This window comes from Acinetobacter sp. RF15B (assembly GCF_007558235.1).
Classification (GTDB): domain Bacteria; phylum Pseudomonadota; class Gammaproteobacteria; order Pseudomonadales; family Moraxellaceae; genus Acinetobacter; species Acinetobacter lwoffii_C.
Genome location: NZ_VLSR01000021.1, coordinates 1 through 46,305 on the forward strand (window position 1 = coordinate 1; position 46,305 = coordinate 46,305).

Annotated in this window: 44 protein-coding genes, 1 rRNA gene and 2 pseudogenes; 29 read left to right on the forward strand and 18 right to left on the reverse strand. The window is 44.6% G+C overall.

The window, feature by feature from the left end; all coding sequences use genetic code 11:
- Positions 1–271 (reverse strand): annotated as a pseudogene (locus tag E2K74_RS12385) (Fe/S-dependent 2-methylisocitrate dehydratase AcnD); the annotation flags it as partial.
- 1,032 nt (positions 272–1,303) lie between these two features.
- Between E2K74_RS12385 and E2K74_RS12390 the strand changes: the two are divergent.
- Together E2K74_RS12390 and E2K74_RS12395 are read left to right on the forward strand one after the other, a co-directional pair.
- Positions 1,304–2,029 (forward strand): YgfZ/GcvT domain-containing protein, encoded by a 726-nt coding sequence (locus tag E2K74_RS12390; protein ID WP_151207950.1) that lies wholly within the window; start codon positions 1,304–1,306, stop codon positions 2,027–2,029.
- Between the two features lie 316 nt (positions 2,030–2,345).
- A complete protein-coding gene (locus tag E2K74_RS12395; protein WP_151207952.1) occupies positions 2,346–3,146 on the forward strand; it encodes a tetratricopeptide repeat protein in 801 nt (266 codons plus the stop codon).
- A 75-nt stretch (positions 3,147–3,221) separates the two neighbouring features.
- Here E2K74_RS12395 and E2K74_RS12400 read toward each other — a convergent pair whose 3' ends face one another.
- A complete protein-coding gene (locus E2K74_RS12400; RefSeq protein ID WP_151204522.1) occupies positions 3,222–4,148 on the reverse strand; it encodes an AEC family transporter in 927 nt (308 codons plus the stop codon).
- 59 nt (positions 4,149–4,207) lie between these two features.
- Positions 4,208–5,317, reverse strand: coding sequence for an NADH:flavin oxidoreductase/NADH oxidase (locus tag E2K74_RS12405; RefSeq protein ID WP_151207954.1), 1,110 nt, complete (start codon positions 5,315–5,317; stop codon positions 4,208–4,210).
- A gap of 400 nt (positions 5,318–5,717) precedes the next feature.
- On the opposite strand from E2K74_RS12405, the gene mutM reads away from it, so the two are divergent.
- Together mutM and E2K74_RS12415 are read left to right on the forward strand one after the other, a co-directional pair.
- Positions 5,718–6,572, forward strand: a complete 855-nt coding sequence (gene mutM, locus E2K74_RS12410) for a bifunctional DNA-formamidopyrimidine glycosylase/DNA-(apurinic or apyrimidinic site) lyase (protein WP_151207956.1) — start codon at positions 5,718–5,720, stop codon at positions 6,570–6,572.
- The gene (locus E2K74_RS12415; RefSeq protein ID WP_151204519.1) at positions 6,569–6,853 is read left to right on the forward strand and encodes a peptidylprolyl isomerase; all 285 of its coding nucleotides are present in this window, start codon (positions 6,569–6,571) and stop codon (positions 6,851–6,853) included. The genes mutM and E2K74_RS12415 overlap by 4 nt, the downstream gene beginning before the upstream one ends.
- Before the next feature lie 114 nt (positions 6,854–6,967).
- Here the strand turns inward: E2K74_RS12415 and mscL are convergent, their stop codons facing one another.
- Together mscL and typA are read right to left on the reverse strand one after the other, a co-directional pair.
- Positions 6,968–7,405: a large conductance mechanosensitive channel protein MscL gene (gene mscL, locus E2K74_RS12420; RefSeq protein ID WP_151204518.1), complete on the reverse strand. Its 438-nt coding sequence runs from the start codon at positions 7,403–7,405 to the stop codon at positions 6,968–6,970.
- 178 nt (positions 7,406–7,583) lie between these two features.
- A complete protein-coding gene (gene typA / locus E2K74_RS12425; protein ID WP_151204517.1) occupies positions 7,584–9,419 on the reverse strand; it encodes a translational GTPase TypA in 1,836 nt (611 codons plus the stop codon).
- Positions 9,420–9,591: 172 nt separating this feature from the next.
- On the opposite strand from typA, the gene E2K74_RS12430 reads away from it, so the two are divergent.
- From E2K74_RS12430 to E2K74_RS12440, 3 genes are all read left to right on the forward strand, one after another.
- Positions 9,592–10,962: a uracil-xanthine permease family protein gene (locus E2K74_RS12430; RefSeq protein WP_151207958.1), complete on the forward strand. Its 1,371-nt coding sequence runs from the start codon at positions 9,592–9,594 to the stop codon at positions 10,960–10,962.
- A 66-nt stretch (positions 10,963–11,028) separates the two neighbouring features.
- Positions 11,029–12,063: a methyltransferase gene (locus E2K74_RS12435; RefSeq protein ID WP_151207960.1), complete on the forward strand. Its 1,035-nt coding sequence runs from the start codon at positions 11,029–11,031 to the stop codon at positions 12,061–12,063.
- Positions 12,063–13,529: an amino acid permease gene (locus E2K74_RS12440; protein WP_151207962.1), complete on the forward strand. Its 1,467-nt coding sequence runs from the start codon at positions 12,063–12,065 to the stop codon at positions 13,527–13,529. The genes E2K74_RS12435 and E2K74_RS12440 overlap by 1 nt, the downstream gene beginning before the upstream one ends.
- Positions 13,530–13,583: 54 nt before the next feature.
- On the opposite strand, the gene E2K74_RS12445 is transcribed toward E2K74_RS12440, so the two are convergent.
- Both E2K74_RS12445 and omp38 read right to left on the reverse strand, forming a co-directional pair.
- The gene (locus E2K74_RS12445) at positions 13,584–14,117 is read right to left on the reverse strand and encodes a peptidase C39 (protein ID WP_151204513.1); all 534 of its coding nucleotides are present in this window, start codon (positions 14,115–14,117) and stop codon (positions 13,584–13,586) included.
- 99 nt (positions 14,118–14,216) lie between these two features.
- Positions 14,217–15,284 (reverse strand): outer membrane protein Omp38, encoded by a 1,068-nt coding sequence (gene omp38, locus E2K74_RS12450; RefSeq protein ID WP_151207964.1) that lies wholly within the window; start codon positions 15,282–15,284, stop codon positions 14,217–14,219.
- A gap of 361 nt (positions 15,285–15,645) precedes the next feature.
- On the opposite strand from omp38, the gene E2K74_RS12455 reads away from it, so the two are divergent.
- From E2K74_RS12455 to E2K74_RS12465, 3 genes and pseudogenes are all read left to right on the forward strand, one after another.
- On the forward strand, positions 15,646–16,167 hold the full coding sequence (locus E2K74_RS12455) for a GspH/FimT family protein (protein WP_151207966.1): 522 nt from the start codon (positions 15,646–15,648) through the stop codon (positions 16,165–16,167).
- Positions 16,168–16,280: 113 nt separating this feature from the next.
- The gene (locus E2K74_RS12460) at positions 16,281–17,456 is read left to right on the forward strand and encodes a thiolase family protein (RefSeq protein ID WP_151207968.1); all 1,176 of its coding nucleotides are present in this window, start codon (positions 16,281–16,283) and stop codon (positions 17,454–17,456) included.
- A gap of 155 nt (positions 17,457–17,611) precedes the next feature.
- Positions 17,612–18,050: pseudogene (locus E2K74_RS12465) on the forward strand (VOC family protein).
- Positions 18,051–18,101: 51 nt separating this feature from the next.
- Here the strand turns inward: E2K74_RS12465 and E2K74_RS12470 are convergent.
- The 3 genes from E2K74_RS12470 to E2K74_RS12480 all read right to left on the reverse strand — a co-directional run bounded on the left by E2K74_RS12470 (position 18,102) and on the right by E2K74_RS12480 (position 21,572).
- Entirely contained in the window at positions 18,102–18,587 is a 486-nt protein-coding gene (locus E2K74_RS12470) for a DUF934 domain-containing protein (RefSeq protein WP_151207970.1), read from the reverse strand.
- Positions 18,580–20,223 carry a nitrite/sulfite reductase gene (locus E2K74_RS12475; RefSeq protein ID WP_151207972.1) on the reverse strand — a complete coding sequence of 548 codons (1,644 nt, stop codon included), beginning with the start codon at positions 20,221–20,223 and terminating at the stop codon, positions 18,580–18,582. Before E2K74_RS12475 ends, E2K74_RS12470 begins: the two co-directional genes overlap by 8 nt.
- A gap of 224 nt (positions 20,224–20,447) precedes the next feature.
- Entirely contained in the window at positions 20,448–21,572 is a 1,125-nt protein-coding gene (locus tag E2K74_RS12480; RefSeq protein ID WP_151207974.1) for a CaiB/BaiF CoA transferase family protein, read from the reverse strand.
- 212 nt (positions 21,573–21,784) lie between these two features.
- On the opposite strand from E2K74_RS12480, the gene E2K74_RS12485 reads away from it, so the two are divergent.
- The 4 genes from E2K74_RS12485 (at position 21,785) to E2K74_RS12500 (ending at position 27,133) form a co-directional block, all read left to right on the forward strand.
- Positions 21,785–22,795: an AraC family transcriptional regulator gene (locus E2K74_RS12485; protein ID WP_151207976.1), complete on the forward strand. Its 1,011-nt coding sequence runs from the start codon at positions 21,785–21,787 to the stop codon at positions 22,793–22,795.
- A gap of 224 nt (positions 22,796–23,019) precedes the next feature.
- Positions 23,020–24,225, forward strand: a complete 1,206-nt coding sequence (locus E2K74_RS12490) for an acetyl-CoA C-acetyltransferase (RefSeq protein WP_151207978.1) — start codon at positions 23,020–23,022, stop codon at positions 24,223–24,225.
- A gap of 298 nt (positions 24,226–24,523) precedes the next feature.
- The gene (locus tag E2K74_RS12495; protein ID WP_151207980.1) at positions 24,524–26,659 is read left to right on the forward strand and encodes a 3-hydroxyacyl-CoA dehydrogenase NAD-binding domain-containing protein; all 2,136 of its coding nucleotides are present in this window, start codon (positions 24,524–24,526) and stop codon (positions 26,657–26,659) included.
- Between the two features lie 159 nt (positions 26,660–26,818).
- On the forward strand, positions 26,819–27,133 hold the full coding sequence (locus E2K74_RS12500; RefSeq protein ID WP_227548036.1) for a hypothetical protein: 315 nt from the start codon (positions 26,819–26,821) through the stop codon (positions 27,131–27,133).
- Between the two features lie 53 nt (positions 27,134–27,186).
- Here the strand turns inward: E2K74_RS12500 and E2K74_RS12505 are convergent, their stop codons facing one another.
- Both E2K74_RS12505 and E2K74_RS12510 read right to left on the reverse strand, forming a co-directional pair.
- Positions 27,187–27,624 carry a GNAT family N-acetyltransferase gene (locus E2K74_RS12505; RefSeq protein WP_151207982.1) on the reverse strand — a complete coding sequence of 146 codons (438 nt, stop codon included), beginning with the start codon at positions 27,622–27,624 and terminating at the stop codon, positions 27,187–27,189.
- Complete coding sequence (locus tag E2K74_RS12510; RefSeq protein WP_151207984.1) at positions 27,618–28,838, reverse strand: class I SAM-dependent methyltransferase; 1,221 nt, start codon at positions 28,836–28,838, stop codon at positions 27,618–27,620. Before E2K74_RS12510 ends, E2K74_RS12505 begins: the two co-directional genes overlap by 7 nt.
- Positions 28,839–28,940: 102 nt before the next feature.
- On the opposite strand from E2K74_RS12510, the gene trhA reads away from it, so the two are divergent.
- From trhA to E2K74_RS12525, 3 genes are all read left to right on the forward strand, one after another.
- Entirely contained in the window at positions 28,941–29,588 is a 648-nt protein-coding gene (gene trhA / locus E2K74_RS12515; protein WP_151207986.1) for a PAQR family membrane homeostasis protein TrhA, read from the forward strand.
- A 141-nt stretch (positions 29,589–29,729) separates the two neighbouring features.
- Positions 29,730–31,046, forward strand: a complete 1,317-nt coding sequence (locus E2K74_RS12520; RefSeq protein ID WP_151207988.1) for an MFS transporter — start codon at positions 29,730–29,732, stop codon at positions 31,044–31,046.
- Positions 31,047–31,187: 141 nt separating this feature from the next.
- Positions 31,188–31,595, forward strand: a complete 408-nt coding sequence (locus E2K74_RS12525) for a hypothetical protein (RefSeq protein WP_151207990.1) — start codon at positions 31,188–31,190, stop codon at positions 31,593–31,595.
- Positions 31,596–31,627: 32 nt separating this feature from the next.
- On the opposite strand, the gene E2K74_RS12530 is transcribed toward E2K74_RS12525, so the two are convergent.
- Complete coding sequence (locus tag E2K74_RS12530; RefSeq protein ID WP_151207992.1) at positions 31,628–32,638, reverse strand: metallophosphoesterase; 1,011 nt, start codon at positions 32,636–32,638, stop codon at positions 31,628–31,630.
- Between the two features lie 95 nt (positions 32,639–32,733).
- Between E2K74_RS12530 and E2K74_RS12535 the strand changes: the two genes are divergently transcribed.
- Complete coding sequence (locus E2K74_RS12535) at positions 32,734–34,368, forward strand: phospholipase D family protein (RefSeq protein WP_413773046.1); 1,635 nt, start codon at positions 32,734–32,736, stop codon at positions 34,366–34,368.
- An 84-nt stretch (positions 34,369–34,452) separates the two neighbouring features.
- Here the strand turns inward: E2K74_RS12535 and E2K74_RS12540 are convergent, their stop codons facing one another.
- Positions 34,453–35,262: a lysophospholipid acyltransferase family protein gene (locus tag E2K74_RS12540; RefSeq protein WP_151207994.1), complete on the reverse strand. Its 810-nt coding sequence runs from the start codon at positions 35,260–35,262 to the stop codon at positions 34,453–34,455.
- Between the two features lie 189 nt (positions 35,263–35,451).
- On the opposite strand from E2K74_RS12540, the gene E2K74_RS15020 reads away from it, so the two are divergent.
- From E2K74_RS15020 to E2K74_RS12565, 6 genes are all read left to right on the forward strand, one after another.
- Complete coding sequence (locus E2K74_RS15020) at positions 35,452–35,583, forward strand: hypothetical protein (RefSeq protein WP_264766500.1); 132 nt, start codon at positions 35,452–35,454, stop codon at positions 35,581–35,583.
- 76 nt (positions 35,584–35,659) lie between these two features.
- Positions 35,660–37,000 (forward strand): ribosome rescue GTPase HflX, encoded by a 1,341-nt coding sequence (hflX, locus tag E2K74_RS12545; RefSeq protein WP_151207996.1) that lies wholly within the window; start codon positions 35,660–35,662, stop codon positions 36,998–37,000.
- A 39-nt stretch (positions 37,001–37,039) separates the two neighbouring features.
- Positions 37,040–37,411 (forward strand): hypothetical protein, encoded by a 372-nt coding sequence (locus E2K74_RS12550; RefSeq protein ID WP_151207998.1) that lies wholly within the window; start codon positions 37,040–37,042, stop codon positions 37,409–37,411.
- Positions 37,412–37,420: 9 nt separating this feature from the next.
- A complete protein-coding gene (locus E2K74_RS12555) occupies positions 37,421–38,095 on the forward strand; it encodes an LrgB family protein (RefSeq protein ID WP_151205288.1) in 675 nt (224 codons plus the stop codon).
- An 88-nt stretch (positions 38,096–38,183) separates the two neighbouring features.
- Complete coding sequence (locus E2K74_RS12560) at positions 38,184–38,630, forward strand: DUF2147 domain-containing protein (protein WP_151205289.1); 447 nt, start codon at positions 38,184–38,186, stop codon at positions 38,628–38,630.
- Positions 38,631–38,781: 151 nt separating this feature from the next.
- Positions 38,782–39,231, forward strand: coding sequence for a DUF2147 domain-containing protein (locus E2K74_RS12565; RefSeq protein WP_151208000.1), 450 nt, complete (start codon positions 38,782–38,784; stop codon positions 39,229–39,231).
- A gap of 221 nt (positions 39,232–39,452) precedes the next feature.
- Here the strand turns inward: E2K74_RS12565 and E2K74_RS12570 are convergent, their stop codons facing one another.
- Genes E2K74_RS12570 through pdxA form a run of 3 tightly spaced genes read right to left on the reverse strand, consistent with a single transcriptional unit; the run spans position 39,453 to position 42,114 of the window.
- Positions 39,453–40,298 (reverse strand): symmetrical bis(5'-nucleosyl)-tetraphosphatase, encoded by an 846-nt coding sequence (locus E2K74_RS12570; protein ID WP_151208002.1) that lies wholly within the window; start codon positions 40,296–40,298, stop codon positions 39,453–39,455.
- A 4-nt stretch (positions 40,299–40,302) separates the two neighbouring features.
- Complete coding sequence (rsmA, locus tag E2K74_RS12575) at positions 40,303–41,115, reverse strand: 16S rRNA (adenine(1518)-N(6)/adenine(1519)-N(6))-dimethyltransferase RsmA (protein ID WP_151208004.1); 813 nt, start codon at positions 41,113–41,115, stop codon at positions 40,303–40,305.
- A 30-nt stretch (positions 41,116–41,145) separates the two neighbouring features.
- Positions 41,146–42,114 carry a 4-hydroxythreonine-4-phosphate dehydrogenase PdxA gene (gene pdxA / locus E2K74_RS12580; RefSeq protein WP_151208006.1) on the reverse strand — a complete coding sequence of 323 codons (969 nt, stop codon included), beginning with the start codon at positions 42,112–42,114 and terminating at the stop codon, positions 41,146–41,148.
- A gap of 666 nt (positions 42,115–42,780) precedes the next feature.
- Here pdxA and rplM point away from each other — a divergent pair.
- From rplM to E2K74_RS12605, 5 genes are all read left to right on the forward strand, one after another.
- Positions 42,781–43,209, forward strand: coding sequence for a 50S ribosomal protein L13 (rplM, locus tag E2K74_RS12585; protein ID WP_151205294.1), 429 nt, complete (start codon positions 42,781–42,783; stop codon positions 43,207–43,209).
- A 12-nt stretch (positions 43,210–43,221) separates the two neighbouring features.
- Entirely contained in the window at positions 43,222–43,608 is a 387-nt protein-coding gene (rpsI, locus tag E2K74_RS12590) for a 30S ribosomal protein S9 (RefSeq protein ID WP_151205295.1), read from the forward strand.
- Between the two features lie 356 nt (positions 43,609–43,964).
- Positions 43,965–44,618 carry a glutathione S-transferase N-terminal domain-containing protein gene (locus E2K74_RS12595; RefSeq protein ID WP_151208008.1) on the forward strand — a complete coding sequence of 218 codons (654 nt, stop codon included), beginning with the start codon at positions 43,965–43,967 and terminating at the stop codon, positions 44,616–44,618.
- Between the two features lie 9 nt (positions 44,619–44,627).
- Entirely contained in the window at positions 44,628–45,056 is a 429-nt protein-coding gene (locus E2K74_RS12600) for a ClpXP protease specificity-enhancing factor (RefSeq protein ID WP_151205297.1), read from the forward strand.
- Between the two features lie 19 nt (positions 45,057–45,075).
- Positions 45,076–45,729, forward strand: coding sequence for a hypothetical protein (locus E2K74_RS12605; RefSeq protein ID WP_151208010.1), 654 nt, complete (start codon positions 45,076–45,078; stop codon positions 45,727–45,729).
- A 461-nt stretch (positions 45,730–46,190) separates the two neighbouring features.
- On the opposite strand, the gene rrf is transcribed toward E2K74_RS12605, so the two are convergent.
- Positions 46,191–46,305: ribosomal RNA gene (rrf, locus tag E2K74_RS12610) — 5S ribosomal RNA — on the reverse strand.

Genomic DNA, 46,305 nt, shown 5'->3' on the forward strand with positions numbered 1-46,305 from the left:
GGTCAACCAGTGCAGTTTGACCGAGAATGTCATGACAGACCACGCGGGCGGGATACCAGGGGAAATCGTGATCCTGTTTACGGTAAATCAGTTCTTTTAACGACTGTTCAAGAATCGCGGGATCACAACGGCGCACCAGCTGCTCGGCCAGTACTTTGGAGGTATAGGGAAGTGTGGCATAGGCGCCTGGCTGGATATCTTCCACAGCCTGGCGCACGTCATAATATTCCAGCGGGGTGCCTTGCAGCGGTTTACGATATTTTTTGTTCATAGCTTACCTGCCTCTTGCATCATTTTTTCCTATATCATTGTTGTTACAAATGACCATCGCTTAAGTGGCATAGTACACTGCCGAAAAGCCACCTCCCAAATCACTTATATTTCATATACTTAGTTGCAAAAATCCGCATTTCAGCAACATTTTGTTATATATTTTTTAGAATATCCGCTCTAAATGTTCTTTTTTTAAGCAATTTTAGCATTTCCTTCCTATTCTTTAGTATGAGATCGATTTGCTGAAGTAAAATTAATTGAATTCTATATATTTAAATAAACCTTTTAAGCATCTTAGATTAGCATTTATAAAATCTATATTTTTTATATTTACCCCAGTATTTCTAGCCTTCAAAAAAATGAAAATGGCGAACTGGCGGCTTCGGGCCGTATAGTTATTCTGTGGCAAGATAAAACCACGCTCATACTTCCAGTGAAAAAATTCTGGTGTTCAAAAAATTCAATACGTTTGTGCAGATACCACCAATACATCAACCAAGACCAATTCAAATGGTTGTATCGAATAGAAGATTATACCGAATTGAATAATCCTAACTCCTAGGGATTAGCCAAGCACACATCTCGAGCCGGCGTTCGTGATGTCTTGAGCCTAATCCTCAAAGAATGGTCCAACAAACTATTGCAGCCTGTTCACAATGTCGGACCAGAAACTGAAAAAAATGATTTTGATCAGCTTAAATTTCTTCCTGTCACGACAACTGCCCACGATGGTTTAACTATCGATCAATTACCTTATACTTTCTGTTTTGCATCTTTTAGATCATGAAGCTCGGGGCATGATGGAAATTATGCGGATCTGCGGACACATTTGACTATAACCGCAAACTGCCCTCTCATCCTATGAGCTTGCCTATGACCGCAGATCCTAGGCCCAACCGTGTTTATTAATGAGCAGTTTTACAAGTTTTATTCAGCCTAGAGCAATATGGGCTTTTTGTTTGCCTATCTACCCTGTATGTTGCAAAATATCAGGATTAATGATTTGTGAAACTATACCCAGAGGCTAAACATGGCAACATCTACTGCTTTTATACTCTTCACTCTAAATGGTGTAGATGCGCAAAAATTCCTTCAGGGTCAAGTGACTTTAAATACTGAAGCATTAGCCGAAAACCAGACGCGTTATACTGCCATCTGTAGCTTAAAAGGGCGTATTCAGTTTGGGTTGTGGCTAAAGAAAATCAATTCAGAAAGCTTTGAAATTGTCACCACCCAAGACCAAGCCGAAGAATTTGCCAAACATATTAAAAAATTCGGGGCTTTTTCAAAAATGAAACTGGAAGAAGTCGGCACGGTTTATCCGACTTTACACGGTGAGCATACTGAATTTTCCCCGGCTGAAGCTGATATTGCCCTGTGGAAACAGCAAGCTATTCGAGCCGGACAAGCTTGGATTGAAGCAGATATTGCCGGAGAGTTTCAGCCGCAGGAATTGCGTCTGCATCAGCGTGAAGGGGTGAATTACGACAAAGGATGCTATTTAGGTCAGGAAGTGGTGGCACGCCTGTGGTTTAAAGCCAAACCAAAAGCCTGGTTGCATCTCATTCAAGGTACAGGCCCTGCGCCTGCACAAGCTGAACAGTTAAATCGAGGTGTTCAGGTGGTCAACAGTACCACATGTGAAAATGGCTATATTGCACTGGTGGTTGCCCGCCCTGAAGCTTTGGCTGAACTGGATGTCACGGTTTTAGATTTACCTGAAAGCTTAAGTGGCGATGTGGCGCGTCCGCAGTAAGTGCTTTTATTTTAAAACTCATCCAAAAAGCCAAGCCCCTACGCTTGGCTTTTTAGTTTCTGTTTCTCGTTTAATCTTGTTTTTTAACTGTGTATTCAGGGAATATCTGCAGACTTTAAAGATAAAATCGATGCATAATTGATGCTAAAAATACAGATTAATGCCTAATTTTAAATTATTTACCAGTCAAACAACTGTTTTTTATTTCGTGACAAATTCCTTATTTACAAAGTCCAAAATCCTTTTATGATGGAAGGACAATGATTAAAACCACACCATGGAATCAGGTGTAAAAAACATTAAGGTTATAGGAACCATGAAGAAAAAGTTAGTACTCGCTGCAATTCTTGCAGTTTCTGCACAATTCACGCTGGCCAATACTGCTGCTGTTCCAGTTGATCCACAATTTACTAAAATTGAAGAAATGGTTAAAGCCAATAATTTTAAGGGCGCCTATGAGGCCTTAAACAAGCTGGCAAGTCAGGGAAATGCTCAGGCCATATACAACTTAGGCTATTTAACACAATCTGGCCAAGGGACTGTCAAAGACGAGAAAAAGGCCGTTCAGCTGTATGAACAGGCTGCCAGCAAAGGCTATCCGGTTGCGAACTATGTCCTTGGAAAAAACTATGCTGCTGGCACTTTAGGCTTAAAACAGGATCTGACCAAAGCCAAACAGCATTTAGAAAAAGCATCAGCTGCAAATTTTGATGATGCGACCATTGATCTGGCTGTGCTGCTGTTTGCAGAAGGTAAACCCGCCTCTGACAAAAGTGCCCTGCAAAAATTACAGCCTCTGCTGAATAAAGGTAATTTGCAGGCAATTCATGCCAAGGCACTATATGACATCAGTCTGGGTTTTAAAAATAAAGATGAAAAGCCGGTTCAGCAAGGGCTGAGCAGTATTCAGGATCTGGCTAAAAAAGGCTATATCCCTGCCCTGATGGCAGTGGCCAACATGTTTGCCAATGGCAGCATCGTGCCGCAAAACCTGCCTGAAGCGAAAAAAATCTTTGCGGCACTGGCAAAGGAAAATATTCCACAAGCCAAAGAGTCCTTGGCCACAGTGGATAAAATGATTGCGGAGCAGAAAAAAGCACCGGCGAAAAAAAGCTAATCCCTTTTTCTTCAGTTCTTAAAAAAGCTCCAACAGGAGCTTTTTTGATGCGGACGTTTTCTTGAATATCAGCTTTTAGCTCCACCATAAGGTAATCAGTCCACTGGCGACAATAAAACCTGCAATAGTACTCATCAATAAGGGAGTTAAAGTCCGTTCCTTTAAACCATAAGCCTGCCCCAACATGCCATACAAGGTGGGCATCGGCAGGGCTGCAATTAAAGTCCCAGCATAGATCATTTCCTGACTTAAGCTGGTCAGCTGGCTGAGCCCCAGATACATCAGTAAAGGCATCAGGATATTGCCGGAAAACACTAGATAACAGCTTTCTACATTTACATATTTCAGACTGGTACCCACAATTCCGCCGCCAATCACAAAGAGTGCCAGCGGTGAAGCGGTTTGTCCTATCATGGCAAAAACCTGATCAAGATAAACCGGCACCCGGATCTCGAATACGGCACAGCTGATGCCCAGTATGACTCCGACAAATAAGGGGTTTTTAAAAAGCGGCAAGATGGTACTTTTAAAAATACCACCCAGATTGGATTGCTGCTGACTACCCATTGCCGCCAATACCAGTACCATAGGAAGCAGCAGCATGCTTTCAATAATAACGACCAGAGAAGTATAGGTCAGGGCCTGTGGTCCGACCAGCAAGGTCAGCATAGCCGTCCCGATCAGCCCGGTATTGGACATGGCTGAACCCAGAGACAAAATCGCACTATGTGAAAAACTATTCTGGAAATGACAACGCATTATCCAGAAACCTGTCGCATACAGCACTAAAGTAACCGTGCTATAGACCATAAAGTATTCAAAATACCAGATTTCATGCAGGTCTTTAGAAGACAGAACTTGAAAGAACAGCAAGGGCAAAGCCACTTTAATAACAAAAGCGCCGACTGTATCAACCTGTTCTTTTTTTAAGATTTGACATTTCACACTGAGGTAGCCCAACCCCACCAAGAGAAAGATGGGTACAATGACCGAAAAGATCATATGAAAAAACCTGTTGCAAATGAAGCATGATTATAGGCCCTGGTACGGGGAAACAGGCTTTAAAAAGGCTTAAATAAACCATTTAGCCCATGAGGTGCAGAACGTAAATATTGGGGTGAAATTTTAATTTCCTGTTTCAATTGGGCAGCTGCATGCCAAGGCCAGTGTGGATCATATAAAATGGCCCGGGCAATCGCGATGGCATCGGCCTGATCCTTCTGTAAAATCTCCTCAGCCTGTTCAGCATCAGTAATCAGCCCCACAGTAATCACCGGAATCTGGACTTGGGGCTTAATTGCTGCTGCAAAAGGCACCTGATAACTTGGTTTTATATCGATTTTTTGCGCTATATGCAGGCCTGCGCTGGACACATGAATATAGGCAGCTCCCAGAGCTTCCAAAGCTTTAGATAGTTCAATAGAGGCATTAATATCCCAGCTTGGCTCTTCTTCAATCCAGTCTGTTGCTGAAATACGCACACCCACCGGATAGCCTGCCGGAACGACTGCTTTCATCGCCTGGAACACTTCTAGAGTCAAACGCATACGATTTTCCAATGAACCACCATATTGATCTGTACGCTGATTCGACAGTGGAGACAGAAATTGATGCAATAAATAACCATGCGCAGCATGTAACTCAACCAGATCAAATCCAGCGTCTACGGCACGTTTGGCACTGTGTGCAAAGTCAGAAATGACCTGCTGGATTTCCAGCTCGCTCAGTGCTTTAGGAGGATGCTCATCTGCCTGAAAAGGAATACTACTGGCAGATACGGTTTGCCAGCCATGCGGTTCATCGGGCTTGAACTGCCCTTGGCCTGACCAGGGCTTGTCAGTAGAGGCTTTGCGGCCGGCATGCGCCAGCTGAATACCAAATGGTATAGGCGAGATGGATTTGACTTTGGTCAGCAACGTCTTGATCTGCTCCGCCTGCCGATCATTCCATAATCCCAGATCGGCATAGCTGATCCGCCCCTCGGGCTGCACGGCCGTCGCTTCTACAATACATAGCCCCGCACCGGAAAGTGCATAACTCGCCCACTGCTGTTCATGCCAATAAGTAATTTCACCCTGATCCGTTGCAGAATATTGACACATGGGTGCAATGACAATTTTATTGCTGAGTCCTAATGCACCGAACTGGAGAGGCTGAAATAATAATGTCATGGGTTCTTCCTTTTTATTCATTTTCAATCAGGGTCAGGCAAAACTGATAAACAGGCCATTGAGACCTGGTTATTTATAACGTGAATGCTGCTTTTTTAAAAGATGATACGGCGACTGAGTCCCAGGACCGGCATATCATCCTTATTTTTTGTAGCACCTGGATTCACCAGCTCGTGCAGGTTCGAAGCTGATATCAGCCCCGGCATTGCATGAATTTTAAATTCCAGTCTTTTTTATCCTTTGTGATTAAAAAGTATAAATACCTATTCAAACATCACACTATTTTAAAATGCACTAAGTCGGCAATGATCGGTCATTTTTCTCACACCCCAACGTGATTCACTTGCAATCCCTTTCAAATCACCCAATATTAATACCATTCTCCTGTTGCTGATGTGTTATGCCTGAATTACCAGAAGTTGAAACCACTAAAACCAGTTTATTACCCTTAGTTGAGCAAAAAGTGCTACGTGTCGAAGTACGACAGCCAAGCCTACGCTGGCCGATTCCAAATGATCTGGCCAAATTGCAAGGTCAGCGTCTGATCGGACTAAACCGTCGTTCCAAATATATTCTGGCTGAGTTTGAAAACGACAGTATGCTCTGGCATCTGGGCATGTCAGGCAGTTTTCGCCTCTGTGAACCGCATGAAGAATTACGTAAACATGACCATTTAATTATCCAGTTTGAAGATTTTGAATTACGTTATCACGACCCTCGCCGTTTTGGCTGTATTTTGTGGCTAGATGAGTATTCACAAACGAAGTTGATTGATACTTTAGGTCCTGAACCTTTAAGTGAAGCATTTGATGCTGCATATTTAGCGCAAAAATTAAAAAATAAAAACACTGCGATTAAAGTTGCCATCATGGATAACCATGTCGTGGTGGGCGTTGGCAATATCTACGCAACCGAGAGCCTGTTTAATCTTGGCATTCATCCGGCCCAGCCCGCCAAAGACCTAAGCCCAAGTCAAGTTGAAAAACTGGTCCTTGAAATCAAGCGCATTCTGAAGCAGGCGATTGAGCTCGGTGGCTCGACACTCAAAGACTATACCAATGCCATGGGTGAAAACGGTTATTTCCAGCAGACCTTGCTGGCCTATGGCCGTGCCGGTGAGATGTGTGTCAACTGTGAAACCCCCCTTGAAAATCTCAAACTGGGACAGCGTGCATCGGTATTCTGTCCACAATGCCAGCCGTTAAAAACAGTTAAGCTAGCTGCGAAGCCAGTGATGCAGGGGAATAAAACATGAAGTCCGCTATCGTCCGTCATATTCTGGTTAAAGATAAAGACACTGCCGAGCAACTGAAAAAGAAAATTAAAGGCGGTGCAGACTTTGCCAAAATTGCCAAACAACATTCCACTTGTCCATCCGGAAAAAAAGGCGGTGAACTCGGTGATGTAAAAAAAGGCCAACTGGTTGGGCCAATAGATAAGGCCGTGTTTAGTTTGCCAGAACGCGAATTACATGGCCCAATCAAAAGTCAGTTCGGCTGGCACTTGCTGGAAATTAAATTCCGGATGGATTTTTAAGCCCGGCTTCTTCCTCCTACTGGTGGCAGAGAAAGAGCTTTTGAGTGATAAAAATGAGCATTTGCATAAAAAAACGGCGCCCCACGCGCCGTTTTTTATATAGGCCCCAAGCTCTTAAGCTTCAGGACGCTTTTTCAACTCATCCCGAATTTCACGCAGTAATGCAATATCTTCCGGGGTTGCTGCAGGTGCTGGCTCCGCCTCTTGCTTACGGCGCATTTTGTTCATCACTTTAACCAGCCAGAATACCACCCAAGCCAATAAAATGAAATTAATCAGAATCGTCAAAAAGTTACCATAGGCAAAGATATTTAAACCAGCTTCTTTTGCGGCTGCCAGATTAGTAATGTTATTTGGATTATCGCCCAGTACCAGGAACCAGTTTGAATAATCAACATCTCCACCTAGAATCCAGCTGATAAAAGGCATAATTAAATCAGCAACCGCGGAATCAATAATTTTACCGAAAGCGCCGCCAATGATTACACCAACCGCCAGGTCCATCACATTGCCTTTAACAGCAAATTCCTTAAATTCCTGAAGAATACTCATAACTTATTTCAACCTACTCTTATCAAGTTTTGTCCTGAATTATACATGAGGCAGGACTTTTGATTTTTATTTAATTTACTGGGTTTTGGTAAATTACGCTTGGATGCTATCCAAAAATAAAAAAACCGTAATCTCCAGGAAGATTACGGTTCATTTAATCTGATAAATCGTCTAAAGATTACTTATCACGATTACGTTTACGTTCGTTTTCAGTCAGGTAACGCTTACGAATGCGGATTGACTTCGGTGTTACTTCAACCAGTTCGTCATCTTCAATGAATTCAAGCGCTTGCTCAAGTGTGAATTCGATAGCTGGCGTCAGCGTCAAGGCTTCGTCAGTACCCGATGCACGTACGTTCGTTAACTGTTTTGCTTTGGTCGGGTTAACTGTCATATCATCAGAACGAGAGTTAATACCAATGATCATACCTTCATAAACTTCTAATTGCGGTTTAGCAAATAGACGGCCACGATCTTGTAGGGTGAATAATGCATAGCCCAAGCAAGTGCCTTGAACCATAGAAATCAGCACACCATTTTGACGTTTCGCAACAGTACCTGCTTTCGCCGGACCATAATGCGAGAAGCTTGAAGTCATGATACCTGTACCAGAAGTCATGGTCATGAATTCAGAACGGAAACCAATCAAGCCACGTGAAGGGATCGTTGCTTCAATACGGATACGGCCTTTACCGTCAACTTCCATATTGGTTAACTCGCCCTTACGGTGACCCATTTGTTCCATTACAGCACCTTGGTGCTGATCTTCGACGTCGAAAGTCACGTTTTCGTACGGTTCTTGCATTTCACCGTCGATTTCTTTCATGATCACTTGCGGACGAGATACACCCATCTCGAAGCCTTCACGACGCATGTTTTCGATCAACACAGAAAGATGCAGCTCACCACGACCAGACACTTTAAAACGGTCCGGACTGTCAGTATCTTCAACACGTAATGCGACGTTATGAATCAATTCGCGGTCTAGACGTTCACGGATATTACGTGAAGTAACGAATTTACCTTCTTTACCAGCAAATGGTGAGTTATTGACCTGGAAGGTCATCGACACTGTAGGTTCGTCCACAGAAAGCGGAGGAAGTGCTTCAACAGCTTTCGGATCACAAATCGTGTCAGAAATATTTAATGCATCGATACCTGTTACACAAACGATATCACCCGCAGATGCTGACTCAACATCCACACGATCTAAACCATGATAACCCATGATTTTCAGGATGCGGCCGTTACGCGTCTTACCTTCTTTATCAATAACAGTAACTGGCGTATTTAATTTGATCGAACCGCGTTGGATACGACCAACACCGATAACACCTACGAAACTGTTATAGTCCAGTGAAGAGACTTGCATCTGGAACGGACCATCAACGTCAACCGCTGGTGGTTCAACGATGTCTACAATCGTTTGGAACAACGGAGTCATGTCTTCAGCCAATTCATCCGGAGCAGGACCCGCTACACCACGAAGACCTGAAGCATAAACAACCGGGAAGTCTAACTGTTCGTCAGAAGCACCCAGATTATCGAACAAATCGAATACCTGGTCGATAACCCAGTCTGGACGCGCGCTTGGCTTGTCAACCTTGTTGATGATCACGATTGGCTTTAGACCGCTCGCAAAGGCTTTTGCTGTCACAAAACGTGTTTGCGGCATTGGACCTTCCTGAGAGTCAACCAGAAGCAGTACACAGTCAACCATCGACATTACACGTTCAACTTCACCACCGAAGTCGGCGTGTCCCGGGGTGTCCACAATGTTAATGCGGTATTCAGTATCAGTACGTTTGTCTAACCATTTGATTGCAGTATTTTTTGCGAGAATGGTAATACCACGTTCACTTTCGATAGCACCCGAATCCATGACACGCTCAATCTCACCCGCGCGATCACCGAGAGCACCTGATTGTTGCAAAAGTTTGTCTACAAGAGTAGTTTTACCATGATCGACGTGCGCAATAATGGCGATGTTACGGAGAGTTTTAATATCTGACATGTAAATTCAATGCGTATGTAATTTGAGGGCAGATTATACAGAAAAATACTAATTTTTTATAGTGGCTGTTTATTTACAGGACTAATTTTTTTCTCCTTATGTCCCCATTTAGTTTGTAAAGGCGTGTAACTCGATTAGAATAGCGCCACTCAGCCTTAATTTTCTTTGACACATGTCTGATTTTAATCAATCTCCCCCTTCAAAAGATCAACTTGACCTGGTGTATGGCCTGGAAGATCGTCCTAAACCTTTTATTGCTTTTTTAGCCGCTTTCCAGCATCTCCTGGCAATTATTGTCCCGATTGTGACCCCCGGCCTACTCATCTGCCTGGCACTGGGTGTGTCGAAAGAAGATACCAACATGATTTTATCCATGTCATTGGTCATTTCGGGGATCGCTACATTTCTACAATCTAAAAAAGTTGGCCCATTTGGTGCCGGCCTGCTAATTGTGCAAGGAACCAGTTTTAATTTTATTGGTCCTATTATTGGGATTGGTTCTGCCATGGTGGCGGCGGGCACACCGGTCGAATCAGTAATGGCGGCTATTTTCGGTGTGGTCATTACAGGTGCCTTCATTGAGATGGGCGTTTCACAAATTCTGCCCTGGATTAAAAAACTGATTACCCCGTTAGTTACCGGAATTGTGGTGTTGCTGATTGGTTTGACCTTAATCAAAGAAGGTCTGATCAGTATGGGGGGCGGTTATCAGGCCATGAGCGATAAAACTTTTGCCAATGCCGACAACCTCATCATGTCATGCACCGTGCTGGCCCTGATTATTATCTTGAACCGGGCACGTATTACCTGGGTAAAAAGCTCTGCCATTCTCATTGCACTGGTGGCCGGCTATATTCTGGCAGGCTTCATGGGTCACCTGGATTTTTCCGGTCTCAAAGATGCCCCCCTGGTTCAAATTCCGACCCCAATGCACTTTGGTCTGGACTTCTCCTGGAGCCTGTTTATTCCTATGGCATTTATCTACCTGGTAACCTCGCTGGAGGCGATTGGGGATATTACGGCAACTTCTAAGCTGTCAAACCAACCTGTCGATGGTCCAGAATGGATGAAACGTATTAAAGGCGGTGTTCTGGTCAATGGTGCCAACTCACTGCTTGCCGGCATCTTTAACACTTTCCCGAGTTCGGTCTTTGCGCAAAATAATGGCGTCATTCAGCTGACTGGTGTGGCTAGCCGTTACGTTGGTATCTGGATTGCAGCCCTTCTGGTGATTCTGGGTTTATTGCCTGCTGTCGCTGGTGTTATTCAGGCTGTTCCACAAGCCGTATTAGGGGGCGCCGTGATGGTGATGTTCGGTGCCGTGGCTGCATCAGGGATCAATATTCTGTCTGGCGTCCATTTAGACCGTCGTGCCCTGCTGATCATTGCGATTTCTCTAGCACTTGGTCTGGGTGTTGCACAAGTACCGCAAATCCTGGAACATTTACCTGAACTATTCCGTAATATTTTTAGTTCTGGCGTAGCGACCGGCGGTATTGCTGCACTTATTTTAAATATTGTACTTCCAGAAACAAAGAAGTAATTGCATGTCCAGAAAACACTGTTTAAGCCCCACTTGGACAGTGTTTTTTCTATTGGAGAAAGATCTATGGATCCTAAAAGCGAAGTTTTATTAAGACAATACGATTATTTGTCAGGTCGGATTTTATTACTGAATGCACCGACCGATGAGCTTCTTGCTGAGTTTGGTGAGTCGATCCAGCCCTCAATCTGGACATGGAACTTTAATGATTACCAGTATTTTCAAGGACGGCAGGCAGAGGTCCATTTTGGCACTGAAATTCCTGCAGGAGAATTTGATCAAGCTGTTATCTTTGTTCCCAAATCCAAAGAATTACTCAATTATTTGCTTCATAACCTGGCCGTACAGCTTAAACAGGGAAGCAGTATCTTTCTGGTGGGCGAAAAGAAAGGCGGCGTAGAACGGGCAGCAAAGCAATTACAAGCCTATGGTAAAGCCATTAAACTCGATAGCGCGCGTCATTGCCAACTATGGCAATTAACCTTAGACTGCGCGGTCGAAGCGAAAACTTTGGCAGACTGGGCTCAGACCTATACAGTTCCGACTCCTAAAGGAGAGTTAACGGTGTGCGCCCTTCCAGGCGTGTTTAGCCAAAATCGCCTGGATGTAGGAACTGCGGTACTTCTTCCTTATCTGAGTCAGGTTAGCTCAGGCAAGATTGCTGATTTTGGCTGTGGGGCCGGTGTGATGAGCGCCTATCTGGCCAAACTGAATCCAGAAAATCGGATTTTTGCACTGGATGTAGATGCGTTTGCATTAGCCTCTACACAAATGACCTTCGAGAAAAATCAGCTAAGCCCGCAGCAGCTTGAAATCAAAGCCATTTCGGGTATTGAAGATGCACCGCTATTTTTACATGCCATTGTCAGTAATCCTCCTTTTCACCAAGGGATCCAGACACATTATGATGCCAGCGAGAACCTGTGCAAGACTGCACGTCGCCACCTCAAGTCCGGTGGTGAATTATGGATTGTGGCGAACCGCTTCTTAAATTACCCAACTTTAATTGAGCAAAGTTTTGGTCAGTGTACGGTTAAAGCGGATCAAAGCGGCTTTAAAGTGCTGTTTGCCAGCACTCAAAAAAACTTTAAGGAATCATGATGAGCGAAACTCAACACAGTCCACAGCTGCAGCGTAAGCTGAGTGCTCGTCATTTGAACATGATTGCCATCGGCGGTTCCATTGGTACCGGTTTGTTCCTGGCCTCAGGAGCAACTATTGCAAATGCCGGCCCTGGGGGTGCGCTCATGGCCTATGCCTTAATCGGCATCATGATTTACTTTCTGATGACCAGCTTAGGCGAACTTGCCACACACAACCCGACATCTGGTGCATTTTTCACCTACGGCACCAAATATGTAGAAGGCGGTTTTGGTTTTGCACTGGGCTGGAACTACTGGTACAACTGGGCAATTACTGTTGCTTTTGAACTGGTTGCAGTTCAGTTCATTATGAAATTCTGGTTTCCGGATATTCCCGGCTTCTATTGGAGCGCCATTTTCCTGGCTGTGGTCTTTGGAATTAATGCCTTGACCGTTAAAGGTTTTGGTGAATCTGAATTCCTTTTCTCGCTGGTTAAGGTTCTTGCCATTATCGTGTTCATCATCATTGGCATCTTTATGATTTTCAAAATTATGATGACGCCTGAGGTAAGCGTCTTTGGAAATTGGAGCAAGGGAGAAGCCCCCTTTGTAGGTGGATTATCGGCCCTTATTGGTGTAGCGATGATTGCCGGATTCTCTTTTCAGGGGACTGAAATGGTGGGAGTGGCAGCGGGAGAATCCAAAGATCCGAAAAAGACCATTCCAATTGCCATCAAACAAATTTTCTGGCGTATCTTGCTATTTTATATCGTCTGTATTTTCATTATCGGCACCTTGATTGCCTATGATGATCCACGTCTTTTACAGGCTGCCGCTACAGATAATATTGCGCTTTCACCCTTTACCCTTCTGTATGAGCAGGCCGGTTTTGCTTTTGCAGCCAGTGTGATGAATGCCGTGATTCTAACTGCAATTTTATCGGCAGGTAACTCTGGCATGTATTCCTCTACCCGCATGTTATTTGATATGGCACGTAAAGGCAGTGCACCAAAAATATTTGGCCTACTCGATGCTCGTGGTGTACCCATGAACGCGCTTTATGCCACCACAGCGATTGCTGCCTTATGTTTCTTGACGACTTTTATCGGTGAAGAACAAGTATTTAACTGGCTATTAAATATGTCAGGCATGTGTGGTTTTATTGTCTGGCTAGGAATTGCAGTTTCGCATTACCGCTTCCGCAAAGGCTATATTGCACAAGGCTATAAACTGGATGAGCTGGCTTATCGTGCCAAGTTCTTCCCTTTCGCACCTTGGTTTGCATTTACGCTCTGTGCCATTGTGGTTCTCGGTCAGAATTATCAGGCGGTTCTGGAAGGAGAATGGCTGGCCGTATTGTCGACTTATATCGGCATCCTGTTATTTCTGGCCATCTGGCTGGGCTATAAATGGAAATACAATACCAAGCTGATTTCCTATCAGGAGATGGATGTGCAGCCCATGAAAGTTGATCGGAATGAATAATTCCTTGTGATCTAAAAAAGCAGCTGAAATAGCTGCTTTTTTTTATATTTTAGATTAATTATGACGCATGACAAAATGACGGTCATCAATCACAATGACCTGCTGACAAATCCCCTCTACCCGGCGCTGCTGTTCAAACACCTCTTTGGACATTGGCTCAAAACTATCAAAGAAGCTGATTTCATTTGCATTAATGTCATAAATTAAAGAATGATTTCCCACACCCTCTAAAGTGTCATAAAACACAATGACAAAAGTGCCCTGCTCTACATAAGCTTGAATATCCGCATAAGCAAGAGGAAACTCGTGCACAGGAAGTTTAAGTTTTTCGGCTTTCTGATAAAAGTCGACTTCTATCGGCTGTTTATCGAGATCGGGTTCTGTATAGAAATTCACATCCAATCCGAGTGTACTTAAAGCCACTGCTAATGCAATACTCGAAGCTCCCATCTCATTATCATGGCAAGTCAATTGCACCAAGTCTGGAATATGTAAATCGATACCATAATGATGAAAGATCATCCAGATTGCAAAAATTCCGCTATTGGCCTCCAGCTTTTGCAAATCCTCAGGAATTTCCACACTCATGTCTTTACTCAATTCAATTTCAGGAAGACAAGTGTAGGCAAAAAATCAATATAAAAAAAGGCGGCTCATATGAGCCGCCTTTTAACATTCAATAATAAATTATTGAGCTGTTTGCTGTTCGCCTTCCACTAGTACAGTACGGCTACCAGTGATTGTCGCGAATACACGACGGTTCATAGCACGACCTTCTTTAGTGTTGTTGTCAGCAATCGGTTGATCCCAAGCGAAACCTTGAGTAGACAAACGAGCTGCATCAACGTTGTATTCGTTTACAAGTGCAGATTTCACAGAGTTAGCACGAGCTAGAGATAAACGTTCGTTCAATGCACGTGGACCAGTGTTGTCAGTGTGACCTTCGATACGTGCAGTTGCGTTTGGATATTCAACCAGTTTCTCAGCAACTTTAGCGATTTCTGGCTTGTACTGGTCTTTGATATTTGACTTGTTAGTATCAAAGAATACGCGAAGTTCCATGTTCAGGTCTTCAGTCAACTCTTGTGGAGCTGGAGCTACTGGAGCTACTGGCTCAACTGGAGCAACTTCTACAACTGGAGCAGCTGGTTTCAGACGGCCACCTAGAACTACGTTAAGACCAGCAAGCGCTGTATAGTTCCAGAATTTTTCGTCAAAGTGGTAAGTACCACGAGCTTCAGTACGTAGTGCCAATGCATCGTTGATGTGCCAGAACGCACCGATACCCGCGTTACCTAGAGTACCTTCTTCTTTAAAACCACGACCTTCACGACCTAACTGATCTTCAGTAGCACCATCGAATTCATATTTGTAGTGACCAGCACCTAAAAGCATGTATGGCTTAACTTTGCTGTCGTAGTTACCAGTGAATACATCAGAAGTTGCATAGAAGTTACCTGCAATGTTCTGACCTTTGTATTCCGCACCAGGTAGATCTGTCATATCGCCTTTTACTTGGCTATATTCAGCTTCAAAACCTAACCATGGAGTTAATTCAACACCAAGTGCAGCACCCACAAATAAATCATCTTCCATTTGACCAGAAGCTGTCAGTTCACCATCATCACCATTGTTGTTGTGCTGGGTGTCTTGGAATGTGTAACCTAACATTAGTGGAGTAACAGTTACGCCTGCGTTTGCAGCAGCAAAAGGAGCTGCTACAAGCATTGCTAAAGCAATACGACTCATTTTCATGGATTTATCCTCCAGAGATAACAATTGTTGTTCAAGCTCAGGCCCTGATATTAGGCCACCCTGAGATAGGCTTTTTTACCCCAGTTTTATTTTTAAGCTATTCACATGGCATCATACAAACACTTTATTATTTTTCCAAGTGCTTGATTAATTTAATCAAGTAAATTATTGACAAAATTACTTACAATTTCCGTTGTAATTCGGTAATTTTTTACTCAATTTCACAGCGCAAATCACCTATTTTAAGTACCAATTTATTTTTTGACAGCTTATTTGAACATTCTGAAATATTCAATACAGCCTAAAAACGCATAATTAATAACATATTTCTTATAAAAAAATATATAATTCAGGTAACTCTATGTATATAAAAATAACAAGAGCATTTACGCTTGTAGAACTGATTATCTGTATTGCGCTGATCGCAATTATGGTGACAATCGCACTACCTTACGCTCATGGCTACTTTTCCAGACAAGAAGCCAAAGCTATTCCGGCTAAATTATTTTCCATAAATCGCTTTGCACGTAGCCAGGCAGCTGTACTGCACCAAAATATAGTGATCTGTCCTAGTCAGGATGCCTTAACTTGTCATCCAACGCAATGGAATAAAAGCTTGATTGTATTTATAGATAGAAACAGGAGCCGTCAAGTAGATCAAGGCGAACATATTTTACATATTGATCAATTAAACCTTAAATACGGTAACTTAAGCTGGCGGGGTACTCTACGTACCCCCAGTATTACTTATCAATCTAATACAGGCTTACCGATTGGATCAAATGGCAGCTTTTATTACTGTTCTACTTATCAAGCCGCTCAGCAACGTATTGTATTGAGCAAAATGGGGCATCTACGGATTGAACATCTGTCTAGCTGCTAAGAAAACCCTACAGTCTATATTTCGTGATGATGAAAGCTTTAATCCTGTTTTTTTTATCCTATACTGCTTGAGTTGGAAAAAAAATTGATTAAAACACATACGGAGATATAACAATGACTGACATCGTAATTGTCAATGGTGCACGTACCGCAATGGGCGGTTTTCAAGGTAGCCTAGCCAGTGTTACTGCACCTGAACTCGGTGCGGTAGCCATTAAGGAAGCCATTGCACGTGCCGGCTTGCAGCCAGGCGATATTGAAGAAGTCATCATGGGTTGTGTACTCCCGGCTGGATTAAAACAGGGACCTGCTCGTCAGGCTATGCGTCAAGCGGGTCTTCCTGATTCAACAGGTGCCGTCACCATTAACAAGCTGTGCGGTTCAGGCATGAAAGCTGTTATGCAGGCAGCCGATATGATTAAAGCCGGCTCTGCTGACATTGTGGTTGCGGGTGGTATGGAATCCATGACCAATGCACCGTATGTCTTGGCCAAAGCTCGTGGCGGCTTCCGTATGGGGCATGGCGAAATTAAAGACCATATGTTCCTGGACGGTCTGGAAGATGCTGAAACAGGTCGCCTGATGGGTTCTTTTGCTCAGGATATGGCCAATACAAAGGGCTATACACGTGAACAGATGGATGACTTTGCAATCCGTTCCTTGAAGCGCGCGCAGAACGCTGTCAATGCAGGCTACTTTAGTGATGAAATCGTACCCGTAACAGTGTCTACCCGTAAAGGCGATGTGGTGGTTGATAAAGATGAACAACCCTTTAATGCCAATATCGATAAAATTCCAACGCTCCGTCCTGCTTTTGCCAAAGACGGTACGATTACTGCAGCCAATGCCAGCTCGATTTCAGATGGTGCATCAGCTCTAGTAATCACCTCGGCTGACAATGCAGCAGCAAAAGATTTAAAGCCTTTAGCCAAAATTGTTGCCTATGCTTCAAATTCTCAGCATCCATCTGAGTTTACCATTGCACCAGTCGGGGCAATTCAAAAAGTACTGGATAAAACCGGATGGACTACTGAAGATGTAGATCTTTGGGAAATTAATGAAGCTTTTGCCATGGTCACTATGTGCCCGATGGATGAGTTCAAGCTAGATCCAGAAAAAGTCAACATCAACGGTGGCGCGTGTGCACTTGGCCATCCGGTTGGTTCTACAGGCTCCCGTATTATCTTGACTTTGATTCATGCGCTAAAACGTACAGGTGGCAAGAAAGGCATTGCTGCACTCTGTATCGGTGGCGGTGAAGCAACTGCGGTGGCGATTGAATTACTTTAACCTCTGCCCTTACCCCATCCCTCTCCCATGGAGAGGGAGTTAAAAATCCTCCAGATTAGGAGGATTTTTTCGCTTACATTTTTAGTAATTTTCCTTATGCAAGATGAGTCAAAGCTGCTTAGATTAAAAGAGCACAACACAAAAGGAGTCCTGTAATACGACTCCATCACTATCCCAGTTTTCAAGCTAATACCGAAGCAGCCTTTCGCTTCTACCATTCCGTGTTTGGCGGTGAGTTTTCAACGCTGATCCGTTATGGAGATATTCCTACTAATGATGAACCTTTCTGATGGCGATAAAAATCTGATTCTGCATATTGCTGTACCTATGAATGAGGATACAGAATTGATGGCATCCGATACGAATGATAAATTTTGCGCGCAAACCAATACCGTGTTCACGCCAGGGAATAGTCACTACATTTCTATTCATCTGTAGGCAAATGAACAGGCTAAGGCCAAAGATGCTTGATGCATTATCGGCAGGGTGAATGAAATGCTGCTGGAAAAAACCTTCTGGGGTGCGCTCTATGGCGCCTTTAGCGATCAGTTTGGAATTCACTGGATGATCAATTGTCAACTTAAAGCTATATAAATAGCTAAATCAAAAAAGCCTCCGTGTGGAGGCTTTTTAAGTCAGTACTGATTAAGCACCTGTTTGATAGCGCGCTTCTGATACTGCAGTGGAGGCCTGATATGGGTTAGTAAAATCACCTAAGCCAGCAGCTGCTTCCTGAATATCCTTACCTTCTTTAATCACGAAAGTATCAAAACCAGAACGCTTCATGTAGTTCAAAACGTCTTTGAACACATCACCGGTGGCACGTAGTTCACCGTGAAAACCCTGACGGCGAAGCAATGCAGCAAATGAATAACCGCGGCCATCATTGAAACCTGCAAACTCAATAAAAATGGCATCAAGTTGGTCAAGCGGAAATTCATGGGTTTCAGGTGAAGCATCAACCGTTAAGTACAATGCTTTTTTACCAGAAACATTGGCAATCTGGTCTAACTGTTCGACAGTCAGCACCACATCACCCTGTGGCAATGCACCATCTTCACCAATGAGCCGATATGTATTGTCGGTAATCGTGCCATCTTTAGAGAGCACAGGTAGTGCGGTATTAAGCATATGCACGCTCCTTGAATGGTTTGATGCCAATACGGCGATACGTATCAATAAACTCCTCGCCTTCTTGACGTAAATCCAGGTAGGTATTCAGAATTTCTTCTACAATATCCGGTACGACGTCGGCAGCGAATGATGGTCCCAAGATGTCACCGATCGAAGCATCGTGGTCTGCATTTCCACCAAGCGTAATCTGGTAGAACTCAGCACCTTTTTTATCGACCCCTAAAATACCGATATTACCCACATGGTGATGACCACAGGCATTCATACAGCCTGAGATATTCAGATCGAGTTTACCCAAGTTATAAATGGTATCTAAATCATCAAAACGACGTGAAATCGCTTCAGAAATCGGAATCGATTTGGCATTCGCCAATGAACAGAAATCGCCACCTGGACAGCAGATGATGTCAGTCAAGAAACCGATATGCGCACGCGCCAAATTATGCTGCTCCAGAGTCTGCCATAACTCGAACAGGTCTTTTTGCGGGACATCTACCAATGCAATATTTTGCTCATGCGTGGTACGCAGCTCACCAAAGGTATACTTGTCTGCAAGATCTGCAATCAGCTGCATTTCTTCAGTCGAAACATCACCCGGCGCAATGCCCGCACGTTTCAGAGAAATCGTGACTATACGATAGCCGCTGACTTTGTGTGCATTGGTATTGATGTTGAACCATTGCTTGAACTTTGGATGTTGTGCAAACAGCTCAGTGAAGTCTTCATCTGCATAGTCTTGATAGCCAAATGGCGTGAAATTCTCATCCATTTTCGCCAAGGTGTCTGCATCAATTTTCAGGGTTTTCACTGTATGTGCAAATTCAGCTTCAACTTTCTCGGCAAATACGTGTGGTGTTAATGCTTTCACCAAAATCTTGATACGCGCTTTGTATTTATTGTCGCGGCGGCCATGCAGATTATACACGCGCAGGACAGCTTCAAGATAGGCTATTAAATCTTCACGTGGCAAGAACTCACGAATAAAGCTGCCAATCACTGGCGTACGGCCCAAGCCACCACCGACTTTGATTTTATAGCCGATTTCACCTGCTGCATTTTTTACGATATAGACTCCAATATCATGGAATGCAGTGGCTGCGCGGTCAATTTCTTCAAGTGCAGATACGGCAATCTTGAATTTACGTGGCAAAAAGGCGAATTCCGGATGGAAAGTTGACCACTGGCGGATCAGTTCACAGGTCGGACGCGGATCAGCAATTTCACCCGCCACCACACCTGCATACTGGTCCGTTGTAGTATTTCGGATACAGTTGCCTGAGGTCTGAATCGCGTGCATCTGTACCGTCGCCAGTTCTGCCAGCATGTCTGGTACATTTTCCAGCGCTGGCCAGTTAAACTGGATATTCTGACGGGTGGTGATATGCGCATAGCCACGGTCATATTCTTGAGCCAGATCAGCCACTTTACGCAGCTGCCTAGAATTCATCAGGCCATACGGTACCGCGATACGCAGCATCGGTGCATAACGTTGGACATAAAGACCATTTTGGAGGCGGAGCGGACGGTATTCTTCTTCCGTCAATTTGCCCGCTAAATAACGTTCCGTCTGGTCACGGAACTGTGCAACACGTTCATTAATCAGTTGCTGATCGAAATCAGTATATAAATACATGGCGTACAGCTAGTAGTTTCTATTATATCGCTGGCAAGGATAGCGAGATTAAAACTATCAATAAAATGCTTTTTATACATATTTCATAGCGATTTTATTGATAAGCCTACCTTAGATTCAATGATATAAAGCTTTAACGTCACTTCTGCTGTTTTTTTAGCTAAATGATTTATTTATGAGATCTTTAGCATTTATTTTCATAAAGGAGTTAACTTGGGTTTAAATTACCAGTTCTGCTTTTCTCCCAGCATCTGACCGATAAAATCATAACGCATGGCTGAGCGCGAAAATTTGATTGGACAAGCCAGCTGGGCTTGGCTTTGTTCAGAATTATTCATTTTCAGAGGTACCTGTACGACCCATCCCCGTTGCTGCGCCAGTTCGGAGCGCAAGGCTTCCTCCAGTTTTAATACCGGCTCGACACATACATCCGCCTGGGCAAACAGCATTTGCCAGTGGGCTAAAGGCTGGGAGCGGATTTTGTCTTGAATGGCCTGCTTGACCTGAGCATGATCTTCAGGAGCAAAAGAGGTTCCTTTTTCCAAAATGATCGGCAGCTCCAGCAACTGTGCCAACCCTTGCATGAACTGCGGTTCCAGACTGCCAATCGACAGATAACGTCCATCCTGCGTCTGATAATAGTCATACAATGTACCGCCATTTAAATAGCCCGATTCGGCCTGCTGATGCTGGTTAGCTGCCAGACTGGCTGAAGCTGCCATATTATTTAAGGTCGCAGCGCAATCGGTCATGGAAATATCAATATATTGCCCCTGGTCACTGCTCTGCCGTTCAATCACGGCGGCCAGAATTGCAACCAGCGCATGCATGGAACCACCCGCAACATCAGCAATCTGGATACCCATTGCCGGTGGTCCACTTTCCATCCGGCCACTATGCCCGGCAATTCCTGATAGAGCCAGATAGTTAATATCATGTCCCGCCCGGTTTTTATAAGAGCCGGTCTGGCCATAACCGGTAATCGAACAATAGATCAGACGAGGATTGAGAGCACTGAGACTTGGATAATCCAGGCCAAGCCGCTGCATCACGCCTGGACGAAATTGTTCAACCACAATGTCATAATCTGCAATTCTCATCCGGATCTGCTCAAGATGCTCCGGATTCTTCAAATCCAGTGCCACAGAATGCTTGTTTCGGTTCAGATAACTATGGGTAGTCGCCTGCCCATGTGCAAAAGGCGGCATCAAACGTACCAGATCAGGCCGGGTCGGTGATTCAATATGCACAACCTCTGCACCTAGATCTGCAAGATATAAAGTGGCAAACGGGCCAGGGAGTAATGTAGAAAAATCGAGGACTTTCAATCCTTTTAGCGCATAGGACATTGGAGTTTTTACTCTACTTATATTGCTTTTTGCCTTATCATAAAACATAAAAACCAGAAAACAATGTCATGTTCAGCCATTTACCTTGATAGTTTCGGCAATTTACCATGTAAGAAGATGGTAATTGCTTTCTTGTAAATTGCCATTGATTTATTATTTTTTGTCATTTAGGTCAAATATTAGTGAACATTAAAGAGACTGAAGGATTAAACATGAGTCGTGATACGATCAGCATCCATTTCGTCAATGCAGCTTTATCTGGTGTTAAACGCCTCGGCATGGATGTCGATACTTTATTGTCTCACGTTGGGATTGAAGCAGAATTGCTGCATCAGCCCAAGGCCCGTATTTCGCCTGAACAATATACCCGTTTTATTAAAATGCTCTGGATGGTGACTCAAGATGAACACGTCGGCTTTGACAAACAGCCACGTCGTTTGGGTACTTTTGCGATCATGTGCCAGCTGATTATCCATGCCAAAACGCTAGGTGATGCACTGGAGCTTTCTTCTCAGTTCTATAAGCTCTTCGGTGATGACTGGTCCGTGACGCTGGAGCGTGACAAACACGAAGCCCGTCTGGTCCCTTTAATTCCCAATTCGATGGATCCGGATCATTTCATTACCGAAAGTATGCTGATGATCTGGCATGGCTTGGCTTCCTGGTTAATTGAGCGTCGCCTGCCACTGGAGCGCGTCCACTTCAGCTATCCACGTCCGGCCCACGCCGATGAGTATGACGCCCTGTTTTTTGCTCCAGTGATGCAGTTCGATATGCCGCGTACTGAAATTACTTTTGCAGCCGACTATCTGGATTTGCCAATTCGCCAGAATGAAGAAACGCTAGAAGAATTCCTGAAAGCCGCTCCAGCACAACTGCTGGTGAAGTTCAAAAACACCAATTCACTGACTTCACGTATCCGTGATGTATTGAAGAGCCAGATTGGCGAAGAAATGCCAACCCTAAACGATGTAGCCTCCATGCTATATCTGTCTCCGCAGACCTTGCGCCGTCGGCTGGCAGCTGAAGGCAAGAGTTATCAGGGGGTAAAAGATGCGCTGCGTCGTGATGCTGCAATTCATCTCTTACTCAACCCGGATCTGACTCTTGAAGATGTCGCGCAGCAGGTCGGCTTTAGTGAAACCAGCACCTTCCACCGTGCTTTCAAGAAATGGACGGGTGTTACGCCAGGTCTGTATCGCCAGTTACATGGTTACCATTAACATCGGTTTAATAAACCTTTATTGTAAAAGCTAATCACCTGCTGGGTGATTAGCCAGCCAAGCCCAAGCTCCAGACTTGGGCTTTTTTTAGATCTATTTTTTCTGTCCATCCCTATTGACCAAACTGCTCAAATGATCTGGTTCGTTCTCGTCATTGCACTTCAAAATTTAATCATTACACTCGAAGTATTAGAATAATTTTAGTAAAGCAAAAAGGATATTGTATGAGCGAGGCCTATATTATTGATGCCATTCGCACACCACGCGGAAAGGGAAAAAAAGACGGCGCATTGCATGAAGTCAAACCGATTAGCCTATTAACCACATTGTTAAATGAACTGCAGCAACGTCATCATCTGGATACTGCGCAGGTCGATGATATTGTTTTGGGCTGCGTGACACCAGTTGGGGATCAGGGTGCGGATATTGCCAAAACTGCTGCGATTGCGGCAGGCTGGGACAATGACGTGGCCGGTGTACAGATCAACCGTTTTTGTGCCTCGGGGCTGGAGGCTGTCAATCTGGCCGCACAGAAAGTCCGTTCTGGCTGGGAAGATCTGGTCGTTGCAGGTGGCGTTGAGTCTATGTCTCGTGTAGCGATGGGTTCAGATGGTGGGCCTTGGGCCTTGGACCCGGAAACCAATATGGCCTGTGATTTTATTCCGCAAGGGATCGGCGCTGATCTGATTGCCAGTATGGATGGCTATAGCCGTGCGGATGTGGATCAGTTTGCTGAGCAATCCCAGAAAAAGGCAGCAGCTGCACAGGCGCAGGGTTATTTCAATAAATCTATTATTCCTGTCAAAGATAAAGCCGGTGTCGTGATTCTGGAGCAAGACGAGTTTATTAAACCCAATACCACAGCAGAGGCGTTGAGCACACTCAACCCTAGTTTTGCCATGATGGGACAGATGGGCTTTGATGCCATCGCCCTACAAAAATATCCGGAAGTAGGCAGTATCCAGCATGTGCATCATGCCGGCAACTCTTCCGGAATTGTAGATGGTGCCGCTGTGGTGCTAGTGGCTTCTGAACAGGCCGTTCAACAGCAAAATCTTAAACCCCGTGCCAAAATACTGGCAACTGCACTGGTGGGGGCTGATCCGACCATTATGCTAACTGGCCCTGCTCCGGCTGCGCGCAAAGCATTGGCCAAAGCCGGACTGACAGTGGATGACATTGACCTGTTTGAAGTCAATGAAGCTTTTGCTGCCGTTGTGCTGCGTTTTATCCATGAAATGAAGGTTGATCCTGCCAAAGTCAATGTGAATGGAGGTGCAATTGCTATGGGACATCCCCTAGGGGCGACTGGTGCAATGATTCTGGGCACTTTGTTGGATGAACTGGAGCGTCAGGGCAAAAAACGTGGTCTGGCCACCTTATGTGTTGGCGGCGGCATGGGCATCGCCACCATTATTGAACTGGTTTAATTTAAATACCCGAAGGCATTTAAGGCCCGTTAACGTCATAGGCACGCTACCGATCATCATATGAGTCCTGTGTCTGCGGGCTAGTCAGCTAAATGACACAATTAAACAGGTGGTGTGTATGACCAGGGCTTCACCTACTTTTGCCAAATGAGAAATGCATTTTGTATTAGTAGACTGAACTTTAGGGTTAAACCCAGAATTCAGATGAATTTGGATCGCCTCCACAGTCATGGAAGTTTCTAAACTTGAGTAAGGACAATAATTCTAAATTCATCAATTATTATTTGGATAAAAATGTATGAGCGCAATTCAATATCAAAAAACTGCAGATAATATTGTCATTTTAACCCTTGATTCTCCGAATCAGTCTGCCAATACCATGAATGCCGACTTTCGTCAGGCACTGGATGAAACCGTTGCCCAGCTCCAGACAGATGAGCATATTAGCGGGATTATTTTTCGATCTGCCAAAAAAACTTTTTTTGCTGGCGGTGACCTGGATGAACTCATTCAGGCCAGTCTTGAACAGGCTACTGATTTTTTCCATATGATTGAAGGGATGAAAGCCAAACTGCGTTATATCGAAACGCGCGGCATTCCTGTGGTCGCTGCCTTGAATGGCACAGCCTTAGGTGGGGGCTGGGAGCTGGCGCTGTGCTGCCATCGCCGGATTGCACTCAATGATCCTAAGAGCAAGTTTGGCTTGCCTGAAGTGACACTGGGATTACTGCCGGGTGGCGGCGGGATTGTACGCATGGTTCGTCTGCTGGGCCTGCAAAGTGCACTTCCCCTGCTAATGGAAGGTAAACAGTTGAGTGTCGAGAAGGCAAAAACTTTGGGCCTGATCCATGAGACGGCGGACTCGGCAGAAGAATTGCTGGAAAAATCTGTGGCCTGGATCAAGGCTCACCCGCAATCTCAACAACCCTTTGATGTAAAAGGATACAAGATCCCGGGTGGCACGCCGACCTCTCCGGCTGTGGCACAAATGCTGGCCATCGCACCAGCCATGCTACGCGACAAAACCAAGGGCTGTTATCCGGCACCTGAGGCCATTCTCTCTGCTGCTGTTGAAGGGGCACAGGTCGATGTCGATACGGCACTTAGAATTGAGTCACGTTATTTTACCTTTCTTGCCACCGGTCAGGTGGCCAAGAATATGATTGGCACTTTCTGGCATGGCATGAATGCCATCAAGTCTGGTGCCAGTCGTCCAAAAGACTGGGCACCCTGGAAGGCAAACAAGGTGGGTATTCTGGGGGCAGGCATGATGGGCGCCGGAATTAGCTATGCCACCGCCAGCAAAGGCATTCAGGTGGTACTCAAAGATGTATCGCTTGAAGCCGCTGAACAAGGCAAAGCCTACAGTCAGAAACTACTAGATAAAAAAGTATCCCAAGGCCGATTAACTGCGGACAAACGTGAGCAGATTTTAGCTTTGATTCAGGCCACGGCAAGTTCTGAAGATTTGGCGGGTTGTGATCTCATCATTGAAGCTGTTTTTGAAAATCAGGAACTCAAAACTCGTGTGATTCAGGAAGCTGAAGCCTTTTTAGCTGAAAATGGTGTGATGGCATCTAATACCTCGACTTTGCCAATTAGTGACCTGGCTCAGGCATCGCAAAATCAGGCGAATTTTATCGGTCTGCATTTTTTTAGTCCGGTGGATAAAATGCAGCTAGTAGAAATTATTAAAGGACACAACACCTCACCTGAAACTTTGGCCAAAGCTTTTGACTTTGTGCAGCAGATTGGCAAATTACCGATTGTGGTGAATGATAGCCGTGGCTTCTTTACCAGCCGTGTCTTTGGCACCTTCGTTCAGGAAGGTTTACGTCTGCTGGCAGAAGGGGTTCATCCCGCGCGTATTGAAATGGCGGCACTCAAAGCCGGTATGCCTGTCGGACCGCTAGCAATTCAGGATGAAGTTTCTCTGACGCTTTCAGAGCATGTAGCCACAGAAACCTATAAGGCACTGGCGGCTCAAGGTAAGGAGCGACCAAGCTCGGCAGCGGATGAAGTGATTCATCGGATGATTCATGAATTTAACCGCAAAGGTAAAGCTGCCGGTGCCGGTTTCTATGACTATCCTGAAGGCGGTAAAAAGCAGCTTTGGTCGGGCCTCAGTCACTGGCAAAAAGATACTCAGATCACCGAACAGGAAATGGTTGACCGTTTTCTGTTTGTGCAAGCGCTGGATACCGTGCGCTGTCTGGAAGAAGGTGTGCTTGAATCGGTGGTGGATGCCAATATCGGTTCGATCTTTGGTATTGGCTTTGCAGCCTGGACAGGAGGCGCTGTACAGTTCCTGAACCAATATGGACTAGATAAGGCCATTGCTCGTGCTGAAGTGCTGGAGCAGCAATATGGTGAACGCTTTAAAGTGCCGCAGTTATTAAAGCAACATGCCAGTCAGGCAAAAGCATTTGCATAGGCAGCCAGTAAAAGAGAAGTTTTGAACTTCTCTTTTTTTGACAGGTTAAAATCATACAAGTCAGCTGAAATCATCTCTTTCACAGAGATTTTGATTCGTTTTTATTCAATTTATGTTATAAAGTTACACAAGTTAAACATCCACTACAGGGACTTGCACATGACTGATCACAGTTCACCTGAAAAATCACCTTGGGGCTGGAAAGCATTAATTATTTTCTGCATCTTGAGTGGATTCTTCATGCTCTTTTTCTGGCTTGCAGTCAGTAATGAACCAGATTACATGCCAAGCCAGCAAAACAAGCAGAATACCCAGCAACATGCTTTTAAGAATGCACCGGTGATGTCGCAAGAAGCTCTGGCCAAAGCTCAGGCAGACCGTGAAGCGCGCCAGGCAGCTGGAGCCAACGTCCTGCAGGACCCATCAGTGCAAGAAAATGTTCAGCAGGAACATGACGCAGGGCATGGGCAGTAAAATCAAGATATTCAAAAAAAAGCAAGGTTCTTCCTTGCTTTTTTATTTGAGTTTTAATCACTTAGTTTTAAATACATATCGATATGCGGAATTCCACAATCCAGATATTCTTCCCCTTGTACGACAAAACCTAAGCCTTGATAAAATCCCAGCGCATGTACCTGGGAAGAAAGTTTGACATATTCACGCTGTTCAGCTCTGGCCTGAGCAATTATGGCTTGCATGATCTGTTGCCCGATGCCTAATCCACGTGCGGACTGCATGACGGCCACCCGACCAATACTATGATTTGCCAGTAAACGTGCCGTTGCAACGGGCTGTTCCTGTAAATAAGCAATAAAATGCACCGCTAGTGGATCTTCTGCATCCCATTCATCTTCCGGGGCAATGTGCTGCTCCTGAATAAACACAGTTTCACGAATTGCCTTGGCATCGGGGGCTAAATCGTCCCAGACACCAGAGACAATACGAAGCTTATGATTGTCTAGCATTTCGAGCCAATCCCCTGCTGATCCCACTGATCATTCAATAATAATTCCAGTGAATGTTTCTGAATACCGTACATCTCTTTTAAGGCCTGTATTTGAGCCAGCACAGCCTGATCCGGTTGCGTATAATCTTTGCGTTTGGTAGCCAGAATCATTTTATTTTTACTGGTATGTTCCAGCGCCACAAATTCAAAGACTTTGGTCTCATAACCATAGGCTTTTAGCAAAAGCGCACGAATGGTATCCGTCAACATTTCCGCCTGCTGTCCGGCATGAATCCCGAATTGCAGCATTGGGCTCAAGACCTGCGGCGCCTGCAACTGGGGTCTTAATTCTTTATGACAGCAAGGTGCACACATAATGATCTGGGCATTCAGGCGAATGCCACTATGAATAGCAAAATCCGTGGCCACATCACAAGCATGCAGCGCAATCATGACATCCAGATGTTCTGGTGCATACGTTCTCACATCGCCCTGAAAGAAATCCAGCTGATTAAAACCAGACTGCTGCGCGACACTTTGGCAGAACTCGACCATTTTCGGATTAAGTTCTACTCCAGTCATGTACGGTGTCTGGCCATATTTTTGCATATAGGCATATAACGCACAGGTTAAATAGCCTTTGCCAGAACCAAAGTCCACCACCCTCAAGCCATGCTCGGACACCTTGATTTGCGCCAATGCACCGGAAAAAATTTCGACAAATTTATTAATCTGTTTCCATTTGCGCGCCATACTTGGAATGATCTGTTCATTCTGATCAGTAATCCCCAAATACTGCAAAAATGGGCTGTCCTGATCGACATAGCGCTGCTTAATCCGGTCATGGCCTTGCCCCTGGTTGACTTTTGCAGGGCCTGACTGGGTTTTGCTGCGGGTCAGCATGGCTTTTTTCTTGTTTTTTTTCAGCTGTAACTCTTCCTGATCGGTTAATAAATTCGCCTGCTTGCAACTGGCCAGCGCATCTGTTACCTGAGCCAAGGCATCAGTCAAAGGATAGTTTTTGGTGATATCCTGAGTTTGGTAGCGATACAGGCAGCTCAACACCTTCTGCTCATTCAGTGCAATCACCCTGAACGTCATTTTCTCTAATTGTTCCAGCTCGCCTTTATACTGGCTCAGAATCAGACGATCAAAATGATCAGTTTCAACAGCTTGCTGGAAAGCCTCCAGAAATTGCTGTTCCTGAACCGAAAGAGAAGTCGATGTCGACATAAGACAAACCTGATATAAATTACTGTTCAAGTTTAATTCTTCTTAACCTAAAAGCAAAATTGAATTACTATACAAATGTATATTTAAATTGGAATGATGACCATGCAAAAAGCGCCCCTCATTTCAGAAGACTATGATCAGGCTGAAGAAAGGATTAATTATATCAGTCACGGCCTGGGTGCACTGCTGGCTATGATTGCTGGTATTCTTTTGATTGTTAAAGGGTCTTATTTAAGTACAGGCCCCTGGATCGGACTATGGGTCTATGCACTCAGTATGGTGTTATTATTTTCCGCTTCCATGCTCTACCATATGTCGACCTCGGCAGACCGTCGTTATTTTTATAAAAAAGTCGACCATACAGCAATTTATTATCTGATAGCCGGTACCTACACCCCCTTTCTGTCGATTGCCATTCCCACGGCCAAAGCCCAATATTTATTGATTGCCTTATGGATCATTGCTGCACTCGGTACACTGTTCAAGTTTATTTTCATTCATCGTTTCCAGAAGCTTTCTCTGATCGCCTACTTGCTCATGGGCTGGCTGGCCATTCTGGTTATTGATGATATGCAGCAGTATCTGAGTGCTCAATCTTTAACCCTCCTGATCATTGGGGGATTGGCTTATACCGTAGGTGCATTGTTTTATGCTCTAAAAAGGGTAAGATATGCTCACGCTATCTGGCATATTTTTGTATTGATAGGGGCAGGATCACACTTTCTGTCTATCTATCTGTACGTGATTTAATCTTCTTCTTTCTCCATTTCAGTGACCCTGAGCGAGCAGAAACGAGAAGATTGCAGTTGTTTTTTTAAAAAATTACGCCTTTTTTAAAAAGATTACGCTTTTAAAACTAATTTTTTATTTTTAGTAAGTGTAAGGTTATTCATGGCGTCTCCAGAAACTATCGCTGCCATAGAAACGACAGCGACCAATTCAAAATTTCGTGTTTTAACGGCAAGCTTGGTGGGCACCACAATCGAGTTCTTCGATTTTTATATTTATGCCACAGCTGCTGTTATTATTTTCCCCTATCTGTTTTTCCCGGCCAGTACAGATCCAATGACTGCCACGATTCAATCGCTGGCGACCTTTGCAATTGCCTTTATTGCCCGCCCGATTGGGGCAGCACTTTTTGGCCATCTGGGTGACCGGATTGGACGTAAGGCCACCCTGGTTGCAGCACTGCTGACCATGGGGATCTCTACCGTTGCCATCGGTTTACTCCCGACCTATGCCCAAATCGGAATTGCCGCGCCTCTGCTTCTGGCACTCTGCCGTTTGGGACAAGGCTTAGGTCTTGGTGGTGAATGGTCTGGGGCGGTTCTTCTTGCGACCGAAAACGCACCCGAAGGCAAACGTGCCTGGTATGGCATGTTCCCGCAGCTTGGCGCACCGATTGGCTTCATTCTGGCAACCGGCTCATTCCTGACGCTGGGCGCATTTATGAGCGAACAGGCCTTTATGACCTGGGGCTGGCGTATTCCCTTTATTTCTAGCGCCCTGCTGGTCATTATCGGTTTATGGATTCGTTTAAAACTGCATGAAACTCCGGCCTTCCAGAAAGTGCTGGATAAACAAAAAGAAGTCAACATTCCTTTCTTTCAGGTATTTAAGAATCATTCGAAAATGCTGGTGCTCGGCACAATTGCCGCGATCTGTACCTTTGTGGTGTTCTATTTGACCACAGTATTTGCACTGCAATGGGGCACCAAACAATTGGGTTATTCGCGTGAAGAATTCCTGAAATTACAGCTGGTGGCGACGCTATGTTTTGCAGCTTTTATTCCTTTATCTGCAGTATTGGCAGAGAAATTTGGCCGTAAAGCCACCTCAATTGGCGTATGTGTGACTTCTGCTATTTTCGGGATTTTCTTTGCCGACATGTTGGAATCTGGTAATACGCTGATTGTTTTCCTGTTCCTGTGTATTGGTCTGGCGATTATGGGGCTGACCTATGGGCCAATTGGTACGGTACTGTCAGAAATTTTCCCAACCTCGGTACGTTATACCGGTTCTGCGCTCACCTTTAACCTAGCCGGGATTTTCGGTGCCTCTTTTGCTCCCCTCATTGCGACCAAACTGGCGACTGAATATGGTCTGTCCGCAGTAGGCTATTACCTGACTGCAGCCTCCCTCCTGTCTTTGGTGGCCTTCCTGCTGATTCGTGAAACCAAAAACGACGATGTCAACAATCAGATTTAATGGCTGCTCAAGCTTAAATCCTGATAAAAGCCAGCATAAAGATGCTGGCTTTTTTTATGATTTCACAACAAAAAACGGCTGTTTCTCTCGGCCTACTTCAGGAACAATCAAATGACTAGAATCTCAATATGAGGCAGACAGATGCAGGAGCTTATTGAACAAATTTCTCAGCAGCAGCTGGTCGAAATTATTATTCTGCTGGAAGATGATAAAAAGCTGGAAGCGATTCGTTATATTCGGTCCCACACCCCTTTAGATGAAATACAGGCTCGGCAGCTGATTGATGAGATTGTACGTGAGCATGATCTGGCCCTGCAACGTGATCCGAATGACACAATTGGCCCACGCTTTACTGAAGATGAAGATATGCAGCTGCTGACTCCGCTACTAGAATTACCGAAGCATCCTCAGCTGAGTATTTCCAAAGAGCAGGAAGTGGCCGCACAGCGTGTCCCGGAGACGACTCCTACCCAGCAGATTAAAAAGAAAATCTGGATGACGGCGACAGCCATCGTACTGCTAATTATTCTGGTCTGGATTATCTTTTAAAAACCACGCCAATCCAGCTCTATTTAAATAAGCTAGATCAATTCAATAATATCAATCGTTGGGGGCACTCGGAAACGAAACGGCACCCCGACCATACCTGTTCCCACCGTCACAAATACATCGGCATGTTCATGACGGTACAGGCCTTTCTTATGTCCGAGAATGGAGACTTTCTTCATCACATAGTCGGTCAGCCAGGGCAGTTCCACCTGCCCGCCATGTGTGTGTCCAGACAACATCAAGGGCCGGATGGGCAATTTCGGAATCATGTCCACCGTATCCGGATTATGCGACAGGATCACCCATGGCTTGTCTTGGGGTAAGTCTGGCATTGAACGCATATCGGTTTTGCCCGCCCACAGATCACCCACTCCGATCAGACGAAACTCGTCAAATTCAACCATCTTTCCTTCAATATCCATGACCTGATTGACTTCCAGCGCATAGCGCAACAACGCCTGAATCGGAGGACCTGGATACTGCTCATCATGATTGCCATTCACCGAATATACCGGCGCATGAATTTCCTTTAAAATTGCCAGTTCTTCTGCCAGCTTATTTTCAGGTTCGTAGGTCCAGTCTCCCGCTACCACCACCAAATCTGGCTGTAGGTGATTCAGCTTGTGTACAATCTGTCTTAACTGACGCTCATGGCCTGAAAATAGACCGATATGCAAATCGGCAATCAGGGCAATTCGCACAGGCTGTTTCAGCGGCTTGTCTGGATTAATCTGATAGCGCATGGTTTTCACGCGAATGATATGCGGCTCGATAAAACGCGCATAACTCAGCACGCTGGTAATCAGGAAAATAAAAATCGCTTCATGTGGCGAGTAATAGCCCGTCCAGCCAGCATAGATACTAAAGAACACCAGAGGAATCAGCAGATAGGCCAGATAAAAAGCCAGCAGATGGGCAAACGCTTTAAAAGGATGTATAGTTTCCGTACGCGACTGGCTGGACCATGCCTGATACACTGCCCAGAAGGCGAGAAGCGCCATCCCTATATAAAAATAAAAAAATACGGAACTGCTATCCCACATACAATCGCCTTATCAAGTTCACCAGTATATGACTGGCTTTATATTTATCTTTTCATAGCTGGCCATTATACTCAATTCAAATTTTTCAAACTTTAATGTCTATGACCTCTGCTTTCCGCACTCAAGCCACATCTACTGCTTTTACTGCCCGTCGCCGCTTGAGTACTGGAATGTTGCTCAGTGCAACACTGGTGCTCGGCTTGCCCGCATGCAGCACTTTGCCCAAACAGACTGAGCAGCCAAGTCAGATGGCCTTTGAGACAGATACCAGCCAAACCAGTCTGGCACAGATCATCACCCCCCTACGCGACAAGAACCTGGGCCTGACCGGTTACCACCTACTGTATGACCCCCTGGAAGCCTTGGCTGCACGGATGCAGCTGATTCACAAAGCAGAGCGTAGTCTGGATTTGCAATATTATATCTGGGATAACGACCGGATCGGTGCCCTGGCCTTGCATGGCCTGATTCAGGCTGCAGATCGCGGCGTTCAGGTGCGTCTGCTGATTGATGACAATAATGCCAAGAAAATGGAAGGTATTTATCTGGCGCTGGATCAGCACCAGAATATTGATGTGAAGTTGTATAACCCTTACCGCTTCCGTAAATACCGGGCCATGGATATGGTGCTGGACTTAAAACGCATCAACCGCCGCATGCACAATAAAAGCTTTATTGCCGACAACCAGATTGCGCTGATTGGCGGTCGTAACATGAGTAATCAATATTATAATGTAAGTGATAGCTATCAATTTTCTGATGTAGACGTGATGCTGGTCGGAGCAGCTTCAGATGAAATCATTCATTCCTTTGATGAATACTGGAATGATGAATATGCCTATCCGGTTCGTCAGATCGTTAAGCCCGGACATCACACCTTGCGTTTCCCCAGTCTGAAACAGCAGCTGGAAGCCCATGGTCAGGATATCTATACCCAAAACTACCTGAATCTGGCCAATCGCTCCCAGGCCTTTGATAAATGGCTGGAACATAACATCCAGCTGGACTGGGTAGAAGCAGAAGTAGTCAAAGATTCTCCAGCCAAAATCAAAGCAGAAGCAGAGACTGAGGATCATCTGAACTTTCAGTTATTACAACGTCTGGAAAAACCTGAACACAGTGTGGATATTGTCTCCGCTTATTTTGTGCCTGAAAAACTGGGGGCAGAACGATTAAAAAAACTGGCGGCCAATGATATTAAAGTCCGTGTTTTAACCAATTCTTATAAAGCCAATGACGTCTCGATAGTGCATGCCTTCTATGCCAAATACCGTCAGGACCTGCTGGAAAATGATGTACAGCTGTATGAATTTCTGGCTGCACCCGATGCAGATCACCTGAATGCCAATACTGAAGAACTCGCCAAGAAAGCCAAAGTCAGTCTCAAGGGCCTAAGCCGTTCCAGTCTACATGCCAAAATGATGGCCTTGGACCAGAAGCAGGTCTTTATTGGTTCCTTTAATTTTGACCCGCGTTCTGCCTATTTAAATACTGAAATCGGAGTTGTGTTAAACAGCCCTGCTCTGGCCCGTGCGGTACATAGCACCATGGACCAGAATTTAAGTAAATATGCGTATAAGCTGGTACTGGATGCCAATCAGAAGATTAACTGGAAAATCAGCAAGGCAAATGGAGAGACCAAAACTTTTACCAAAGAACCCGGGATGAAATGGTATCAGCGGGCGTCCTTAAAATTCCTGTCCTGGCTACCGATCGAAGGCTTTATGTAAACGATATGGAGCTCAAAAACTGCTGAATCAATATGGCAAGTCGCTACCCCGGCTGACTGGTTTTTTAAATTCAGCACCATGACCTTAATGCGGTTCTTTCAGCACTCTGGAGTGTAATTCTTTTAAGCCCTGCAACATCTGGTCTTGCACTATCGGGGTCAAAGTATCAACGGTCAGTCCTGCTGTCGGAATAGCCGGCAAAGCCATCAGATGCGCAGTCACTTTCGGCATTTCCAGTACATTTTGCACATGGGCCGCAAAGCTGATGTTATCAATAAATGGCGCTACCATATCCAGTTGACCTTGCTGATTGACATAACACAGCAGGCAGATTTGAACCGGACGCTGCGCTTCAATTGCAGCTCCTAGAATACGGCCATGCACCTTCTTGATTGAACGGCCATCCGAAGTCGTAGCTTCCGGGAAAAACAAGACCGGAATATCCTGCTTTAAAAACTCGCTAATCTGCTCACGGATTCTTACCGAATCTCCCGAACCCCGTTTAATAAATAAGGTTCCGCCACTTTTGGCCAACTTTCCCAATACCGGCCAGTTTTCGATTTCGGCTTTGGCCAGAAAAAACACCCGGGCAGCCGAGCCTAAAACTGCCACATCCAGCCAGGAAATATGGTTGCTTACCCACAGGGCAGGCTCACGTGGAATGGTGCCATGCACTTTGACTTCAATATTAAAGACCTTGCACAACTGACGGCAAAAATACTGCACATAACGTGTATTGTTTGGATTATTCGGATGTTTATACAGGCTATGCCGGTATACCAGATAAAACCCTTCACTGATTGTGGTGACGGATGCAAAGATTTTTCTGGAATAGAGAAAGAATTTTGCAAAGCCGCTTATCTCAGCTGTTTGATTGTGTACAGTAGGGTGCATAAAAAGATCACTAAATCCTAAACAAGATACAGGGAATATCCACGAATTAAACTTATTCTATACTTTTCAATCTTAACTTGCATTGATAATAAAAAGCCTCTCATGCCATTTCTCGGATTAATTTAAATATGATTTTTAAATCAAATAAAAAAAAGTCATCGAAATATCAGAGCAAAAAAGGATGAAACTATGCAAAAAACCCAGCAGTCCTGCCATGAAATGATTCCACCGGCACAAGCACTTAAATTTATTCTCGGCATAACTCTGTTCTATACCTGTGTTCTGGTAACACTTGCACAACTGTTTGTCACGGTGCTTTAAAAGAAAGCCTTGTATGCCCGTATCTGTTCTGTTCATTTTCCACTAAAATGAAATTTTACAATGGAGCATGTGCTGAGTGGAATATGTAGAGCAACATCGGGGAAAAGAACAGGTCATACTGGTCAGTGTGAGCGTACAAATACTGGAAGACCTGGATGCTGATGAGTTTCACTTGCTGGCACAATCTGCTGATGCTGAAATTCTGCAACATATTCATACACAGCGCCTCCGTCCGGACCCGAAGCTGTTTATCGGTTCAGGTAAGGCTGAAGAAATTGCCGAACAGGTCAAACTGCTGGATGCCAATCTGGTCATTTTTGATCATGCACTTTCTCCGGCTCAGGCCCGTAACCTTGAATACATGTTGAAATGCAGGGTTGTGGACCGGACTGAGCTGATTCTGGATATTTTTGCCCAACGCGCTCGGACGTATGAAGGGAAATTACAAGTTGAACTGGCGCAGTTACAGCATTTATCTTCACGTCTGATTCGCAGCCGTGGCAATCTTGACAGTCAAAAAGGTGGGATTGGCTTACGTGGCCCCGGGGAAACCCTCCTTGAAACTGACCGCCGCCTACTGCGGATTCGTATGGGTCAGCTTAAAGCCAAACTGGATAAAGTCCGTCAAACCCGCACCCAAGGGCGTGTTGCCCGTCAAAAAGCGGCTGTGCCGACAGTTTCTCTGGTGGGTTATACCAATGCCGGCAAATCCACCCTGTTTAATATTCTAGCCGGCAGCGATGTCTATGCCGCCGACCAGCTCTTTGCCACCCTCGATCCAACCCTGCGCCGTCTGGAATGGGACGGCATTGGCAATCTGGTTCTGGCCGATACTGTAGGTTTTGTCCGCAATCTTTCCCACTCGCTGGTGGAATCTTTTAAAGCAACGCTCGAAGAAACCCTGGAAGCTACGTTGCTGTTACATGTGATCGATTCCAGCAGTCCAGATATGCTGGAGCAGATTGAAGCGGTCGAAAAAGTCCTGCAAGAAATCGGCGCAGATGTACCGATGCTGCGTGTCTACAACAAGATTGATTGTAGTGGTGAAGAGCCAAAAATCATTTACCGACAACCGGGCCTGCCTGAGCGGGTGTATATTTCAGCCCATAGTGGCGCGGGTATTGATTTATTGCGTAAGGCTGTACATGAAGCCCTGATGGGGCAACTTCAGTCGTTTGAGCTGGTTCTGCAGCATGCACATGGCAAGTTACGTAATCAGTTATATAGTCTCAACGTCATTCAGTCTGAACATTATGATGAGGAAGGCCACCTGCATCTCAATATCCGGATTGCACCACAAAAACTGGAACAACTGATTAAACAGGCGCATTTACCCCTCGAGGACATTCTTGGCAAGCAGGCGCAACAATTCAAGCGTCCACTGGAAGAATTTGAAATCAAGACCAAGATCGAGTAAAACTTGATTATTAAACTTTTTATTAAATGACTACAATTGATGAACTGGATAAAAAATATCGACTGGCCAGCATGGATCGCCACTCTACTGCTGATTGTGTTTTTTCGTGAAGGCTCAGTATGGATCATGACTCAACTCAATCATCCCGAACTGGGAAATCTGGTCGGGCTGATCAGTCTGCTGATTGTACTGTTTACGTGGCGTTATTTTTCCAAACTGCCTCCACGTCTGATTGATACCAATAATAAACTGATGAAAGAAAGTGCCTTTGCCTTTTTGCCGATTAGTGCGGGTTCTTTGATCATGCTGATCCAATTGGGACAAAAGATTCCAGCCTTTATGCTGGTGCTGTGCCTGAGCACGCTTCTTCCTCTTTGGATCTACGCCAAAATGGCAAAACGCTGGTTATAGGAATCCCACATGCTCTCTATTCTGTATAGTTTTTTGATTACCCTGATCGCTTATCTGCTGGCCAAGCCGCTTAACCGTTTCATTCCACAAATTCCAGTCATTGTTTTTGCCATGTTTCTGGTATTGCTCATCCTGTTCGGATTCGGTGTTCCCTATGAACATTATATGGATGAGGTCAATCCGATCTTTAACCATCTACTCGGTTACGTAACAGTTGCCCTGGCGATTCCACTTGCTGCCATGCGCTATGATGACCTGCCTTTAAAAGCCATTATCGGGATTTTGATCTTTGCCAGTATCAGTGCCGTGGCTTTACCAATGGGACTGGCTTATCTGCTGCACATGTCTTCTACCGATATTATGGCTTTTGCCACTCGTGCAGTCACCACACCGATTGCCATCAATATTGCCACCTTACTTGAAGCCCCTATCAGCCTGACTATTTTAATTGTGATCCTGTCTGGTGTGATCGGTGCTGCTTTTTCACCGTTTATTTTAAGGCATATCAATGATGAACGCGCCTCCGGCCTGGCATTGGGACTGGCAGCACATGCGATTGGCACAGCACAGGCATGGCAGCGCGGCAGTGTTGCAGGACGCTATGCTGCATTCGGTATGGCGGTCAATGCCGTTTTCACTGCAATATGGCTACCATCATTTATCTTTTTTCTGCAAAAAATGTGACTAAACAATCATTTTTAAATGATTGTTTAGTCTATTAATTAAGCTTATTATCAATTTGTATTTTGTCATAAAGTAAAGGATGATTTTAATGAAAAAGATTAAATTGGTTTCCGCCCTTCTCTTGAGCAGCTTTTCAGGCATGATTTGGGCCAATGATATTACAGGGCTGTGGAAAAACATCGATGACAAAACAGGCTCTTCAAAAGCTGTTTTAGAAATCCGCCAAGAATCAAATGGCAGCTATACTGCTAAAATTATAAAAGTTACCCCGCGTCCAGGTTATACCCCGAAAGAAACCTGTGTTTCCTGCCCTGCCCCTTATACCAATAAACCAATCTTGGGCCTAGACGTACTGACCGGTCTTAAAGCAGACGGCGAGAACAACTACGTGGGAGGTAAAATCCTGGATCCGCTTTCAGGAAAAATCTACAGCACCAAAGCCAGACTGAGCCCGAATGGCAAGCGTATTACTTTACGCGGCTATGTGGGTGTCTCTGCACTCGGCCGCAGTCAAACATGGATTCGCCACGACTAGTTTAAGGCCTGCGCCAGAAGCATAAAACTGAATAAAAAATGTTTCAAATCCAAAAAAATAACCAGTATTCAACTGCAGAATCTAGGCCAATATCGCATATAAAAAATTAGATTCGGCACTTGAATGGCAAGTGGTCAAGGGGGAAATAAAGATGCAGAAAAGTATAATATGGGCATCACTCGCAGGTTTACTTTCATTCAGCTCAGCACTTTTTGCTCAAGGTCTAAGCGGTATTTGGCAGCAAATTGACGATAAAACGGGATCACCTAAAGCACTGATTGAAATTCGCCAGGAGCACAACGGCACATATACGGGGAAAATCACAAAAATTACCCCGCGTCCGGGCTATACACCCCGGGAAAAATGCGTAGACTGCCCTGCGCCTTATACCAATCAGCCTATTCTCGGTTTAGATATCTTTCAGAACTTAAAAGCTGATGGTCAAAACATGTATTCGTCAGGCAAAATCCTTGATCCGCTTTCAGGCAAAGTCTATAACCTGAAAGCGAAGCAGTCTGCCAATGGCAAACGTCTGCTTTTACGAGGATATATCGGCATCTCTGCGATTGGTCGTACACAAACCTGGATACGCCTAGAATAAAACACCTATATCAATGCATGCGTTTAGCGCAATTCATTTAAAGATATTAATGAACTAAAATTTAAAATCGGGGGATAGCTCGTATTGTATGCAGAGATTTTATAGTGGTATAGGATATAACAGCGGCTGGGCAATCCACCTTGACCAGATCTGACTTCGTTATCCGCTCAAGCTATAAATGATAAAAAAGCCACGTTTAAGTGGCTTTTTTATGTGGAGTGTCATGCGACCGGATTATCAATTGCAAACATCTGCTGATCTTCCAGACGAAAAGCCATTAACTGATGGCCCCAGACACAACCGCCATCTACGTTTTGAATTTTTTCAGTAATTGTTTGGCCTTGCAGGGCAGCCCAATGACCAAAAAGAATCTGATGGGTCTGTGCCGCAGGCGACTCAAACTCGAACCAGGGTTTAAAGTCTTCCGGCATTGGATCATCCAACGCGTCTTTAAAACTATAATCCAGACGTCCTGCTGCATCGGTTAAACGCATACGGGTCAAATAGTTAACGATACAGCGGATCCGTTCATGCCCTTCAAGCTGATCCGACCATAAAGATGGCTCTTTACCAAACATCTCATTCAGGAAAGCATCCACAATTTCAAAGTCATCATGAGCAATGACCGTTCCGACTTCCTGGGCCAGTTCAGCCGTTTTAGCCGCATCCCAAAGTTTTGGAATACCGGCATGAGTCAAAATAGTCTGTGGATTTGGAAACAGGCAGAGCGGCTGTTTACGCAACCAGTCAATCAGATCATCACTGTCGATGGCATCAATCACATCACGGACATTGTCCTGATCTTTAATCGGCTTAATCCCACGTGCATAAGCCAGTAAGGTCAGATCATGATTGCCCAATACCGTTGCAGCAGCCCCATAATCAGCCAGCTTTTTAACAAAACGCAGTGCTCCCAGCGAATCTTCACCGCGCGCCACCAGGTCGCCAGCAAACCAGATAAAGTCCTGATCAGGATCAAACCGAATTTCTTTCAGTAAGGCTTTCAAGGCTGCAAAACAACCCTGCACATCCCCAATCACATAATTGTATCGAACCATGCGTGCCATAAGATTAATTTACCATTTGATCTGATAATGCTACAAATTGAGCCAGTGTCAGGGTTTCTGGCCGCGCCATCGGATCGACCCCCGCCTTTTCAAAGCCTTCTTCTGCCAGCATTCCTTTCAAGCTGTTACGTAAGGTTTTACGACGCTGGGTAAATACATGCGCGACCAGACGTGCCAAGGCTTTTTCATTTTTTGCCACAATCGGTTTAGTTACATAAGGTTCTAAACGGAATACTGCAGAAGTGACTTTTGGAGGGGGATTGAACGAGCCTGGCGGGACTTCAAACAGGAAAGTCGGCTTGCAGTAATATTGAATCATCACCGACAAACGGCCATATTCTTTGGTATTCGGCACGGCCGTAATACGATCTACCACTTCCTTTTGCAGCATAAAATGCATGTCTTTGACTTTTTCACCAAATTCCAAGAGATGAAACAGTAGAGGTGTTGAAATATTATAAGGTAAATTACCCACGACACGTAACGGGCGACCTTCCTGAAAAAGTTCAGTAAAGTCATATTTCAACGCATCGGTTTCTACAATGGTTAAGCGTTCAGGATAAGGCACACGACCCGGTAAGCCTGCTGCTAGGTCACGATCCAGTTCCACCACCGTCAAGGCATCACATTCACCAATTAACGGAGAGGTTAAAGCAGCCAGACCTGGTCCAATTTCCACAATATTGTCACCCGGACGCGGGTTCACAGAACGGACAATTTTAGCAATGACACGTTGGTCATGTAAGAAGTTTTGACCAAAACGCTTGCGCGTATGATGCCCTTCATCTTTCGGGTTTAAGGCATTAATTTGATACATAGACATTTCCAACGTGTAAAAAAGACAAGATCACTGACGCGCTAGATCCAGCGCTAAATCCACAGCTACATGCAAGCTTGAGCTTTTTGCAAGACCACTACCTGCCAGGGAGAGAGCTGTGCCATGATCGACCGAAGTACGGATGAACGGTAAGCCCAAAGTAATATTGATGGCTTCACCAAAGCCCTGAGATTTTAACACAGGTAAGCCCTGATCGTGATACATCGCCAGAACCGCATCAGCATCTTTTAAATTTTCCGGCGTAAATAAAGTATCGGCAGGCAGGCTCAGACTGAGGTTAATACCCTGAGCACGATAGCTTTCCAGCACCGGATTAATCACTTCGATTTCTTCCATACCCAAATACCCCCCCTCACCCGCATGCGGATTCAGGCCACACACTAAAATATGCGGATGCTGGATTTTAAATTTGGATTTCAAGTCATGAATCAGAATATCAATTACCTGATGCAAGCGCTCAGGTGTAATAGCCTCCGCCACTGCACGTAAAGGTAAATGTGTGGTGGCTAAAGCAACACGCAAGGTTTTAGTGGCCAGCATCATTACCACGCGCGGCACGCCCGCAAATTCCTGGTAATATTCGGTATGTCCGCTAAAATGAATCCCGGCTTCATTCATCACGGACTTCTGTACGGGAGCCGTTGCCACGCCTACACTTTTGCCCGTCATGGCATAATCAGCCGAGCGACGTAATTGCTCCAGCACATAGGCGGAGTTATACGGATTCAGCTCTCCTAAAATAACCTCCTGTTCTAAAGACACATGCTCCACATAAAGCTGGCCTTTTTCTGACGAACAGCTTTGTCCTGTATATTCAACCAGCTTCACCTGCTGGTTCAAACAGTGTGCCCGGGCTTCTAACAGGCTCATATCTGCCAGCACCACCACCGGCCGTTCATCCACACGTTCTGCAAGGCTTAAACAGATATCCGGACCTATACCCGCAGGTTCACCACTCGTCACATATAAAGGCAGCATGATTGACTCAAATTAAAGCATATGCCTCAAGTATACCGCCTGCAGATTCCATATTCATGCCTATTAAAAAGCTATCTGATATTAATAGGAGCTGGAATATGTACCAATTCAGAGACAGTGCTGACACAAAGTTGTAAGACAAAAAGAATCAGATAAATGAATCATGACTAAGCAGATAGCAACATAACCCTGAGCATTCAGCAACAGCATACTGATACTGACTGCACTCTACATTAGCACCGGTAGCAGTGGTAAATATGAATTAAGATATATCCACAATCTTGGTAAATGCATCCATTCCAGAAGCAATGCCATAATCAATTCCAGTGCCTGCAGAGATAAAAAACGGAATACGCCGCCAAAGCTGAATTTTGCAAATTGAGAAATCGTAAAGTCGGCTGGCTAATCTATTTTAGCCACCTTCTCAGCCTTATTTTCGAGGGAAAGGTTGATTCTTTTTATCCTGTGTTGTTATTTTGATCGTGGTTGAGGGCTCAGAAAAGCGGAAGTTTCATTACTTCCTTTTCTTTATGCTCTACTATATAATGCAGCGCTTGGAATTCTTAATTTTCATTTGTGATTCTTCACGTATTCGTTTAGAATCTCGTCTCCTTTTTGTTTGGACAGCTTCCATAGTCCAAACCAACTATAATAGGTAGTGGTTTAATGAAAACTCTCAGCGCTAAGCCAGCTGAAGTTCAACACGACTGGTACGTTGTTGATGCTTCTGGCAAAACTCTAGGTCGCCTTGCGACGGAAATCGCTCGTCGTTTACGCGGTAAGCACAAGACTTGTTATACTCCTCACGTTGACACTGGCGACTACATCGTTATTATCAATGCTGAGCAAGTTCAAGTGACTGGTAACAAGGCACTTGATAAGAAATACTATCGCCACACTGGTTTCCCTGGTGGTATCCGTGAAACTAATTTTGAAAAACTAGTTGCTCACAAACCAGAAGAAATCTTCCAACGCGCTGTAAAAGGCATGTTGCCAAAAGGTCCTCTTGGTTATGCAATGATCAAGAAAATGAAAGTGTACGCTGGTGCTGAGCATCCTCACACAGCTCAACAGCCACAAGTTTTGGACATCTAAGGGATACAGCACATGGCTACTAATTATGGTACAGGTCGCCGTAAGACCGCAACTGCACGTGTTTTCTTATCTGCTGGTACTGGTAAACTCGTAATCAACAACCGTTCACTTGAACAATACTTCGGCCGTGAAACAGCTCGTATGATCGTTCGTCAACCTCTAGAGCTTCTTGAAGCCACTGAGAAATACGACCTTTACATCACTGTTGCTGGTGGCGGTATTGGTGGTCAAGCAGGCGCTATCCGTCACGGTATTACTCGTGCACTGATCGCTTCTGACGACACACTCAAATCTGCTCTTCGTCAAGCTGGTTTCGTTACTCGTGATGCTCGTGAAGTTGAACGTAAGAAACTTGGTTTACGTAAAGCGCGTAAACGTCCTCAATTCTCTAAACGTTAATTCGTTTACCGGATTGGACAAAAAAACCTTGGATTATCCAGGGTTTTTTTATGGCTTATTTATTTTCATCCAGTTTGATTTCTTAGTGCTTATTGCTCATATATATCCCTCCCCCAGTTCCCCTCATGACACCAAAAAGATCTAGTGAAATAATAACGCGCTACACCAATCAAAACAAACAGCGATACTACAACTCCTTTAATTCAAGGAAGCTGTTTGAACATTTTTTAGCATATTTTCCTTTAATTATTTTCTTATAACTTAAAGAGACAAATATCAATTCATCTTTGATGCTTGGTGCTTTTTGGGGCGAATTTTAGTATCCTAGTCCATCTATTAGAATTTGTTCAGGATTTATGACAGTCGAAAGTGCGCCTCTTCAAGGAATTACCTTATATAGTCATGCCGATGACTTTCGCTCCCATTGGATCCGCTACGTACTTGCCGAAAAACAAATAAAATACAACCTGATTTTAGTCGATCATGACGATGCAGATCTGGCCAGCCTAAATCCGTATAACCAGCTTCCCATGCTGATTGAAAATGAGCTCAAGCTGTTTAATAGCAATATTATTTCTGAATATCTGGATGACCGTTATCGCCAGAACAAGCTCTATGCCGATGCACCCATGCCGCGTGCAGAACAGAGACAGTATCTCTGGCGTTTTGAGCATGACTGGCTAAAACTGGCAGATATTATGTTGCGTCATCCCGATACGTTGGACCTGCAAGCACGCCAGCAGGCACAGCACCAGCTACGCGATATCCTGATTTCACTGACACCGCTGTTCCAACATTTTCCTTATTTTATGTCAGAGCACTTTAGTATCCTGGACTGCATGCTGTCACCCGTTTTTGTGCGTTTGCCAAGTATGGGGGTAGAATTACCTAAACAGCAATGCCGACCATTTTACTTATATTGTCAACGTATTTTTAGTCGCCCTGCATTTGTCAAATCCATGACCTTGCAGGAAAAAAACCGTTATCAAAAGCAATTGTCGAACCTATAGAGAACTCCCATGTCTGAACCAGAATTCAACTTAAGTCCTACCCGTCCTTATATGGCGCGTGCAATCTATGAGTGGATTTGTGATAACAATATGACACCTTATCTACTTGTCGATGCGACTCAGCCTCATACCATGGTACCAGAGCAGTTTGTTAAAGATGGGCAGATTGTTCTAAATATTGTGCCTCATGCGGTTCATGCCCTAAACATCAGCAATGACAACATCAGCTTTTCTGCACGTTTTGGCGGTGTCTCGCGTGATATTTACGTACCAATGGCAGCAGTAGTAGGGATTTATGCCCAAGAAAACGGTCAAGGCCTGTTCTTCGACCCAAGTGAATATGAGCATATCCAAAATGAAGAAGATGCTTTAAAATCAAGCACTGAAAAGCAACCTGAACCAACCAAGAAAAAACCAACGTTAAGGTTATTAGATTAAATAAAAATGGAGCAAGTGTATGGCTTTTGATTTGGTACAATATTTTGTTGAACAGATAGAAACTCAAAAGCCTGAGCTTCTACAAAACCATACAAAAGAACAAAGACGAGAATATATTTCTGAAATTAATGCGCTGACTTTAGGTAAATTAATTACACAGTGGCGCGATAATCCACAGAAAATTTATAACGAAATCACGCATCCTGATGAACTTTATATTCTGGAGATTTCCCGTCATCTCACCACACGTCCGGAAAATAAATCAGATCTGCCACGCAGCGAGCTTGAGCATCTCAGCGCTGAAATTTTTCATTTGCAATTGTCTGAATTAAAACAATTGCATGACACCGCCAATCATAACCTGAATAGCATTCAGGAATTGCTGCTGGGTCAGATTGAGCATTTGTCAGGTCAGGCAGATGATTGGGTTTGGGCAACAAATAATCTAACGGAACTTAAAGACTCTAAACCCATTCCTCAAGAAGAGCTATCATTAGAGACTTCAATGAAGGAGTTTAATCACATGGTTAACCAAAATACTCAGCATGTTACAGTTGAAGCAGAAGAAGTTGTCCTCATCAATGTTCCGGGCTGGGCAAAAGTTTTAGAGCCTGTTGTTGCAATTGTGATTTTATGGATCTTAGCAAGTGCTTTAATGCAATTATTTGTATAAGCAGCCCCTCAACTTTTGCAACACCCGGTTAAACCCCTAATACTTTAGAGTATTAGGGGTTTTATATTTAGAGCGCTATACCACGTCCAAATTAAACATAAATGGGCTAATACAGTTAACTGTGAACCTCTCAAACACCTCTCCAACTAAAATCATCTTCTCTGGCTCAAGTGCTAATAGCCATTGCTTAAATGTCATTCAGATAAGTAGCTGTAAATCAGCACTCTAATAGATGAAATACTGTAGACAAGCGATGATTTGAACCTAGGCTTCTGTTTGTATGCCATCCTGCACCATAATCAATGCTTTTATAATATAGCTCCTAGAAGACTGTGAACCTAAATATTTGGAGGTAAATACTGCGGATGACTCATATAGATAACGATGTAATTCGTTTATTTCTTTTCATTTTATAAAAAAGAAATCCCCCTGCTTTTTAGCAGGGGGATTTTTGAATAATGAGCTGGCGATGACTTACTCTCACATGGGTAACCCCACACTACCATCAGCGCAAAGAGGTTTCACTTCTGAGTTCGGGAAGGGATCAGGTGGTTCACTCTTGCTATGGTCGCCAGC

What these genes read in the sequence shown, in the direction of transcription:
- E2K74_RS12390 (WP_151207950.1), top strand. Translation starts at nt 1,304, where the DNA reads ATGGCAACATCTACTGCTTTTATACTCTTCACTCTAAATGGTGTAGAT.
- E2K74_RS12395 (WP_151207952.1), top strand. Translation starts at nt 2,346, where the DNA reads ATGAAGAAAAAGTTAGTACTCGCTGCAATTCTTGCAGTTTCTGCACAA.
- E2K74_RS12400 (WP_151204522.1), bottom strand. Translation starts at nt 4,148, where the DNA reads ATGATCTTTTCGGTCATTGTACCCATCTTTCTCTTGGTGGGGTTGGGC.
- E2K74_RS12405 (WP_151207954.1), bottom strand. Translation starts at nt 5,317, where the DNA reads ATGACATTATTATTTCAGCCTCTCCAGTTCGGTGCATTAGGACTCAGC.
- mutM (WP_151207956.1), top strand. Translation starts at nt 5,718, where the DNA reads ATGCCTGAATTACCAGAAGTTGAAACCACTAAAACCAGTTTATTACCC.
- E2K74_RS12415 (WP_151204519.1), top strand. Translation starts at nt 6,569, where the DNA reads ATGAAGTCCGCTATCGTCCGTCATATTCTGGTTAAAGATAAAGACACT.
- mscL (WP_151204518.1), bottom strand. Translation starts at nt 7,405, where the DNA reads ATGAGTATTCTTCAGGAATTTAAGGAATTTGCTGTTAAAGGCAATGTG.
- typA (WP_151204517.1), bottom strand. Translation starts at nt 9,419, where the DNA reads ATGTCAGATATTAAAACTCTCCGTAACATCGCCATTATTGCGCACGTC.
- E2K74_RS12430 (WP_151207958.1), top strand. Translation starts at nt 9,592, where the DNA reads ATGTCTGATTTTAATCAATCTCCCCCTTCAAAAGATCAACTTGACCTG.
- E2K74_RS12435 (WP_151207960.1), top strand. Translation starts at nt 11,029, where the DNA reads ATGGATCCTAAAAGCGAAGTTTTATTAAGACAATACGATTATTTGTCA.
- E2K74_RS12440 (WP_151207962.1), top strand. Translation starts at nt 12,063, where the DNA reads ATGAGCGAAACTCAACACAGTCCACAGCTGCAGCGTAAGCTGAGTGCT.
- E2K74_RS12445 (WP_151204513.1), bottom strand. Translation starts at nt 14,117, where the DNA reads ATGAGTGTGGAAATTCCTGAGGATTTGCAAAAGCTGGAGGCCAATAGC.
- omp38 (WP_151207964.1), bottom strand. Translation starts at nt 15,284, where the DNA reads ATGAAAATGAGTCGTATTGCTTTAGCAATGCTTGTAGCAGCTCCTTTT.
- E2K74_RS12455 (WP_151207966.1), top strand. Translation starts at nt 15,646, where the DNA reads ATGTATATAAAAATAACAAGAGCATTTACGCTTGTAGAACTGATTATC.
- E2K74_RS12460 (WP_151207968.1), top strand. Translation starts at nt 16,281, where the DNA reads ATGACTGACATCGTAATTGTCAATGGTGCACGTACCGCAATGGGCGGT.
- E2K74_RS12470 (WP_151207970.1), bottom strand. Translation starts at nt 18,587, where the DNA reads ATGCTTAATACCGCACTACCTGTGCTCTCTAAAGATGGCACGATTACC.
- E2K74_RS12475 (WP_151207972.1), bottom strand. Translation starts at nt 20,223, where the DNA reads ATGTATTTATATACTGATTTCGATCAGCAACTGATTAATGAACGTGTT.
- E2K74_RS12480 (WP_151207974.1), bottom strand. Translation starts at nt 21,572, where the DNA reads ATGTCCTATGCGCTAAAAGGATTGAAAGTCCTCGATTTTTCTACATTA.
- E2K74_RS12485 (WP_151207976.1), top strand. Translation starts at nt 21,785, where the DNA reads ATGAGTCGTGATACGATCAGCATCCATTTCGTCAATGCAGCTTTATCT.
- E2K74_RS12490 (WP_151207978.1), top strand. Translation starts at nt 23,020, where the DNA reads ATGAGCGAGGCCTATATTATTGATGCCATTCGCACACCACGCGGAAAG.
- E2K74_RS12495 (WP_151207980.1), top strand. Translation starts at nt 24,524, where the DNA reads ATGAGCGCAATTCAATATCAAAAAACTGCAGATAATATTGTCATTTTA.
- E2K74_RS12500 (WP_227548036.1), top strand. Translation starts at nt 26,819, where the DNA reads ATGACTGATCACAGTTCACCTGAAAAATCACCTTGGGGCTGGAAAGCA.
- E2K74_RS12505 (WP_151207982.1), bottom strand. Translation starts at nt 27,624, where the DNA reads ATGCTAGACAATCATAAGCTTCGTATTGTCTCTGGTGTCTGGGACGAT.
- E2K74_RS12510 (WP_151207984.1), bottom strand. Translation starts at nt 28,838, where the DNA reads ATGTCGACATCGACTTCTCTTTCGGTTCAGGAACAGCAATTTCTGGAG.
- trhA (WP_151207986.1), top strand. Translation starts at nt 28,941, where the DNA reads ATGCAAAAAGCGCCCCTCATTTCAGAAGACTATGATCAGGCTGAAGAA.
- E2K74_RS12520 (WP_151207988.1), top strand. Translation starts at nt 29,730, where the DNA reads ATGGCGTCTCCAGAAACTATCGCTGCCATAGAAACGACAGCGACCAAT.
- E2K74_RS12525 (WP_151207990.1), top strand. Translation starts at nt 31,188, where the DNA reads ATGCAGGAGCTTATTGAACAAATTTCTCAGCAGCAGCTGGTCGAAATT.
- E2K74_RS12530 (WP_151207992.1), bottom strand. Translation starts at nt 32,638, where the DNA reads ATGTGGGATAGCAGTTCCGTATTTTTTTATTTTTATATAGGGATGGCG.
- E2K74_RS12535 (WP_413773046.1), top strand. Translation starts at nt 32,734, where the DNA reads ATGTCTATGACCTCTGCTTTCCGCACTCAAGCCACATCTACTGCTTTT.
- E2K74_RS12540 (WP_151207994.1), bottom strand. Translation starts at nt 35,262, where the DNA reads ATGCACCCTACTGTACACAATCAAACAGCTGAGATAAGCGGCTTTGCA.
- E2K74_RS15020 (WP_264766500.1), top strand. Translation starts at nt 35,452, where the DNA reads ATGCAAAAAACCCAGCAGTCCTGCCATGAAATGATTCCACCGGCACAA.
- E2K74_RS12550 (WP_151207998.1), top strand. Translation starts at nt 37,040, where the DNA reads ATGAACTGGATAAAAAATATCGACTGGCCAGCATGGATCGCCACTCTA.
- E2K74_RS12555 (WP_151205288.1), top strand. Translation starts at nt 37,421, where the DNA reads ATGCTCTCTATTCTGTATAGTTTTTTGATTACCCTGATCGCTTATCTG.
- E2K74_RS12560 (WP_151205289.1), top strand. Translation starts at nt 38,184, where the DNA reads ATGAAAAAGATTAAATTGGTTTCCGCCCTTCTCTTGAGCAGCTTTTCA.
- E2K74_RS12565 (WP_151208000.1), top strand. Translation starts at nt 38,782, where the DNA reads ATGCAGAAAAGTATAATATGGGCATCACTCGCAGGTTTACTTTCATTC.
- E2K74_RS12570 (WP_151208002.1), bottom strand. Translation starts at nt 40,298, where the DNA reads ATGGCACGCATGGTTCGATACAATTATGTGATTGGGGATGTGCAGGGT.
- rsmA (WP_151208004.1), bottom strand. Translation starts at nt 41,115, where the DNA reads ATGTATCAAATTAATGCCTTAAACCCGAAAGATGAAGGGCATCATACG.
- pdxA (WP_151208006.1), bottom strand. Translation starts at nt 42,114, where the DNA reads ATGCTGCCTTTATATGTGACGAGTGGTGAACCTGCGGGTATAGGTCCG.
- rplM (WP_151205294.1), top strand. Translation starts at nt 42,781, where the DNA reads ATGAAAACTCTCAGCGCTAAGCCAGCTGAAGTTCAACACGACTGGTAC.
- rpsI (WP_151205295.1), top strand. Translation starts at nt 43,222, where the DNA reads ATGGCTACTAATTATGGTACAGGTCGCCGTAAGACCGCAACTGCACGT.
- E2K74_RS12595 (WP_151208008.1), top strand. Translation starts at nt 43,965, where the DNA reads ATGACAGTCGAAAGTGCGCCTCTTCAAGGAATTACCTTATATAGTCAT.
- E2K74_RS12600 (WP_151205297.1), top strand. Translation starts at nt 44,628, where the DNA reads ATGTCTGAACCAGAATTCAACTTAAGTCCTACCCGTCCTTATATGGCG.
- E2K74_RS12605 (WP_151208010.1), top strand. Translation starts at nt 45,076, where the DNA reads ATGGCTTTTGATTTGGTACAATATTTTGTTGAACAGATAGAAACTCAA.